At 40.2% G+C, this 53,063-nt stretch carries 61 protein-coding genes and 2 tRNA genes; 61 read left to right on the forward strand and 2 right to left on the reverse strand.

Annotation, left to right across the window (positions count from 1 at the left end; translation table 11 throughout):
• Positions 1-130 precede the first annotated feature (130 nt).
• The 11 genes from N7548_RS08935 (at position 131) to N7548_RS07915 (ending at position 11,208) form a co-directional block, all read left to right on the forward strand.
• A complete protein-coding gene (locus tag N7548_RS08935; protein ID WP_263608923.1) occupies positions 131-1,033 on the forward strand; it encodes an ABC transporter ATP-binding protein in 903 nt (300 codons plus the stop codon).
• Positions 1,020-2,333 carry an ABC transporter permease gene (locus N7548_RS07870; protein ID WP_263608924.1) on the forward strand — a complete coding sequence of 438 codons (1,314 nt, stop codon included), beginning with the start codon at positions 1,020-1,022 and terminating at the stop codon, positions 2,331-2,333. The genes N7548_RS08935 and N7548_RS07870 overlap by 14 nt, the downstream gene beginning before the upstream one ends.
• A gap of 87 nt (positions 2,334-2,420) precedes the next feature.
• Complete coding sequence (locus tag N7548_RS07875) at positions 2,421-3,419, forward strand: P-loop NTPase (RefSeq protein ID WP_263608925.1); 999 nt, start codon at positions 2,421-2,423, stop codon at positions 3,417-3,419.
• Positions 3,420-3,421: 2 nt separating this feature from the next.
• On the forward strand, positions 3,422-4,165 hold the full coding sequence (locus N7548_RS07880) for an alpha/beta fold hydrolase (RefSeq protein ID WP_263608926.1): 744 nt from the start codon (positions 3,422-3,424) through the stop codon (positions 4,163-4,165).
• A gap of 101 nt (positions 4,166-4,266) precedes the next feature.
• Entirely contained in the window at positions 4,267-5,196 is a 930-nt protein-coding gene (locus tag N7548_RS07885; protein ID WP_263608927.1) for a substrate-binding domain-containing protein, read from the forward strand.
• Between the two features lie 51 nt (positions 5,197-5,247).
• Entirely contained in the window at positions 5,248-6,204 is a 957-nt protein-coding gene (pstC, locus tag N7548_RS07890; RefSeq protein ID WP_263608928.1) for a phosphate ABC transporter permease subunit PstC, read from the forward strand.
• Positions 6,194-7,405 (forward strand): phosphate ABC transporter permease PstA, encoded by a 1,212-nt coding sequence (gene pstA / locus N7548_RS07895; protein ID WP_263608929.1) that lies wholly within the window; start codon positions 6,194-6,196, stop codon positions 7,403-7,405. Before pstC ends, pstA begins: the two co-directional genes overlap by 11 nt.
• Positions 7,398-8,153: a phosphate ABC transporter ATP-binding protein PstB gene (gene pstB, locus N7548_RS07900; RefSeq protein WP_263608930.1), complete on the forward strand. Its 756-nt coding sequence runs from the start codon at positions 7,398-7,400 to the stop codon at positions 8,151-8,153. The genes pstA and pstB overlap by 8 nt, the downstream gene beginning before the upstream one ends.
• Positions 8,154-8,182: 29 nt before the next feature.
• A complete protein-coding gene (phoU, locus tag N7548_RS07905; RefSeq protein ID WP_263608931.1) occupies positions 8,183-8,842 on the forward strand; it encodes a phosphate signaling complex protein PhoU in 660 nt (219 codons plus the stop codon).
• Positions 8,843-8,851: 9 nt separating this feature from the next.
• Positions 8,852-9,526, forward strand: a complete 675-nt coding sequence (locus tag N7548_RS07910; RefSeq protein ID WP_263608932.1) for a response regulator transcription factor — start codon at positions 8,852-8,854, stop codon at positions 9,524-9,526.
• Complete coding sequence (locus tag N7548_RS07915) at positions 9,523-11,208, forward strand: sensor histidine kinase (protein ID WP_263608933.1); 1,686 nt, start codon at positions 9,523-9,525, stop codon at positions 11,206-11,208. The genes N7548_RS07910 and N7548_RS07915 overlap by 4 nt, the downstream gene beginning before the upstream one ends.
• Before the next feature lie 37 nt (positions 11,209-11,245).
• Here N7548_RS07915 and N7548_RS07920 read toward each other — a convergent pair whose 3' ends face one another.
• Positions 11,246-11,854, reverse strand: a complete 609-nt coding sequence (locus tag N7548_RS07920) for a TetR/AcrR family transcriptional regulator (RefSeq protein WP_263608934.1) — start codon at positions 11,852-11,854, stop codon at positions 11,246-11,248.
• A gap of 145 nt (positions 11,855-11,999) precedes the next feature.
• Between N7548_RS07920 and N7548_RS07925 the strand changes: the two genes are divergently transcribed.
• The 6 genes from N7548_RS07925 to N7548_RS07950 all read left to right on the forward strand — a co-directional run bounded on the left by N7548_RS07925 (position 12,000) and on the right by N7548_RS07950 (position 17,676).
• Entirely contained in the window at positions 12,000-12,416 is a 417-nt protein-coding gene (locus tag N7548_RS07925) for a MaoC family dehydratase (protein ID WP_263608935.1), read from the forward strand.
• Positions 12,413-13,534 (forward strand): acyl-CoA dehydrogenase family protein, encoded by a 1,122-nt coding sequence (locus N7548_RS07930; RefSeq protein WP_263608936.1) that lies wholly within the window; start codon positions 12,413-12,415, stop codon positions 13,532-13,534. The genes N7548_RS07925 and N7548_RS07930 overlap by 4 nt, the downstream gene beginning before the upstream one ends.
• Position 13,535: 1 nt before the next feature.
• On the forward strand, positions 13,536-14,330 hold the full coding sequence (locus N7548_RS07935; RefSeq protein WP_263608937.1) for an electron transfer flavoprotein subunit beta/FixA family protein: 795 nt from the start codon (positions 13,536-13,538) through the stop codon (positions 14,328-14,330).
• Entirely contained in the window at positions 14,323-15,309 is a 987-nt protein-coding gene (locus N7548_RS07940; protein WP_263608938.1) for an electron transfer flavoprotein subunit alpha/FixB family protein, read from the forward strand. The genes N7548_RS07935 and N7548_RS07940 overlap by 8 nt, the downstream gene beginning before the upstream one ends.
• 150 nt (positions 15,310-15,459) lie before the next feature.
• The gene (locus tag N7548_RS07945) at positions 15,460-16,755 is read left to right on the forward strand and encodes an ATP-binding protein (protein WP_263608939.1); all 1,296 of its coding nucleotides are present in this window, start codon (positions 15,460-15,462) and stop codon (positions 16,753-16,755) included.
• Positions 16,756-16,854: 99 nt separating this feature from the next.
• Complete coding sequence (locus N7548_RS07950) at positions 16,855-17,676, forward strand: ZIP family metal transporter (RefSeq protein WP_263608940.1); 822 nt, start codon at positions 16,855-16,857, stop codon at positions 17,674-17,676.
• Between the two features lie 25 nt (positions 17,677-17,701).
• Here N7548_RS07950 and N7548_RS07955 read toward each other — a convergent pair whose 3' ends face one another.
• Complete coding sequence (locus tag N7548_RS07955) at positions 17,702-18,025, reverse strand: antibiotic biosynthesis monooxygenase (protein WP_263608941.1); 324 nt, start codon at positions 18,023-18,025, stop codon at positions 17,702-17,704.
• A 112-nt stretch (positions 18,026-18,137) separates the two neighbouring features.
• Between N7548_RS07955 and N7548_RS07960 the strand changes: the two genes are divergently transcribed.
• The 44 genes from N7548_RS07960 (at position 18,138) to N7548_RS08175 (ending at position 52,875) form a co-directional block, all read left to right on the forward strand.
• A complete protein-coding gene (locus N7548_RS07960) occupies positions 18,138-18,758 on the forward strand; it encodes a formate/nitrite transporter family protein (RefSeq protein WP_263608942.1) in 621 nt (206 codons plus the stop codon).
• A gap of 91 nt (positions 18,759-18,849) precedes the next feature.
• On the forward strand, positions 18,850-20,334 hold the full coding sequence (locus tag N7548_RS07965; RefSeq protein WP_263608943.1) for a DUF1538 domain-containing protein: 1,485 nt from the start codon (positions 18,850-18,852) through the stop codon (positions 20,332-20,334).
• Entirely contained in the window at positions 20,331-20,654 is a 324-nt protein-coding gene (locus tag N7548_RS07970; protein WP_263608944.1) for a hypothetical protein, read from the forward strand. The genes N7548_RS07965 and N7548_RS07970 overlap by 4 nt, the downstream gene beginning before the upstream one ends.
• A gap of 2 nt (positions 20,655-20,656) precedes the next feature.
• Positions 20,657-20,992, forward strand: a complete 336-nt coding sequence (locus N7548_RS07975; protein WP_263608945.1) for a hypothetical protein — start codon at positions 20,657-20,659, stop codon at positions 20,990-20,992.
• Positions 20,993-21,045: 53 nt separating this feature from the next.
• Positions 21,046-22,053 (forward strand): AEC family transporter, encoded by a 1,008-nt coding sequence (locus N7548_RS07980; RefSeq protein WP_263608946.1) that lies wholly within the window; start codon positions 21,046-21,048, stop codon positions 22,051-22,053.
• Positions 22,054-22,165: 112 nt separating this feature from the next.
• Positions 22,166-22,882 carry a polyphosphate polymerase domain-containing protein gene (locus N7548_RS07985; RefSeq protein WP_263608947.1) on the forward strand — a complete coding sequence of 239 codons (717 nt, stop codon included), beginning with the start codon at positions 22,166-22,168 and terminating at the stop codon, positions 22,880-22,882.
• Positions 22,882-23,562, forward strand: coding sequence for a DUF4956 domain-containing protein (locus N7548_RS07990; protein ID WP_263608948.1), 681 nt, complete (start codon positions 22,882-22,884; stop codon positions 23,560-23,562). The genes N7548_RS07985 and N7548_RS07990 overlap by 1 nt, the downstream gene beginning before the upstream one ends.
• A 6-nt stretch (positions 23,563-23,568) precedes the next feature.
• Positions 23,569-24,000, forward strand: a complete 432-nt coding sequence (locus tag N7548_RS07995) for an SRPBCC family protein (RefSeq protein ID WP_263608949.1) — start codon at positions 23,569-23,571, stop codon at positions 23,998-24,000.
• Positions 23,997-24,485 (forward strand): GNAT family N-acetyltransferase, encoded by a 489-nt coding sequence (locus N7548_RS08000; RefSeq protein ID WP_263608950.1) that lies wholly within the window; start codon positions 23,997-23,999, stop codon positions 24,483-24,485. The genes N7548_RS07995 and N7548_RS08000 overlap by 4 nt, the downstream gene beginning before the upstream one ends.
• A gap of 51 nt (positions 24,486-24,536) precedes the next feature.
• Positions 24,537-24,611: transfer RNA gene (locus tag N7548_RS08005), tRNA-Val, on the forward strand.
• Positions 24,612-24,892: 281 nt separating this feature from the next.
• Complete coding sequence (locus N7548_RS08010) at positions 24,893-25,174, forward strand: cytochrome b5 domain-containing protein (protein WP_373425190.1); 282 nt, start codon at positions 24,893-24,895, stop codon at positions 25,172-25,174.
• 440 nt (positions 25,175-25,614) lie between these two features.
• Positions 25,615-26,079 carry an acetyl-CoA carboxylase biotin carboxyl carrier protein gene (gene accB, locus N7548_RS08015; protein ID WP_263608952.1) on the forward strand — a complete coding sequence of 155 codons (465 nt, stop codon included), beginning with the start codon at positions 25,615-25,617 and terminating at the stop codon, positions 26,077-26,079.
• On the forward strand, positions 26,069-27,433 hold the full coding sequence (gene accC / locus N7548_RS08020) for an acetyl-CoA carboxylase biotin carboxylase subunit (protein ID WP_263608953.1): 1,365 nt from the start codon (positions 26,069-26,071) through the stop codon (positions 27,431-27,433). Before accB ends, accC begins: the two co-directional genes overlap by 11 nt.
• A complete protein-coding gene (accD, locus tag N7548_RS08025) occupies positions 27,426-28,298 on the forward strand; it encodes an acetyl-CoA carboxylase, carboxyltransferase subunit beta (RefSeq protein WP_263608954.1) in 873 nt (290 codons plus the stop codon). The genes accC and accD overlap by 8 nt, the downstream gene beginning before the upstream one ends.
• A complete protein-coding gene (locus N7548_RS08030) occupies positions 28,291-29,112 on the forward strand; it encodes an acetyl-CoA carboxylase carboxyltransferase subunit alpha (protein WP_263608955.1) in 822 nt (273 codons plus the stop codon). The genes accD and N7548_RS08030 overlap by 8 nt, the downstream gene beginning before the upstream one ends.
• A complete protein-coding gene (locus N7548_RS08035; protein ID WP_263608956.1) occupies positions 29,093-30,013 on the forward strand; it encodes a beta-ketoacyl-ACP synthase III in 921 nt (306 codons plus the stop codon). Before N7548_RS08030 ends, N7548_RS08035 begins: the two co-directional genes overlap by 20 nt.
• A gap of 1 nt (position 30,014) precedes the next feature.
• Positions 30,015-30,947, forward strand: a complete 933-nt coding sequence (locus N7548_RS08040) for a DUF561 domain-containing protein (RefSeq protein ID WP_263608957.1) — start codon at positions 30,015-30,017, stop codon at positions 30,945-30,947.
• Positions 30,947-31,873 (forward strand): ACP S-malonyltransferase, encoded by a 927-nt coding sequence (locus tag N7548_RS08045; RefSeq protein ID WP_263608958.1) that lies wholly within the window; start codon positions 30,947-30,949, stop codon positions 31,871-31,873. The genes N7548_RS08040 and N7548_RS08045 overlap by 1 nt, the downstream gene beginning before the upstream one ends.
• Positions 31,857-32,600, forward strand: a complete 744-nt coding sequence (fabG, locus tag N7548_RS08050) for a 3-oxoacyl-[acyl-carrier-protein] reductase (RefSeq protein WP_263608959.1) — start codon at positions 31,857-31,859, stop codon at positions 32,598-32,600. The genes N7548_RS08045 and fabG overlap by 17 nt, the downstream gene beginning before the upstream one ends.
• Positions 32,601-33,833: a beta-ketoacyl-ACP synthase II gene (gene fabF / locus N7548_RS08055; protein WP_263608960.1), complete on the forward strand. Its 1,233-nt coding sequence runs from the start codon at positions 32,601-32,603 to the stop codon at positions 33,831-33,833. It begins immediately after the preceding gene.
• A 2-nt stretch (positions 33,834-33,835) separates the two neighbouring features.
• Positions 33,836-34,261, forward strand: a complete 426-nt coding sequence (gene fabZ, locus N7548_RS08060; RefSeq protein WP_263608961.1) for a 3-hydroxyacyl-ACP dehydratase FabZ — start codon at positions 33,836-33,838, stop codon at positions 34,259-34,261.
• The gene (locus N7548_RS08065) at positions 34,261-34,776 is read left to right on the forward strand and encodes a biotin--[acetyl-CoA-carboxylase] ligase (protein WP_263608962.1); all 516 of its coding nucleotides are present in this window, start codon (positions 34,261-34,263) and stop codon (positions 34,774-34,776) included. Before fabZ ends, N7548_RS08065 begins: the two co-directional genes overlap by 1 nt.
• Position 34,777: 1 nt before the next feature.
• Positions 34,778-35,314 carry a biotin transporter BioY gene (locus N7548_RS08070; RefSeq protein WP_263608963.1) on the forward strand — a complete coding sequence of 179 codons (537 nt, stop codon included), beginning with the start codon at positions 34,778-34,780 and terminating at the stop codon, positions 35,312-35,314.
• 25 nt (positions 35,315-35,339) lie between these two features.
• Positions 35,340-36,755 carry a nitronate monooxygenase gene (locus tag N7548_RS08075; protein ID WP_263608964.1) on the forward strand — a complete coding sequence of 472 codons (1,416 nt, stop codon included), beginning with the start codon at positions 35,340-35,342 and terminating at the stop codon, positions 36,753-36,755.
• Between the two features lie 145 nt (positions 36,756-36,900).
• The gene (locus N7548_RS08080) at positions 36,901-38,730 is read left to right on the forward strand and encodes a glycoside hydrolase family 3 protein (protein WP_263608965.1); all 1,830 of its coding nucleotides are present in this window, start codon (positions 36,901-36,903) and stop codon (positions 38,728-38,730) included.
• 197 nt (positions 38,731-38,927) lie between these two features.
• Positions 38,928-39,419 carry an NADH-quinone oxidoreductase subunit NuoE family protein gene (locus N7548_RS08085; RefSeq protein WP_263608966.1) on the forward strand — a complete coding sequence of 164 codons (492 nt, stop codon included), beginning with the start codon at positions 38,928-38,930 and terminating at the stop codon, positions 39,417-39,419.
• Entirely contained in the window at positions 39,409-39,792 is a 384-nt protein-coding gene (locus tag N7548_RS08090) for a hypothetical protein (RefSeq protein ID WP_263608967.1), read from the forward strand. Before N7548_RS08085 ends, N7548_RS08090 begins: the two co-directional genes overlap by 11 nt.
• The gene (locus N7548_RS08095) at positions 39,786-40,211 is read left to right on the forward strand and encodes an ATP-binding protein (protein WP_263608968.1); all 426 of its coding nucleotides are present in this window, start codon (positions 39,786-39,788) and stop codon (positions 40,209-40,211) included. Before N7548_RS08090 ends, N7548_RS08095 begins: the two co-directional genes overlap by 7 nt.
• Positions 40,204-40,539 carry a hypothetical protein gene (locus N7548_RS08100; protein ID WP_263608969.1) on the forward strand — a complete coding sequence of 112 codons (336 nt, stop codon included), beginning with the start codon at positions 40,204-40,206 and terminating at the stop codon, positions 40,537-40,539. Before N7548_RS08095 ends, N7548_RS08100 begins: the two co-directional genes overlap by 8 nt.
• Positions 40,536-41,213, forward strand: a complete 678-nt coding sequence (locus tag N7548_RS08105) for a PHP domain-containing protein (protein WP_263608970.1) — start codon at positions 40,536-40,538, stop codon at positions 41,211-41,213. The genes N7548_RS08100 and N7548_RS08105 overlap by 4 nt, the downstream gene beginning before the upstream one ends.
• Positions 41,206-41,730 carry an ATP-binding protein gene (locus tag N7548_RS08110; RefSeq protein WP_263608971.1) on the forward strand — a complete coding sequence of 175 codons (525 nt, stop codon included), beginning with the start codon at positions 41,206-41,208 and terminating at the stop codon, positions 41,728-41,730. Before N7548_RS08105 ends, N7548_RS08110 begins: the two co-directional genes overlap by 8 nt.
• Positions 41,714-42,085: a (2Fe-2S) ferredoxin domain-containing protein gene (locus N7548_RS08115; RefSeq protein ID WP_263608972.1), complete on the forward strand. Its 372-nt coding sequence runs from the start codon at positions 41,714-41,716 to the stop codon at positions 42,083-42,085. The genes N7548_RS08110 and N7548_RS08115 overlap by 17 nt, the downstream gene beginning before the upstream one ends.
• A 3-nt stretch (positions 42,086-42,088) precedes the next feature.
• Positions 42,089-43,900 carry an NADH-ubiquinone oxidoreductase-F iron-sulfur binding region domain-containing protein gene (locus tag N7548_RS08120; RefSeq protein ID WP_263608973.1) on the forward strand — a complete coding sequence of 604 codons (1,812 nt, stop codon included), beginning with the start codon at positions 42,089-42,091 and terminating at the stop codon, positions 43,898-43,900.
• Complete coding sequence (locus tag N7548_RS08125) at positions 43,897-45,657, forward strand: NADH-dependent [FeFe] hydrogenase, group A6 (protein WP_263608974.1); 1,761 nt, start codon at positions 43,897-43,899, stop codon at positions 45,655-45,657. Before N7548_RS08120 ends, N7548_RS08125 begins: the two co-directional genes overlap by 4 nt.
• Positions 45,641-46,540 (forward strand): hypothetical protein, encoded by a 900-nt coding sequence (locus tag N7548_RS08130; RefSeq protein WP_263608975.1) that lies wholly within the window; start codon positions 45,641-45,643, stop codon positions 46,538-46,540. Before N7548_RS08125 ends, N7548_RS08130 begins: the two co-directional genes overlap by 17 nt.
• A 3-nt stretch (positions 46,541-46,543) precedes the next feature.
• Positions 46,544-47,275, forward strand: a complete 732-nt coding sequence (locus N7548_RS08135; protein WP_263608976.1) for an ABC transporter permease — start codon at positions 46,544-46,546, stop codon at positions 47,273-47,275.
• A gap of 92 nt (positions 47,276-47,367) precedes the next feature.
• Positions 47,368-47,982, forward strand: a complete 615-nt coding sequence (locus tag N7548_RS08140) for a TetR/AcrR family transcriptional regulator (RefSeq protein ID WP_263608977.1) — start codon at positions 47,368-47,370, stop codon at positions 47,980-47,982.
• Positions 47,975-48,835, forward strand: a complete 861-nt coding sequence (locus N7548_RS08145) for an ABC transporter ATP-binding protein (RefSeq protein WP_263608978.1) — start codon at positions 47,975-47,977, stop codon at positions 48,833-48,835. Before N7548_RS08140 ends, N7548_RS08145 begins: the two co-directional genes overlap by 8 nt.
• Positions 48,825-49,562, forward strand: a complete 738-nt coding sequence (locus N7548_RS08150; RefSeq protein ID WP_263608979.1) for an ABC transporter permease — start codon at positions 48,825-48,827, stop codon at positions 49,560-49,562. The genes N7548_RS08145 and N7548_RS08150 overlap by 11 nt, the downstream gene beginning before the upstream one ends.
• Before the next feature lies 1 nt (position 49,563).
• On the forward strand, positions 49,564-50,274 hold the full coding sequence (locus tag N7548_RS08155) for an Rv2686c family ABC transporter permease subunit (protein ID WP_263608980.1): 711 nt from the start codon (positions 49,564-49,566) through the stop codon (positions 50,272-50,274).
• A gap of 79 nt (positions 50,275-50,353) precedes the next feature.
• Positions 50,354-50,446: transfer RNA gene (locus N7548_RS08160), tRNA-Ser, on the forward strand.
• Between the two features lie 478 nt (positions 50,447-50,924).
• The gene (locus N7548_RS08165; RefSeq protein WP_263608981.1) at positions 50,925-51,200 is read left to right on the forward strand and encodes a transposase; all 276 of its coding nucleotides are present in this window, start codon (positions 50,925-50,927) and stop codon (positions 51,198-51,200) included.
• A gap of 17 nt (positions 51,201-51,217) precedes the next feature.
• Complete coding sequence (locus N7548_RS08170) at positions 51,218-52,054, forward strand: IS3 family transposase (protein WP_263608983.1); 837 nt, start codon at positions 51,218-51,220, stop codon at positions 52,052-52,054.
• 284 nt (positions 52,055-52,338) lie between these two features.
• The gene (locus N7548_RS08175) at positions 52,339-52,875 is read left to right on the forward strand and encodes a hypothetical protein (RefSeq protein WP_263608982.1); all 537 of its coding nucleotides are present in this window, start codon (positions 52,339-52,341) and stop codon (positions 52,873-52,875) included.
• The last annotated feature ends 188 nt before the right edge of the window (positions 52,876-53,063 follow it).

Raw genomic sequence — 53,063 nt, forward strand, 5'->3', positions numbered from 1 at the left:
GGAGCGATAGCGGATTCTTCAGGTTATATCTTGACTTGATTATAACACTAGGACTTCAATCTTATAAATAACAATATGTAGCTGGGCCTGATCCCAAATCTACACTACATATTATACGAGGAGTGATACAGTGTTAGAAGTTAATCATGTTAAAAAGAATTACGGATCACTAACAGCGGTCAATGATTTATCTTTTACCATTCAACCAGGCGAAATATTTGGCTTGCTTGGAACCAATGGTGCAGGGAAAACCACGACCTTTAAAATGATCCTAGGGTTATTAGAACCAACCGAGGGTACCATTCGATTCCACGGGAAAAAGATTGGATATGACGATGTTGACCACATCGGTTATATGATTGAAGAACGTTCTTTATTGGTCAAATTATCGGTTAAAGAATTGGTTCTGCACTATGGAGCATTAAAAGGGATGGATCGAAACACGATATTAGAACGTTTGGACTATTGGCTTAAACGATTCAATATCGAATCTTATCTCGATAAGAAAATCAAAGAATTATCCAAAGGGAATCAACAAAAAATCCAATTCATTACCGCCATCATCAACAACCCTAAACTCTTGGTTTTAGATGAACCATTTTCAGGCTTAGACCCGATCAATACCAATAAGTTTGTTGAGGTCATTCGTGATTTCCAACAACAAGGGACGATGATTATTTTCTCAACCCATCAAATTGACCACGTGGAATCATTTTGTGAACAATTGATTGTATTAGAAAAAGGTATCCCAGTATTACAAGGTAAAATCAGTGATATTAAGAAAGACTTTAAACGTCACAACATTCGTTTGATTGGGGATGTTGAGGAGTCTAAAATCAGAGCGATTGAAGGGGTATTGGATGTCATCATTCAACCGAATGAGTGGATTGTTAAAATCGCCGATGAATCGGTATCTGAAGCGGTGTTTAATTACGTTAAAACCTGTCAACACGTGCGTAAGTTCGATGTAGAACAAGCCACACTGTCTGAAATATTTATTGAAAAAGTAGGTGAAACCTATGAGCAAGTTTAAATATTTACTCAAATATGGCATCAAACGCCGTATCGGAACCAAAGCGTTTTATATCGCCAACATCGTGATATTCATCGCGTTACTCGCCCTAATGAATATTCCGAACATCATCGCCTTTTTTGATGATGGTGAAACCTCAAAAGAAATTGTTTATGTGGTCGATGATACTGAAAAAGGTTTAGACAGCATCGCTATTCTCGATCAGAGTGCACAAGCTTTACTCAATATGATTCCAGGTGCAAACATCTCATTTGAAACCAAGGATTCTGTAGACCCAGAAAACCTAGACTTTGGACCATCCAAAGCCATCGTTCATTTAACCACAGTCGATGATATTTTAGTCGTTGATATTTATAAAGATGAACTCGATACATTAAACGAAACCATCCTATTACAATCCTTATCGGTACTCAAAGTCCAAGTGTGGGCTGTGGATAAAACGCAAGCAGAACTCGACTTAATCGAAGACTTCAATCAACCATTGGTTTATGAAGTTCATACACAAGTCGATGATACAACCACCAGAGACTTAATTCTATCCGCCATCAGCGTGTTTGTTGCGATACCGATCTTCATCATGCTCATCATGAGTGTGCAATTTGTAGGTGTTGATATCATCGAAGAAAAATCGACCAAAGCCATTGAGTTTGTGATGTCCACCGTACCACCACAAACCCACTTTATGACCAAAATATTATCGTCATTTGTATTCTTGATTGTTCAAGCGTTGTTGATATTTTTATATGGTTTAATCGCTGGATTCGTATCCACGCAAGTCCTTGGTGCAACCAATGGACAAATGTCTATCAGCGAATTGATTGGAATGTTAACAGAAACCGACTCATCGATCATCGCGAGTGTCTTCAATGCCTTACCATTGGCACTTGCCATCACCTTGATTTTCATGATTGTTGGCGGACTATTCTTCATGATTTTTATGGCAACCCTCGCATCGATGTCCACATCGATGGAAGATTTCCAATCCTTCCAGTCCCCATTCATGTTTACCATGTTGATTGGGTTCTACGCAGCGATTTTCTCCATTTACTTAGGCGACTCTGTGTTCCTGAAGGTACTGGCGTATATCCCATTATTCTCACCGATTGTTGTGCCTACTTTATACATGAGTGGTGTGCTATCGGTCATCGATGTAGTCATTTCGTTCTTGATTTTAATCGGATCAACGATAGGTATGTATTACTTACTCGCACCGGTTTATAAAGCATCGATCTTAAGTTATGACCAATCGCCATTTTTCCAAAGAATCAAAAAGATGTTCAAACGCAGTAAAGCGATGTAAAGAAAGGCCACCCTTATGGGTGGTTTTTTTGCATTTTTCTCTTATAGAAGGGTTGGCTGTGTTATAATCATTGTCGAGGTGTTAATTATGGCTACGTATGAAGAACTTAAAAAACGTATAGAAGAACTGGTTGACCCAGGGTATGAAAAACCGTTGAAAGACGTCAATGGTATTAAGAAGCTCACCGTCGGACCTACAGGGGTTGTCGATGTGGAATTGTATTTTTCAAAACCGGGTACCCCAGAAGAACAAAAATTTAAAATCAATTTGATCAAATTGGTCAAAGTAGAACTGGGATTTCCTGGCATTAAAGTGACCTTTGAACAAAATGAAGTCGTCAATGAAGGCGAGAAGAAAATCATTTATTTGGGTATCGCATCTGGTAAAGGTGGCGTGGGTAAATCCACAGTTACCGCGAATTTAGCGGCCGCATTATCCCGTTTAGGCAAAAAAGTAGGTATCATCGACGCGGATATCTATGGCGCATCCATCCCACAAATTCTAAAAGTGGACATCAAACCATTATCAGGGACAGACGATGATATGATGATTCCTTTACAAAGCGAAGGCATCGAAGTCATCTCTACTGAGTTCTTTATGCCTGCGGACAAACCCATCATGTGGCGCGGGCCGATGTTAGGCAAGATGTTATCCCATTATTTCGGTGGGGTTGCTTGGCGTCCAGATACCGATTATGTCTTGATTGACTTACCACCAGGCACTGGGGATGTCGCGCTTGATATTCAAAAATTTGCACAACACACGAAAATGTTGATAGTTACTACCCCACATGTGAACGCGGCACACGTCGCTGTTAAGGCTGGTTTAGGGGCACAACAAATCGGTCACTCCGTCATTGGTGTGGTTGAAAATATGAGCTATTTCTTAAACTCATGCAATAAAAAACGTGAATACATCTTTGGTCAAGGTGGTGGTGATAAGGTTGCGAAACAATTGGGTGTCGATCTACTCACACAAGTACCCATTGGACAACCAGTCGATGGCTATATTTTCCAAAGTGCAGAACCTGCGGGTCTAGCTTACGATCAACTCGCATCTAAAGTCATCGATTTACTCGACGAATAATCATGGTCCCTTATCATTTATATGAGGTAGAAAGAGCCCCATTGGTCATCTTTACTCATGGTATTGGGGAATATGGGTTGCTATATGAACCACTCGCTAAGGCATTGAATGAGGCTGGATTTGCAGTGGTGTTATACGATGTGCGTGGGCATGGCCAACATGGTCAACCGGGTCAATTGAAGGATTATCATGGTTTGATTGATGATATCGATGAGATGATTGCTAAAGAAGGAAAACAAAGAAAAGTCTTTTTAATGGGACATTCTCTAGGCGCACTCATCAGTCATTTATATGCAGTATCACATCCAAATATTCGTGGTGTGATATCGATAGGTTACCATTACCATATCATCTCTATGGTGAAGTGGTTAGGATTCTTACTGCCAAACAAAAAACTACATTTGAACTGGGCAGACCCAAAGAGCCGTCATGTGAAAACAGAAGCAGAAATCCAAGATGAACATTTGTTGAAGTTTGTCACTTTTAAGATGTTGTATGAAACCATCTATAAAGCGAATAAATATATTCATAAACGCTTAAACGATTATCAACCAGACCTACTTGTGATTCATGGTGGGAGTGATCGAATTGTGCCTTTACATAACGCACACGCATTATTTGATAAAGCAGGTGCTAAAGTCAAAGACATCATCATTTACCCAGAGAGTTACCACGATGTTTTACTCGATATTGACCAAACGCTGGTCATTCAAGATATGATTCAGTGGTTAAAGTCTAAAAACTAAAGCCACTTTACAATTTCTTTACAAACTACTTACAAGAGTGTGATATATTCACATTCTTTTTTTATGTAAAATCAGGATGAACAAATCAAAAAGGAGAATATATGAGAAAAATATTAGCAGTATTGGCTTTAGCATTATCATTCAGTTTAGCCGCTTGTACCTCAGGATCATCGTTCGATGACTCGAAAAACATCACCGTTTATACCCGTGACACCACCTCTGGCACACGTGCAGGGTTTATGGATGGTATCGGATTCGCTGCAGCAGCAACATCAGACGATGTATTGGTAGAAGGATTCGTCATTAAAGATAACACAGGTATCATGACTTCCATGGGTACCGATGAATATGGGATTGGTTATGTATCCTTATCGTCTTTAAACAATACCATTAAAGGTTTAAGCTACGAAGGGGTTGCACCAACCGTAGCGAATGTCCTCAATAACACCTATGGCTTAAAACGTCCGTTCATGTGGATGACCAGAGACGCTGGCGATTATGAATCGACAGAAATCGAACAATTGGTCAATGCCTTCGTTGCGTTCCTAGGCACTTCGGATGCTGCCGACATCATCAATAACAATGGTGCGATTGCGTTAGATACCACAGTTACATGGGATTCTATCAAAGCACAACACCCAATCACAGCGAGAAATAACGCGAATGTTACAGTCCGTTTTGGTGGATCTGATTCCATTCAAAAAGTTGCACAAGCATTGACTCAAGCTTTCAGTGCGAAAGCTGGTAACTTCGTTGCAGAACACGATCATACCGGTTCAGGGGATGCTTATAAGCGTACACAAACCATTGGTTTAAGCGATCCTGTATCCAAGCACGTTGCATTTGCTTCTAGATATTTCAAAGATACTGAAAAAGTCGGGGTTGCTGAATCTGCCATGGGTCAATTGGCATGGGATGCGATTGTAGCGATTGTTCACAAGAATAATCCAATCACCAATATCACTGCAGCACAACTTAAAGCGATTTACGACGGTACATATTCGAAGTGGTCAGACGTCGTTTCTGAATAAACCTGAAATAGACCCTATGGGGTCTTTTCTTGTATAAAAAAGGAGTATCTGATGCAATCCAAAATACAGTTAAATCAAACCCAAAAAAGACACAACCAATGGCTAGATAACACCATTAAGTATCTTTTGATGGGTTTTGCAATACTATCATCTTCATTCATCTTCATCATCGCAGGCGTCATCATGGTCAAAGGGGTTACCCCTTTTATCACGAACAATGGGGGATTAGGTCGAGTCAATTTGGCTGACTTTTTGACCGGTACGACTTGGTTGATTGGTGAATCGTTTAATTCAAACTTATACGCGATTGGCTTTTTAATCATCTCTACCTTATTCATCGCGTTTTTATCCTTACTCATATCCTTTCCAGTTGGGGTACTTACAGCACTATTCATTGCGAAAATTGCTCCAAAAAAATTAGCCGAAACGTTAAGAACGGTTGTAGAAATGCTCGCTTCCATCCCCTCGATTATTTACGGGTTGTTTGGGGCAGGGATTATTTTGAAAATCGTTTATGATTTATCAACCCTCATCGGTTTTCAATCCAAAGGCGGAAACTCCATTTTATCATCCGTATTGGTGTTGGCTATCATGACCATTCCAACCATCGCTTCGATCAGTGAAGTGGCCATTCGGAGCGTAGATAAATCGATCGAACATGGCTCACTAGCGCTTGGCGCATCTAAAACCCAAACCCATTTTAAAGTGGTCTTAACGTCAGCGAAAAGTGGTATTTTCACCTCAGCCATCTTAGGGATTGGACGTGTATTGGGTGAAGCCACAGCTGTTTCGTTGGTAGCTGGTGGTAGACGTAGTGGGATTAATTTTAATATCCTCGATACGACATCGACACTCACCACGATGATGTTAGAGGGGATGAAAGAAACCACAGGACTCGACTACGATATTCGCTTCTCTGTAGGGATTGTACTGATGGTTGTCATACTCATCACCAACTTCACCTTAAACTATATCAAACGAAAGGTGGGCAATGTCGATGTTAAATAGTCGTAAAAAGAAAGACCTCATCCTTCAGTCCATCACGTATTTCGCATCCTTCATTTCACTGTTTGTCCTCATCTCCATCTTATTATTCGTGTTTCTCAATGGATTCAAGTTACTCAACATGGATCTCATTACCCATAATTTTGAATCGACCAGTTATATTGCAGATTTAAAGGACTTCACTGGGCCTGGTGACTTTACCATCGATAAAGATTTTAATGACAATACCTATTATTCTTCAAAATGGGGGATTGCGCTCACAGACGATGAGAATTTGATGGGTCATACCATTGTATTGGTAACCTATGTTCATCCAGAATCCCCATTCAAAGATTTACGGAATAAAGGGGTCGCTACTCAAGATTTGAGTTTAGGGATCGATTATGAAATCATACGCATCGCTTTTAATGATGGTCCATCCGCATTATCGATACAAGGGGCTCAAAACATGATTCACGTATTGGATACGAAAACCACCTTTCGTGAATTAGAATATTCGACTTCTGGTGGTGGGATTCGTGGGTCGATTATCACAACACTCTATTTGATCGGTCTAACGCTATTGATTGCGTTACCGATTGGTGTGGGAGCTGCACTTTACTTAAATGAATATGCGCCTAAAAATAGATTCACCAAAGCTTTAAGAAATCTGATTGAAACCTTGACTGGTGTCCCCTCCATTATTTATGGTTTGATGGGGTTAGCCCTGTTTGTTCCAATTACCATCTCCCTCACCAAAGCCACAGGAGCTAACCTCATTTCTGGGGCCTTGACATTGGCTGTCATTTTAATGCCTGTCATTATTAGAACCACAGAAGAATCGTTGAAAGTGGTACCCGATGATTATCGACAAGCGTCCTTAGCTTTAGGGGGAAATAAAACCCAGACCACGTTTAAAATTGTGTTACCTAGTGCCTTTTCAGGGATTCTAACCGCCACTTTGCTGGCGATTGGTCGAATCATTGGTGAAAGTGCTGCATTGGTGTTCGCGGTCGGTACCGCGATCAAAGATGACGTATCCATTTTTGATAAATCGACGTCATTATCCGTCCACATTTGGGCGATGATGACAGATGAACCAGCCAATATTGAACTATCCACCACCATCGCCATCATCATTTTGGTGATTGTATTATCGATGAATTTATCGATTAAACTCATCTCTAAACGTTTATTAAGAAAGTATGGTGTTACCCATGAATAAAGTATTTGATGTCAAATCACTTGACCTCTATTATGGTCAAAAACAAGCATTAAAACAAATTGAACTGCCGATTTATGATAAAAAAGTCACAGCATTGATTGGACCTTCTGGTTGTGGAAAATCGACATTCCTAAGAACCTTGAATCGGATGAATGATCTCATAGAAAATTGTACAGTCCAAGGCGAAATCATGTACAACAATCAACAAATCTATGACAAGCAAACCGATGTGATTGGCTTAAGAATCAAAGTGGGCATGGTTTTCCAAAAACCCAACCCATTCCCGATGAGCATTTATGACAACATCGCCTACGGTCCTAGATGTCAAGGCATCAAATCCAAAGCAGCATTGGATGACATTGTCAAAACATCACTTGAACAAGCCGCTTTGTGGGAAGAAGTTAAAGACCGTTTGAGAGATTCCGCTTTAGCATTATCTGGTGGTCAACAACAACGCTTGTGTATCGCAAGAGCGTTAGCCATGAAGCCAGAAGTCATATTGATGGATGAACCCACATCGGCTTTGGATCCCATCGCAACATCCAAGATAGAAGATTTAATCCTACAACTAAAACAACATTACACCATTGTCATCGTGACCCACAATATGCAACAAGCGGCACGAATTTCAGACTACACCGCCTTTTTCTTATTGGGCGAAATGGTGGAATATGAAGAAACAGAACGTCTATTCTCACACCCTAGAGATCAACGCACCGAAGATTACATCACCGGACGTTTTGGATAATGGTATAATGAAAGTAAAGGTGACTAATTATGAATCGTAATACGTATCAAACCGCCTTAAATCAACTTAAAGAATCCGTCATCGAAATGGCTGACCAAGCATTACTCAATGTCAGAAACGGATTAAAAAGTTTCGAAACCAACGATTTGGTGCTTGCTAACAACATCATCAAAGCCGATGACCAAATCGATATGATGGAAGAAGAAATATCTAAACAAGCCCTAAGAATCATCTGGAAAGAACAACCCATCGCCCAAGATTTGAGATTGGTAACCACCATTTTAAAAATCCTAACCGACATCGAACGTATTGGCGACCACGCTTCGGATATTTCGGAAATATCCTTACATCTAGAAGGACACCAATTCGTGAGAGACCTATCCTTGGTTTTATCGATGGCCAAACACGCCGAACACATGGTGCAATCCGCGATTGAAGCGTTGGTCAGTGAGGATGCGGTTCTTGCAAAACTGATCATCGCACAAGACGATATCGTCGACCGTGAATATCGTGAGATGATTCAGCTTTCAGCACAATGGATCAAAGACGATGTCGATGATACCCCTTACGTCATCTCCATCATCCTCATTGCAAAATACTTAGAACGTGTGGCAGACCACGCCGTCAATATTGCAGAATGGGTCATTTTCTTGGTGACAGGTTCGCACAAAAACACACCCCTATTTTAAGGAGGGTATATGCCGAAAATTTATTTTATCGAGGACGATCATTCGATTGCTTATGTCATTGAAAAAACCCTCAGTAATGCGAAATATGACTATATTTGGTTTCAAAACGGACGCGATTTTTTCGATGCAGTTGCGAAAGAACTTCCGGATTTGATTTTGCTCGATTTGATGTTACCCAATGAACATGGACTCGACCATTTGAAACGATTGAGATCCCATCCAATGACCGAAGACATCCCAGTCATCATTCTATCGGCTTTATCGAGTGAACTCGATAAAGTCTCTGGACTTGATTTAGGTGCGGATGATTATTTGACCAAACCCTTTGGTGTTTTGGAGTTGTTATCCCGAATTCAAAACAAACTCAGAAGAACCAAGGTTAAAATGCATCTTGAAGCAGGCAACATTCAAATGGATGTACAAACCAGAGAAGTGCATGTGAATCAAACCTTAATTACATTGACATACAAAGAGTTCGAACTATTGAAACTGCTCATGGAACACCCGGATGAAGTATTACATAGAGACCGTATATTTCAAGTGGTTTGGGGTTCTGATTTGGTTTTAGAATCGAGAACCATTGATATGCATGTCAAATCCTTGAGAAAAAAGTTATCAGACCAACAATCTAATATTGAAATCATGACTGTAAGAGCAGTGGGTTACCGATTGGTGAAGCTATGAAAAGAACATTCGTCCTATATCATCTTTTGATGACTCTATTTTTGATTGTATTGTATTTGGCCATTTCCTTCACATTGACCAACTATGTGAATCGAAGACAATCGGCCTATATGCTCGATATTGTCTTAGATGATACCCTGGTTGCATACAATTATAAAACAATCACGGATGAAGCATTTGTGATTCAGTTTCAAAACTCCAACAAGCGCATTTCAATCATCAATTCAGAAGGAATTACGATTGCAGACTCGATGAGACTATCGACCTCTGGCAATCAAAAAAATTACCCTGAAATTCAAAATTTAGGTCGAGCCTATACCCGGTATTCTGAAACGTTAAATCTGAATTTGATGTATATCGCGAATCGTGCCGCCAATGGTAATTATGTACGTGTCGCGATTGTTATGGATGAGAATATTGCTTTAAACACGCAAACCATTGTGATTTTAATGCTCATATCATTGGGTATTCTTGGGTTGTCGGTCGCCAGTTATAAAAAGATATCGGATACGTTTATGAAACCCATCCATGATATTGCTATTTCAGTCAAAAGCATCAATGAAGGTCAATACCAATGGGTGATGCCAGCGACACAATACGATGAAATCAATGAGTTATTAAGAGAAATCAATGGGGTCAATGAATCGATTGTCAGAAACATTCAAAACCTCAACGAAAAAGAAGAACTCTTATCGATATTGGTCAAACACATGGACCAAGGCATCCTCCTCATCGGTTCTGACCAATCGATTGTCTTTTATAATGAACTAGCACAAAAGTGGTTCAACATCAAAGAACACGATTTGATTCTTTCTATCCGAAACAAAGAAATTTATGAAGCGATTAAACTCGCGACTGAAGAAGAAATCACCTTATCATTTAGAGTGCCATACCATGAGAGATTCATTTTGGTATCTGTGAACAGCGTGTATAATAAGTTATTGTTAAAAGCCAAAGGCAAACAAGGTGTTTTGGTCACATTAATTGATGACACTGACCGTATTCGTTTGGAAAACAACAAGCGTGACTTTTTCGCGAATGCGTCCCATGAATTGCGTACCCCACTCACAGCGATCAAAGGGTCTGCTGAACTCATTTTATATGAGATGGCAACCCCAGAAGAAAAGAAAAAGCTATCACAAGAAATCATCCACCAAGTGGTGATTATGGATAACTTACTCAAAGATATGTTAGAACTTTCTAGACTTGAGAATCGACCACAGATGGACCAAGTCTCATTCAACTTAAAGAAAACCTTAGATGGGGTATTGGAAGACTTAAACCCACTCATCCAAGAAAAACAAATCCAAGTCACCCTTGAAACACACAATGTGATGTTTAAAGGGATTGAGACAGATTTTAAATCGCTCTTTAAAAACCTGATTGAGAATGCGATTAAATACAATAAATTTGGTGGAACAATCCATTTAAATCTGGTTCAAGCAGATGAATCCATTGTCTTTTCCATCAAAGATAGTGGGATTGGTATACCTAAAGAGTATCAACAACGCATCTTCGAACGCTTCTATCAAGTGAATAAATCAAGAAACCTCTATCAAAATGGTACAGGTTTGGGTTTAGCCATTGTTAAACATGTGGTTTCCTATTATAAAGGCATCATTCAAGTCGAGAGTGAGCCGAACATCGGATCTACATTTACCATCACATTTCATATAGAATGAATAAAAGCCTCTATCACGACGATAGAGGCTTTGTGTTTTACTTGGTGAACATCCCGTTTTTTAACACATACATGACTTGGTCGACAATGCGATCCAAATCCATATCTGTGAGGGTTTCTCTAAACAATACTTGTAGTCCTACGAAGTTTGAAATCCCCATCAAAATGTACGATAAGGTTTCTAAGTCAATCGCAGCATCCACTTCACCACTTTGAACCGATCCAGTCAGCTTTTCAATGTAAGCATGTGAGAAGTTTTGATAGTATTCTTTAAAAATGTCTTTATCGACAAACATCGACTCCCAAATGATTCTGTAGGAGAGGGGTTCTTGCCACGCAAACTTAAGGAACGCTTTGATGCCAAGGCGTTCTTTTTCATAACGTGTGGTGGCATCTTTGATCGCATCATTGATGGCTTCACCAATCTTTGCGCGGTACTGATGTAAGAGATATACATACAGCGCTAGCTTGTCATCAAAATAAATGTAAAAAGTTCCAGTTGCAATTTTAGCCTTATCAATGATCTCATTTATGGAGGTTGCTTGATAGCCTTGTTTGGAGAATAGCTTTTTACCACTATTGATTATTTTATTAAATGTTTTTTGACCATCTTTTCTTTTTGGTAAGCGATAGTTCATTTTTTCCATATTCATCACCTATATTTAGTGTAAACGATTTCTTTGAAAAAAACAAGCCTTATCTTTTTTACCCTATTGACATCTATGAATAATAAGTCTATTATAAAGATAAGATGAACGTTTATTCATAGTATATTATACAGAAAGGAATATTATGACAAGCAAGACAATTAAAGACATCAAGGTTGGGGATATCGCTTTTTTCGAGAAGACCATCACCGAAGAAGACGTGAAACACTTCGCATTGGTATCGGGGGATTTTAACCCTGTCCATTTAGATGAAGACTTTGCAGCAAATTCGATTTTCCATCATCGAATTGCCCATGGCGGTCTCATCAATGCATTATTTTCAACGGTTTTAGGCACACAATTGCCAGGGGTAGGTACCATTTATCTACAACAAGATTCAAAGTTTGTAAAACCCGTGTATTTGAATGATCATATCAAAGCAACGGTCGAAGCAGAAGAAATCAATGAGGAGAAAAATCGCGTGTTATTCAAGACGGTGGCGTATAATCAAAACAACGAACCCGTCGTCGTTGGACATGCGTTAGTGATGCCAAGACGATGAAACACGAACTCTTATTAAAAATGTTAGAGGAGTTTGCACAAAAGGAAGTCAAACCTTTAGCAAAATCCATCGATGAAGAAGAACGTTTTCCGATTGAAACCGTTCAAAAAATGGCGGAATTGGGCATTTTAGGGTTACCTTATGACCCCCAATATGGTGGTGTTGGCGCGAGCTACACAGGCTATGTAGATGCGGTTAGAATTCTATCCAAATATTGTGCAACCACAGGGGTTATTTTATCCGCCCATACGTCCTTATGTGCTTCACCAATCAACGCTTTTGGCACAGAAACTCAAAAACAACAGTATTTACCAAAGCTCAATCGCGGTGAATGGTTAGGTGCTTTTGGATTGACTGAACCTAGCGCAGGTACAGACGCATCCAAACAACAGACCAAAGCCATCGATAAGGGCGATTATTATGAAATCACAGGATCGAAGATCTTTATAACCAATGCAGGCTATGCCGATATCTACATCATTTTCGCCATGACCAATCCGGAACTTGGACTCAAAGGTATCAGTGCGTTCATCTTAGAAAAAGATACCGAAGGGTTTAGTGTCGGACCGAAAGAACGAAAAATGGGGATTCGCGGATCTTCGACTTGTGAGTTGATCTTTGATAAAGTCAAAGTACCAAAATCAAACCTCTTGGGTAAACCAGGTGAAGGCTTTAAAATTGCGATGTCCACTTTAGATGGTGGTCGAATTGGGATTGCTGCACAAGCCGTTGGTATCGCAGAAGGCGCATTCGAACGTGCCGTTGATTATGTTAAAACACGTAAACAATTCGATAAACCCATCGCCTCATTTCAACACACGCAATTCAAGATTGCCGATATGAAAACCAGCATTGAAGCTGCGAAAGCCTTACTTTATTTAGCAGCCACAGCCAAGGAACAAGGTGAATCTTATTCTGATAAAGCTGCGATGGCTAAATTATATGCATCTAGAGTTGCTTTTGAAGTGGCAGACCAAGCCATTCAACTCATGGGTGGGTATGGATACATTCGAGATTTCGAAATTGAACGCTATTTAAGAGATGCGAAAATCACTGAAATTTATGAAGGCACCAGTGAAGTTCAACGTATGGTTATTGCCGGAAAGGTGCTTCGTTAATATGAATATCATTGTACTAGTTAAACAAGTGCCAGACACCACGGAAATTAAGATTGATAAAGAAACCAACACCTTGATTCGTGCTGGGGTTCAAAGCATCGTAAATCCGAATGACTTAGCAGGGGTTGAAGAAGCGCTTAAATTGAAGGCTCGTTATGGTGGAACCGTTAGTGTCGTCACCATGGGGCCGATGCAAGCAGAATCCATGCTGGTTGAACTTTATGCCAGAGGGGTTGACCACTGTTATTTATTATCAGACCGTGCGTTTGCGGGATCAGATACGTGGGCTACCTCAACCATATTATCGAGTTTCCTTAAAACTTTGACTTACGATTTAATCATCGCTGGTTATCAAGCCATTGATGGCGATACCGCTCAAGTTGGTCCTCAGGTTGCAGAATTTTTAAACATCCCACAAGTCACATACCTATCCGAAATTGTTTCCGTAGAACAAGGTGAAATGGTGGTTAAGAAAAGAACTGACAGTGAAATTTTAACCTTAGCTGTTGAACTACCTGTATTGGTCACTACCCTTGCCGATATGAATAAACCAAGACATATGAATGCGTGGGACATTTATCACAATACCGATAAAAAAGTCAATTTGGTGACGTTTAATGATTTGAATATAGATCCCAATCATATAGGGTTAAAGGGATCACCAACAAAAGTCAAAAAGACCTATGTCAAACAAGTTCAAGCAAAATCAGAAAAGGTTTCAATGAATCCTGAAGATGCTGCTAAATGGATTACGAAATTGTTATACCCTTATATGGAGGTTAAAAACCATGAATAATGTATGGGTATTTATGGAACAAAACCATGGCAAGTTACAACCCATTGGTTTAGAATTGTTGTCTGAATGCAGAAGAAAACTCACTCAAGACACCCAAATCAGTGCTGTCTATTTTGGAGAACACTTGACCGATAAAGACAAAGACGCCATGACCTTCTGTGGTGCCGATGAAATCATATGTACACTCGACTCGAAATTAAGTCAATATGACACCCATTATTATGCGAAAGCCATTGAGAACTTAATGAAACATGAGCGTCCGGATGTATTTTTGATTGGATCAACCCTACAAGGCAGAGATTTAGCACCACGTGTTTCAGCCAGACTGAATACAGGACTTACCGCTGACGCGACGCTATTAGAGTTTGAACAAGGTGAAAAACTCTTGTTACTCGCGACCAGACCAGCCTTAGGTGGCAACTTGTTCGCAACCATCATTTGTGAAAATAACATCCCACAAATGGCGACCATCCGACCTTCTATTTTCAAAATTGAAGAAGATAAGTCTAGAGCGTCTACTTTAAAAGAAGTACCGTTTGTTTGTGAAAGTACATCTAAAGTCAAAGTTTTACACAGTGAAAAACTCACCCACAAAAAAGTTGAACTCAACAAAGCACAAGTCATTGTTGCGGGAGGACGTGGGGTATCAAATATGTTTCCTGTGCTTAAAGACATCGCGAATTTAATTGGTGGCGAAGTCGCTGCATCCCGTGCGGTTGTAGATGCGAATATCGAACAAAAAGACCGTTTGGTCGGACAAACTGGTACCACAGTGCATCCTAAAGTCTATTTTGCATCGGGTATTAGTGGTGCGATTCAACACATCAGTGGGATGGATAAATCTGAACTCATCATCGCCGTGAATACAGATCCAAATGCGCTCATCTTTGATGTAGCAGACATATCAATCATCGCCGATGCGAAACAAGTATTACCGCTAGTCAAAGAAGAGCTCAAAGCCATTCTTGCCTATAAATAAGTTTTTCTCCTTACAAAGACCTTCTTCGGAAGGTTTTTTCTTTATGGATTAAATAATAAAATATGCAAAATTTCAAAAAAAACGTTGATAAAATATGTGGATACACTTGCTAAAAAACATTTGTTTAACTATAATGATTTTGGTGATACTATGTTAAAAAGAAAAATAACCCAATCTTTGATTGAGTGGCATGACAATCCAAACCGTCAGGCATTACTGATAAAAGGGCCTCGTGGCGTGGGTAAAAGCACATCGATTGATCGTTTTGCGAAAGAATATTATAAGTATGTAGTCAAAATCGATTTTGAAAAAAATCCTGAACTGATTAACGTCTTTAATGAAAACCTAGATGTGACCAACTTAATCAAGAAAGTGAGTCTATTCTTACAAGTCGAAAAGATTGTGTCTGGTCAGACCTTGTTTTTCTTCGACGAAATCCATTTATGTCCAAATGTCCGTGTGGCCGTTAAAAACTTTGTCAACAATCAAAAGTTTGACGTCATTATGGCAACTTCCTATTTTGGCATCAACCCTGAGGTTTTTCCAACCACAGCGTTGGCCCATGAAGAAATCATGGATATGAACAGTCTGGATTTTGAAGAGTATTTATGGGCGAGTGGTGTATCGTCTACCATCATTCATGACATTAAGCACTATTTTACAAACAAATTACCTGTACCAGATGCTCTTCATGAATTGATGTTGAATATATTTTATGAATACATGACTGTCGGTGGAATGCCAGAAGTGGTGAATTCATTCCTAAATACCCATAACTTTAGCTTGATAACAAAGAAACATGCGAAAATCATTCTAATGTATACGAAGGATATGAAACGATACTTATCCAAACCAGATTACACGAAATCTGTAAAATGCTTCTTATCAGTTCCATTCCAATTAGATAAAGAAAATAAGAAATTCCAATATGGGTTGGTTGAAGCTAAAACCGCTGCACGCAAATATGAAAAAAATCTATTATGGCTTTATTACGCTGATATGGTCGATATTTGTTTTAATTTGAATACCCCGAAAATGCCATATGCCCAACAAGCGAAATATGATGTGTTTAAAGTCTATTACAAAGATATTGGATTACTCACCTCTTCTTATGGTGGGGATGCACAAATCGCCATCCATACTGGCAAATTAAAATCGTACCATGGCGCGTTATTAGAAGCTGTGGTCGCAGATATTTTGATGAAAAATGGTAAAAAGCTCTATTACTTTGATCGCAATACAACTTTAGAAGCAGACTTCTTGATCAAGTTCAATGATAAAAATACGGTATTAGAAGTCAAAGAAGCAGACAATACCAAGTCAAAAATGATTGAAAGTATGTTCGAAAACTTCGGTTTGAATCAAGCCATTAAGTTATCTTTAAACAACGTTTCATCTACTAAAAATGTGATTACATATCCAATTTATATGGCGATGTTTTTATAACCAAATAAAGTAAGCATTTTCTTTCAAAGTAATCACAAATCATGGCGTTATTTTGATGTATTAGTGCTATAATGATGCATGGAAAATGAAGGTGTTCATATGGTTGATTATCTACTCAGTTTAGACAATTGGCAGCTTGCGTTACTCGGGGGTTTAATGACCTGGGGTTTGACCGCACTTGGGGCTGCGCTTGTATTCTTTTTCAATGGTATTCAAAAAAATGTATATAATATGATGCTTGGCTTCGCAGCGGGTGTCATGATAGCAGCATCGATGTGGAGTTTGATTTTACCCGCCATCGATATGGCAACAGAACAAGGCACCATTCCTTGGCTGGTCGCGACCATCGGTATATTGATGGGGACCGGATTTTTATTCGCTTTCGATAAAATTTTACCGCATATTCACTTTGGTAAAGAATCGCTTCAAGAAGGGATTCACACGAAGTTATCACGTAATATCTTGTTGGTATTCTCCATCACATTGCATAACATTCCTGAAGGTTTGGCTGTCGGTGTGGCATTTGGAGCAGTTGGTTTAGCTACCAACCCTGAGATTGCACTGTTTGCAGCGATTGCGGTTGCTACCGGTATTGGGATTCAAAACTTCCCTGAAGGGGCTGCCGTATCGATTCCATTAAGACAAGAAGGTAACTCACGTCGAAAATCATTCTTTTATGGACAAGCATCCGCTTTAGTAGAACCTATTTCAGCGGTCATCGGTGCGATTCTAGTCAACGTAGTTAGTCAAATATTACCTTATGCATTGACATTCGCAGCAGGTGCGATGATTTATGTTGTCATTGAAGAACTCATCCCCGAATCCAAAGATATCGTCGATGAAAAAGGGGAACATTTCGCAACTTTCGGATTTGTTCTTGGCTTTTTAATCATGATGATCCTAGACGTTGCGCTCAGTTAAATAAAAAAACCACTTCACGTGGCTTTTATTTTGCATAAACGGTCGCAAGTTCAAAGTAAGTTTCTTTGGTGGACTCAATCACACCAGGCATCTCACCATGACCTTTGCCACCTTTGTGTAACGCTTTGTGTTCTTCTGAACCTTCCCAAGCATAGAAAGCTTCTCGACTTTCCCAGTATATTTGAATTCGAATTAGATCAAATTGCGGGTTCTTTTCATCGATCCATACTTCACGTTTGACGAAACCAACGATGGTTTGTAAACGGAATGGTTGACTGAAACGTTCTTGTAAAACCGCTTTTTGACCTTTTTCAACTTTTAAAACGCGTGCAATAATGTACATAATCATCTTCCTTTCATCCCTATTTTAACAAAACCAATGGGTGGGTTAAAATGATATGGTAAGGATTCTATATTAGTGAAGATTCAATTATAAATAATTATATATAAGGAGTAAAAACATGAAATCCATTTTTTTAAAAGCGTTGTACGCGGGGTTATTAATTGGTATTGCAGCCGTTGCCTATTTATCGGTTGATAATGCCTATTTGGGGTCGTTACTATTTAGCTTCGGACTTCTCATGATTGTATCATCTGGGTATTATCTTTACACAGGCAAAGTCGGCTACTGGGTGAAGGAAAAGAACTATACGAAAGTCTTAGCGATGACCATTTTAGGTAATTTGGTTGGGACATTCATCATTGGACTCATGGTTAGGTTGATGCAACTACCAATCATATCCAAAACCGAAGCGTTGTTAACAATCAAATTAGAGAATGGTCCGATTAAGGTACTGTTACTCTCCATCCTCTGTGGTGCGATGATGTATTTGGGCGTAGAAGGTTATCGAAAAGCGAAACTCGAAACAGCAAAAGTGCTATTTGTCATCTTCGCAGTGATGATCTTTATACTGTCTAAATTTGAGCACAGCGTCGCGAATATGGCGTACGTCTTTATCGGTGGACAACTCACCCTTAAAACGATACTTTACTTAACCATCATGGTCATCGGTAATGGCATCGGTGCGATGTTGTTATGCAAAATAGATCATAGTATTGAAAAATTAGATCTCAAAGACTAAAGCGACCTTTTGGTCACTTTTTTCTCTTTTTGGTTTTAAATAAACCCTTTTTCTAGTACACTTATAAGTGTAGTGCTGGAGGAGGGATGAGATGAAATTTGCATTGTTATATGACAAAATCAAAGAATCAGCCGTTGCGATTTTGCCGGTATCAGCCATCATCCTCATCATCAGTCTTTCCATCGGCGTTGATACTGATGACATCCTTCATTTCGCCATTGGGGTGGTATTATTGATCCTCGGATTAGCCATCTTTCAAATTGGGGCGTTCGCCTCGATGGTGTCGATTGCTGAAGACATAGGGATTTATATCACCAAGCGAAAAAAACTGGGATTATTCATTTTGATTGCATTTTTGGTGGGGTTTATGATTACCATAGCCGAACCTGCACTCTGGGTGTTGGGCGACCAATTTAAAGCGGTCATCCCACAAAATGTGTTGATATTCACGGTTGCGATTGGTGTTGGATTCTTCGTGATTTTGGCATTGTTTCGTATATTATTTCAAGTGCCTTTAAGGGCATTGTTCATAGGGTCATACGGGGTATTATTCATCATCGCGATTGCGGTCTCGATGAGCAGTCCTGACTTTATCCCCATCGCGTTTGATTCTGGTGGGGTAACCACTGGTCCCATGGCGGTGCCATTCATCATGGCTTTGGGTTTTGGTATATCCCATGCCCGTGGTGACCGTGCATCGGAATTGGATGCCTTTGGGTTGATTGGGATTGCTTCGATTGGCCCAATCTTGAGTGTGTTGATTTTAGGGTTGTTCTATCAACCAAGCGCGCCAATGGTGGATACCAGTTCAACCTTGCTCGATTATTTCTTAAGCAATTTAATTCAAATGGCGATTGCGATATTGCCGTTTATACTGTTTTTCGTCGTATTTCAATTGGTGGCTTTCAAGTTATCAAAAAACCGCGTAATCAAGATTTTTGTGGCTTTCTTCTATACGTATATCGGCTTGGTTTTGTTTCTGACTGGAGCCAATGGTGGACTCGTGAATATTGGCGGGTACATTGGTGCTTATTTCGCAGAAAATTTAGTCATGTTTTTAATACCAATCGGGATGGTTTTTGGCTTCATGGTGGTTTCAGCCGAACCATCGGTTGTCGCGCTCAATCACCAAGTTGAAGAAGTATCTGCAGGTGCGATTAGTCGTAAATTGATGATGATTGCGTTGTCTTCAGGGGTAGCGTTGGCCATTGGATTCGCATTATTAAGGGTGGTTACAGGCATCAGCATCTGGTGGATCATTCTACCGGGTTATGTGATAGCTTTATCTTTAACATTTGTGTCACCACCGATATTTTCTTACATTGCATTTGATTCTGGTGGGGCCGTTTCTGGTGCCATGACTTCCGCATTTCTAATGCCACTGGCTTTAGGAGCTTCTAGCGCTATTGAAGGGTTAAACCCTCTAACCGATGCGTTCGGTTTGGTCGCGTTGGTTGCCTTAGCACCACTCATTACCATCCAAATATTAGGGATCATTGCGAAGCGAAAGACAGCCCATCGTGTGGTTGTATCCGTGGAAGATGAAATCATCGATTTGAAAGGAGCACGTTCATGAAATTACTCATTACCATCGTTGCCAAAGGTAAAGCCGATGCGGTAGCGAAAATCGTTCATCAAGGAATGATTCATTTTCAAACCACCATGTTGGGTGTGGGCACAGCCCCAAGTGAAATCATCGACATCTTATGTATGGGTAATCCAGACAAAGAAGTCTTGTTTTCGATGATTGATGATCAAGACGTTAATCCAATTTTCGATGATTTAAATGAGACATTGGATTTCACAAATTCACACATTGGCGTAGCGTTTACCGTCGATGTCGATTCAATTGGGAAATTGGGTTACGATTTCCTGTACCAAATGGAGGGGGAATAAGTATGATGGATGCACAATCGGTGATTCTATTCATCTGTAATCATGGTTATGCCTATGATGCCATGGCAGAAGCGAGAAAAGCGGGTGCCCGTGGGGGAACCATCATCCATGGCAGAAGTAGTGTGTCTACAGAAAAACAAAAATTCTTTGGGATTACCATTCATTCTGAAAAAGATATTTTAATGGTCGTATGCAAAGAAACACAAAAAAATGATTTAATGAGAGCCATGACTTCAAAGTATGGGGTAAGTACCCAAGCCAGAGGTTTGTGTTTCTCGATGAAAGTTGAAGATTCGATTGGATTTAGTTTCGAACCCTTAGACTTCAAGGTAGAATAAAGAAGACCCCCTACCTCAATTTTGGGTCGAACTAAAGAAAGGTTTATACAATTATGTCAACATTGTGGTTTGCAATCAACGCCATTATGCCGATTGTCCTATTGATCGTTCTCGGTTATGGGTTGATGCGGGTCCATTTTTTCGATGAGAAATTCTTGAAAATGGCGAATCGATTTGTGTTTTTTATTGCCTTGCCTGTTTTATTAGCGAAGAATATTTATGATGTTAGGTCGATTGATCAAATTGAGTTTGGCATTGTGATGATTGCCCTTGTAGGGATATTCTTATTGTTTTTAATCGGTTTAGGTATTGTGATTTGGTTGGTCCCTAAGGATGAACGAAAAGGTGTGGTCTTACAGTGTTTGTTTAGATCCAATTTCGCCATCATTGGCTTGCCTCTCGCAACCTCATTGGGCGGGGGAGAAGCCGCTGCACTGGTGTCCATTCTAGCTGCCTTTACCATTCCTTTATTCAATATTCTAGCCGTATTGTCCTTAACCATGTTCAACAAAGAACACGGCAATCTATCCTTCAAAAAAGTAGCCAAAGACGTGGTGAAAAACCCACTGATCATTGGTGTTGTTGTGGGCTCAATATTACTCATCATTCGTGAATTTATACCTAAAGTGGATGGCGAATTGGTTTTCACTATCAAAGCGGATTTACCATTCGTATATCAAGCCGTGAAGTATGTCGCGGACATCGCATCCCCACTAGCCCTCATCGTATTGGGTGGACAGTTTAAATTTAAAGCCCTCGCTAGTATGATGCGTGAAGTTTCTATTGGGGTGATTGGACGTCTCCTATTCGCCCCTGTTTTAGGCTTCTCACTCATTTATTTAGTGGATGTGATCTTCCCTGGTTTTGAAATGAAAAGCAGCTATTTTGCAGGTATGATTGCGTTATTCGCTTCCCCTGTTGCGGTATCCTCAGCGGTCATGGCTTCTGAGATGAAAGCCGACGAATCACTGGCAGCCCAATTGGTCGTTTGGACCTCCTTATTTTCGGTGTTTACCATCTTTGGTATTGTCGTTGTTCTAAGAAGTATCGGACTCATTTAATCCAACACGATTCTCTTTCAAAAGGGAATCGTGTTTTTATTTTGATAATCGTCAAGAATTTGTAAAGTCTGTGTTAAAATAAATACAGTATGAATTACAGAGGTTTTATCGTATGTCATTAGGACAATCGTTCAATCGATTTGAAAAAAAATATTTGGTGACCAAAGCAGAAAAAGACGAACTCGTCGGTTTTTTATCACAGTATTTAACCTTTGACGACTATTCAAAAGACGATTACTACACCATCTATAACATTTATTACGATACGGTCGATCAAAATATCATTAGGCAATCTGTAGATAAACCGCCCTATAAAGCCAAATTGAGACTAAGAAGTTATACCTGTCCTGTCCAACCGACCGATTTGGTATTCTTAGAAATCAAAAAGAAAATCGATGGTAAAGTGACTAAGAGACGGCTCATCATGACCTATGAAGAAGCCAATCGGTTCGTCATGCAGGGGATTAAACCACAGGTGTCTGATTATATGTCTAATCAGGTGCTGAATGAAATTGACTATTATTTGAAATGTAATCGAGTTCAACCGAACTATTACATCGCCTATGAACGCCGAGCGATGGCCGATGCACAAAACCTACTGAGAGTGACCATCGATAGACGTATCGATATACGCCGTGAAGACGTCAGTTTCCTATTGAGCGGCGGACAGTCGTTGTTACCGAAGGATCACTACTTAATTGAAATCAAATCCGGTGAAAATTTCCCGGTATGGTTGGCACACAAATTATCACAAATGAATTTATTTGCGAGAAGCTTTTCTAAATATGGTGAAGCGTATCGTATCAGTATACAAGGAGAAGAATTATAATGGAAAACTTTTTAAAATTACCGATGACGAATATCACTTATACCACCGTCATCATTGTCTTGGTGGTTACCACTGTTTTGGGGATGTTACTATCCTTAGCCCTCGCCTATATTCGCCGTAAAGAAGGGTATGACCGTTCATTTGTGGTTACGTTGATGTTGTTACCACTCATCATTTCAATCATCATTATGTTGGTTTCGGATAACGTTGCGAGAGCGTTCAGTTTAGCTGGTGTATTCACCCTAGTACGTTTTAGAACCACTATCAGCGATACCAAAGACATCACCTTTGTATTTTCAACCGTCGCGATTGGTTTAGCGACTGGGATGGGGTATATTGGGTACGCTTTAATCATCACAGCCTTCATCATCGCGTTGTTGTTATTCATCCATTTTGTAAAACTAGATGAAATCAAAGACAACCATGCGAAACTCAAAATTGTGGTCCCTGAAAGTCTAAATTATGTCGGTGCATTTGAACCCGTATTAAACAATTACTGTATGTATGCGAAACTCAAAAAAGTCAAGACGACTGATTTTGGTACCACATTCGAACTTACCTATTTGATCAATATGAAGAATGGCATCAACCAAAAACTATTCATCGATGATTTAAGGGTCATCAATGGCAATTTAAACATCATATTGACTCAGGAGTATTTAGAAAGAACCGTCGAATAGTTTACCATGAAATCCTTTCAATACCGCATTTCGATTGAAATCGAATTACCACGTCAAACGGTCGTTGAAAAATTATTTGACTACGATCAGTTTGTCAATTATCAAGAACCACCGCTACAGTCATATGCCTTAAAACAAGGTCAATATTTACAGCCAGGCGCCATTGTGGATTTGGTTTATCTGTATAAAAAACAAGAGATTCATATGGCAGAAATCACTGTAGAATGTGATTTGCCTAACAGCATTCATCAATTATTCATCTTAGGTGAAGTAAAGAACAAGTGCATATCTCATTTCATTGATACGAAAAAAGGGACACTTTGGACGATGGACGTGACCTTCCAATTCCCCAAAGACGATGGCCAAGATAAATTAGAGTACATGAAAAAAACCGAAGAAGACATGGTCACTTTTAAACATTACATGGAGAATTTATGATCCGATTAGCGACAATACTAGACATACCAGCCATCCAAGCCATTTATAAAGATGGACGTACACTCATCGCTTCCTATGGTTCACCGCAGTGGCAAAACAACCACCCCGTGGTTGAAATCACTTACGCCGATATCGCACAAAAAGCACTCTATGTGTATGAGGATACAGAGATCTTAGGGGTCATGACCGTATTTGATTATGAACCTACCTATGATGTGATTGAAGGGGCATGGTTGTCCGATTTACCTTATAAAGTCATTCACCGTATCGCAACCAAAGCAGGTCATTACGGTAAAGGTATTTCAGCTGCATTGATCGATTATGTGTTTACCGGTTTACAGGCAAAAAGCATTCGCATCGACACCCATGAATTGAATGTCCCGATGCAAAACCTATTGAAGAAACAGGGATTCACCTATTGTGGGAAAATCTACCTCAATCAAACCACCGACAGGGTGCGTTTGGCTTATCAAAAAGACAAATAATCAAAAAAGTCTTTGACAAATGAATCATATTCATTATAATAGATTATGCGTGGAGGCTTAGCTCAGCGGGAGAGCACTTGCTTGACGTGCAAGGGGTCATGGGTTCAATCCCCTTAGCCTCCACCATTCATCAAGAAAAATACCACTTTACAGTTGATTCTGTTGAGTGGTTTTTATTATATTAATTATATTTGATACTCGTGAATTATGGTGTTAATCTGTAATTATAACCATTTAAATGTTATCAAATTCATTATAAGCATATGTTTATTGTGATAGTTGATGATTCGATTCATTGACATGCTTGAGCAAACCAATTTGAAATTGAAACACTTTACGATAAACTACAGTAAAAAGGGGGCTTTATGATGAAAAAAGTATTATTATTGATTGGATTATTGATGACAATGACATTTATAGTAGGGTGTACCTCTAATACCCCAGAAGTAGAAGAACAGACATTTACACTGGCGGAACTGGCTAATTTCGATGGTCAAAGCGGTCGACAAGCTTATGTCGCAGTAGATGGTGTGGTATATGATGTTACAAATGCAGACAACTGGACGAACGGTTCTCATAATGGTCAACGTTTGGCTGGTACAGATGCATCCGCAGTCATTTTATCGAGTCCACACGGCAAATCTGTACTGGCTGGATTACCAGTGGTAGGCACGTTGATAAACGATTAAAGAAGTTAAATTTTTTATAATGAAATATCGTTCAAATCGATTTATTTGAAAAGATTCTAATTAAATAAAAAAACAATGGTTTTTCGCACCTATAAGCAATTATACGGTGCTTTTTTTTATGTTTTTTTGGAAAATACTTTGAAATTCAAGATATTAAAAACGCTTACAATTTAATGGGGGTTTACAAGGTGGATTGATGGTGCTAAAATAGGTGCATGCACGTATATTTTGAACATCAAAACAACTTATGCGTTAACGGGGGAGATGGTAACCATTCTACCGCGGATCATTATCATACATCGAACATTAAACACCTATCCACGTAGAATACCGGACTGAATTGCTTCACCACAAAAGAGACCAATTATCTTGGGCAAAGCTCATTTTAAGCGAAGGATCTCTGTTGTGTAAACACACTTTATAGAAAGAGAAAGAGAATTATGACCATAAAAGAACTGCAAGCCATCATCAAAGACATTGAGAATTCACCTTTGATGACTTTAGAGCTTGAAATGGAAGATTTCAAACTCAAATTATCGAAAAACAAATTCGAACCAACACCTGTCGTACAAACTGTGAATACACCGGTCGCACCAGTGGTTTCAACACCAGTAACTGCTGCACCGCTATCTGAAGTAAAACAATCCCTAAATACACCTAAAAACACCATTAAATCCCCATTAGTCGGGACATTTTATGCATCCGCAACCATCAATGGCAATCCTTATGTAGAAGTTGGACAACCCGTTAAAAAGGGCCAAGTCGTCTGCATCATTGAAGCGATGAAAATCATGAATGAAATCACCTCACCTTTCGATGGTGTGATCAAAGAGATTTTCGTCAGAAACGGCGAAGTCGTGGGTTATGACCACGAACTGATGGTTGTGTCGGAACATGAAAAATAAAATTTTAATCGCGAACCGTGGCGAGATTGCTGTTAGGATTATCAGAGCAGCCAAAGAACTCGGCATTGAAACGGTCGCCGTCTATTCCTTAGCGGATAAAGACGCACTGCATGTTAAACTCGCGGACGAAGCCGTTTGTATCGGGAAAGAAAAGTCCAAAGAGTCTTATTTGAACATGAATGCAGTGTTATCAGCAGCTGTCGCTACTGGGTGTAATGCCATTCACCCAGGGTACGGTTTTTTATCCGAAAATGCTAAATTTGTTGAAATGGTGGAATCCATCCAAATCAAATTCATCGGCCCCAACTCACAAACCATCCAATTGATTGGTGATAAAGCCAGCGCAAGATCGATTGCGAAAGCCAATGGGGTACCTGTGGTTGAGGGGTCTGATGGGATTTTGGAAGATGTCCACGAAGCCATTAAGATTGCGAAAAAAATTGGATATCCAGTGATGATTAAAGCCACCTCAGGTGGTGGTGGTAAAGGGATCAGTATTGCACGCTCAGATGAAGAACTCATGAGTGCCTTTGAGCGTACCCAATTGGAAGCTTTATCTTCCTTTGGTGACAAATCACTCTACATCGAAAAATTCATCGAATCACCAAAACACATTGAAATCCAAATCATGGGGGACGCCTTTGGTAATGTCGTTCACCTCTTTGAGCGCGACTGTTCAACGCAAAGAAGAAATCAAAAAATGATTGAAGAAGCCCCATCACCTGTATTAAATGAAGTATTGCGTAAAAAAATAGGCCAATCGGCTGTAAAGCTTGCGAAAGCCATCAATTATGAAAACGCCGGTACCATGGAGTTTTTAGTGGACCCTAAAGGTAACTATTATTTCATTGAAATGAATACGAGAATTCAAGTTGAACACCCAGTGACTGAATTGATTACCGGGGTTGACTTGGTTAAAGAACAAATCAAAGTCGCTTATGGCAAGCCATTGTCTTTCAAACAAAAAGACTTGGTTATTTTAGGCCACGCCATTGAGTGCCGTATCAACGCAGAAGACCCAAGTAAGGGCTTCATCCCTACCCCGGGTAAGATTTTAAATGTGTTATTCCCAGGTGGTAATGGGGTTAGAATGGATACCCATATTTATCCAGGGTATGTCGTACCGCCGTTTTATGATTCGATGTTAGCGAAACTCATTGTGTTCGCACCAAATCGTAAAGAAGCGATTAAAAAAATGCGTGTTGCTTTAGAACAGTTTGTCATTGAAGGCATTTCAACCAACATTGAATACCAATATTTGATCATGCATGACTTAGAATTCATCAAGGGTCAATATGACACCGGCTTTATCGCAAAATTCAACGCGAGATACGAGGCGAAGCGCAATGAGTGATTTTATCAGCGAACGCAAGAAGCGTATACAGGAATTTAAAGAACGCTTCCTAAACATCGGTAAAAACAAACCCATCGACATTCCCGATGGGCTCTTCGTTAAATGTGACGAGTGTGGGGCCGCACTCTATGAAAAAGAATTAGAACAAAAACTATCGGTTTGTCCAAACTGTGGACACCATTTTAGAATTGGGGCACGTAAACGCATCACGATTACAGTAGACCCCAACACCTTCTGTGAAGTGGATCAAGACCTCACATCGACCAACCCATTAGAGATGCCAGATTATGAACTCAAAATGGAAAGTGCGAAGAAGCTCACCCATCAAAACGAAGCATTTGTGGGTGGTTCAGCCACGATTTTTGGTTACCCATGTTATATTGGCGTCTTAGACAGCTATTTTATGATGGGTTCTATGGGCAGTGTTGTTGGTGAAAAAGTCACAAGACTGATTGAACGCGCAACCAAAGATAAACGCCCACTCATCCTCTTTTCCGCTTCTGGGGGTGCGCGTATGCAAGAGGGCATCTTGTCTTTGATGCAAATGGCGAAGACCTCTGGGGCTTTATACTATTTGAATCAAGCTGGGGTTTTATTCATCAGCGTTATGACTAACCCAACCACTGGAGGTGTCGCCGCGAGTTTTGCATCGTTAGGTGACATCAACATCGCTGAAAAAACAGCCACCATTGGATTTGCAGGTGCGAGGGTCATCAAACAAACCATCAAACAAGATTTACCGCCACACTTTCAAACCGCAGAGTTTCAACTCGACAAAGGTCAAGTGGATTTGGTTTTATCCAGACATGACATCCGTCCTACGTTAGCAAAACTATTATTGTTCCATGGAGGTCAACATGTCTAATACCGCATGGCAACACGTCTTGTTAGCGAGACATCCAAAAAGACCAACCAGCCGTGTCCTAATCAATACCTTGTTCGATGATTTCATTGAACTCCACGGGGACCGTCAATTCAGTGACGATAAATCCATCATTGGCGGTATCGCAACTTTAAACGGCATTCCAGTCACCATCATCGCTGAAGAAAAAGGCGATTCTACCAACGATAAAATTCTACATAACTTTGGTATGCCTCACCCTGAGGGGTACCGTAAAGCGTTACGTTTAATGAAACAAGCTGAAAAATTCAAACGTCCGATCATCACCATCATCGATACCCCAGGAGCATATCCAGGCTTAGGGGCAGAAGAACGCGGTCAGGCACAAGCCATCGCGTTCAACCTTCAAGAAATGATGGGTTTAAAAGTGCCTATCTTAGTCATCGTATTATCGGAAGGCGGTTCTGGTGGTGCTTTAGCGATTGGCGTGGGTGACCATGTCATGATGTTTGAACACAGCATCTATTCGATTTTATCGCCAGAAGGGTTCGCATCCATTTTATTTAAAGATGCAAAACAAGCAGAACACGCCGCATCTCTAATGAAATTGACAGCCCAGGATTTACTGCATTTCAATATCATCGATGAAATCATCCCTGAAGGGGCTGGTTTACACGAATCCAAAGAAGGTTTATTCCATTTAAAGAGTGCATTGAGCAGTAAGATGGCTCAAATCACCCAAGAAAAAATAACAACAATCTTGCCAAAAAGATATCAAAAATACCGTCAAATGGGCGTATTTTTAGAAGGAGTATCGAGTGAACTTACACAACGTTAAAGTGGTGGCTTCTGGAAAGTATACCCCAGAAAAAATCGTCACCAATAAAGATTTAGAACAAATCGTTGAAACATCCGATGAATGGATCAGAACGAGAACTGGTATTCAAGAAAGAAGAAAAGCCGAGTTAGAAACCTCCACGGATATGGCGTATTTCGCCGCGAAAGACGCGATAGAATCTTCAGGTTATGATCGTTCCAAAATTGATTTGGTGATTGTCGCAACGATCACGTCTGAACGTCAAACCCCATCGGTCGCTAATCTCGTGATGGGTCGATTGGGTTTAAAAGAAGGCATCATGAGTTTTGATGTGAATGCGGCATGTACAGGTTTTGTGTATGCCTTAGAAATCGCATCCTCACTCATTTCAACCAATCAATATCAAAGTGCGTTGGTTATCGGGTCTGAAAAATTATCTTCGGTACTAGATTATACCGACCGTAATACTTGCATCCTATTTGGTGATGGTGCTGGTGCAGTGGTGATTGAACAAAACCCACTAGCCAAAGCATCGTATTACAACGCGTCGAAAGCCGACATGACCGACATTCTAACGGTGGATAAAACGATTCGCATGGATGGGAAAAAGGTCTATGTCTTCGCGACCGATGTGGTTGAACGAAGCATCAGACACATCCTTGAGGTCAATCATTTAACGATTGACGATATTGACGCGATTTTACCGCACCAAGCGAATGAACGCATCATCCAATCAGTAGCGAAATCGATGAACATTCCCATGGAAAAGTTCGAACTCAATATCGCAACCTATGGCAACACATCGGCAGCGAGCATTCCAATTTTGATTGCTGAATATCGAGAAAAATATAAAAATAAGAGAGTCCTTTTGGTAGGGTTCGGTGGCGGCTTCACTTGGGGTTCGGCCATCGTAGAGGTTTAATATGAAAAATATAACAGAGATTTTAGGGACAAAATACCCCATCATTCAAGGGGGTATGGCGAACATCGCCAATGCAGTACTCGCCAGTGCGGTATCAAACGCTGGTGGGCTTGGTTTAATCGGGGCTGGCGGTTATGACGCCAATTGGGTTAGAACCGAAATCCAAAAGTGTAAGACTTTAACCGACAAACCGTTTGGAGTGAACATCATGCTCATGAGTCCACATGCGAAAGACATTGCACAAGTGGTGATTGAAGAAGGCGTGAAAATTGTTACAACCGGTGCGGGGTCTCCAGGGATTTATATTCCCGCATGGAAAGCCGCTGGCATCAAAGTCATTCCAGTAGTACCATCCGTCGCTTTGGCGGTTCGTATGGAACGTGCTGGTGTCGACGCGGTTATCGCTGAAGGGACAGAATCTGGTGGACACATCGGTGAACTCACCACGATGGCGTTGATTCCACAAGTCGCGGACGCGGTTAGTATTCCAGTGATTGCAGCTGGTGGAATTGCCGACCAAAGAGGTGTGCTTGCCGCTTTTGCACTAGGTGCGAAAGGGGTTCAAGTGGGTACTGTGTTACTGGCTACCAAAGAATGCCCAATTCATGACAACTACAAACAAATTGTGGTCGATGCGAAAGATACCGATACAGTGGTTACTGGTAGAGGTACTGGCGCACCTGTCCGTGTACTCAAAAATAAAATGGCAGTGGAATATTTAAGAATTGCTGAACAAGGCGTGCCACTGGCTGAACTTGAAAAACTAACCTTAGGCTCTTTGAGAAGAGCGGTATTCGATGGTGACGTTGATCGTGGTTCATTTATGGCAGGGCAAATCTCTGGTTTAATCAAAGAAGTTAAATCAGTTCAACAAGTCTTAAGTGAACTATTTGATGGTGTCGATCAATACCGTCAACAATTGAGTGTATTATAATGGGTAAACTCGGTTTATTATTCCCTGGTCAAGGGGCACAATCGATCGGGATGGGGTTAGATTTTCCCAATCATGAAGCGCTATTCAATACGGCACAACAAGCCACAGGCTTGGATATCTTAAGTGCCATAACCACAGGTGAACGCTTAAATGAAACCTTATATACCCAGTTATCGGTGTTCTTAACATCCATATTGGCTTTAGAGATTGTAAAAGAGTTAAAGCCAACCTATCAAGGGTTGACAGGGTTTAGTTTAGGGGAATATTCAGGACTTTATGCATCCAATGTTTTAACGCTTCATGACGCGATTAAACTCATTCATGAACGCTCGCAATTGATGCAAGCTGAAACCTTAAAAACACAAGGCTTCATGGCAGCGGTCTTGGGGCTAAGTGCTTCAGATGTGGATGCAACCTTAGCTAAAGTCACCACTGGTAAAGTCGTTTGTGCCAACTACAACAGCCCGATTCAAACCGTCATTAGTGGTGAAGAACAAGCGTTTGTAGAAGCAGAACAACTGTTAAAAGCCGCTGGTGCGAAACGTGTGATTAAGTTGGCTGTATCTGGGGCATTTCATTCGCCTTTGATGAAACCCGCTGGTGAATCACTCTTGAATTACTTAAGCCAAATGACGCTTCAAAACCCAGCTGTTCCTGTGTATTTAAATACGACAGCCCAACCACTTTCATTAGATACACTGAAATCAGAAATGTCCAAACAAGTCTATAGTTCGGTGCGTTTTCAACAAACGATTGAACAAATGGCATTGGATGGCTTTACCCATTTCTTAGAAATTGGTCCTGGACAAGTGTTGGGGCCATTGGTCAAGAAAATCAACCCAGAACTGGAAACGTTCAGTTTTGGCAAATATAGTGAATTAGACAATTTGAAAGGATGGTTATTAACCCATGGATTTATCCAATAAAGTAGCGATTATCACAGGGGGTGCCGCTGGTATCGGCCGCGCCATCACAAAAACTTTGGCAGCCTACGGTGCGAAAGTAGTCATCAATTACAACCGTTCTGCAGAAGCAGCAGAATCCTTAAAACAAGAAATCGAAGCGGCTGGTGGTGAAGCCCTCATCGTCCAAGCCGACATCTCAAAATTTGTAGACGCTGAAAAATTGGTGGCTGCCACGATTGAACGTTTTGGTACGATCAATATTTTGGTCAATAACGCGGGCATTACAGATGACGCACTCATCTTGCGTATGAGTGAAACCCAATTTGACCGCGTCATCGATACCAACCTTAAAGGGGTTTGGAATGTGACTAAAAACGCTGCTAAAACCTTATTAAAATCCGGTTATGGTCGTGTCATTAATATTTCATCTGTATCCGGTGTTTTAGGCAATGCTGGACAAACCAACTACAGTGCGGCTAAAGCAGGTGTGATTGGGTTAACCAAAGCATTGGCTAGAGAATTCGCATCCCGTGAAGTTACGGTCAATGCGGTTGCACCTGGTTTTATTGAGACCGATATGACGAGAAAACTATCGGACGATGTCAGAAACCAATGGCAAGCTCAAATCCCACTCAAACGCTTTGGACAAGATACCGAAGTCGCTGAAGTGGTAGCCTTTCTTGCAAGCCCACTCGGGGCTTACATCACAGGTCATACCTTAGAAGTTGATGGCGGGTTGGTGATGTAGATGAAAAGAAGAGTTGTTGTTACTGGACTAGGACTGGTGAGTCCTTTAGGCAATACCGTTGAATCCTCCTTTCAAGCGATGATTGAAGGTAAAAACGGGATTGACTTTATTACCTTAGAAGATACCACCAACTGGAAAGTGAAACTGGCTGGTGAAGTTAAAAATTTAAACTTTGAAGATTTCATCGACCGTAAAGAAGTCAAGCGTTCAGACCGTGCGGTCTTACTCGCTTTAATCGCAGCCGATGAAGCGTATAAACAAGCCAAACTCGAAGGTGCTGACATTGACCGCACTCGATTTGGACTATTCGTAGGTAGCGGTATTGGGGGATTAACAACCATCCAAGAAGAAGTCTCTACCTTCGCGACCCGTGGTCAAGACCGCATGTCGCCATTCTTTATTCCAAACTCCATCATCAATTTGATCGGGGCGAAGATTGGGATCAAATATCAAATTTATGGCCCAAATCTACCTCAAGTCACGGCATGTTCAGCAGCCACCAACTCGATTGGTGAAGCGTTCCGTTATATCCGTGATGGGTATTTAGACATCGCCATGACCGGTGGCGCAGAAGCCCCAGTGAATGGCATTGGTGTCGGTGGATTCGCTGCGATGAAAGCCTTAAATACCTCAAACAATCCAGACCGTGCATCGATTCCATTTGACGCAGAACGCAGTGGGTTTGTGATTGCAGAAGGCGCAGGCATCATCATGCTAGAATCGTATGACCACGCCATTAAACGAGGTGCACCGATTCTCGCCGAAATGGTGGGTTATGGGTCTTCAACCGATGCATTTCATATGACATCACCCGATGAAGAAGCCAGAGGGATTACCCTATGTTTAAAACAAGCCCTTCAAGACGCGGGTATTGAACCAAAAGATGTGGGTTACATCAATGCCCACGGTACATCGACTGTTTTGAATGATAAGTTCGAAACGATGGGCATTAAAAAAGCCTTTGGACCAGCGGCTTATGATGTTAACATCTCATCGACCAAATCAATGACAGGTCATGCCTTAGGTGCAGCCGGTGCGATTGAAACCATCGCTGTGATCAAAGCCTTACAAACCGGTATGATTCCACCAACCATTCACTATGAAAAAGCAGACCCAGATTGTGACCTCAATTACACACCGAATGTGGCTGTGAAGCGAGATATCCAATACGGTATGAACGTCAATATTGGTTTTGGTGGTCAAAACGCTGCCATCATCTTTAAAAAGGTGTAGACATGCTCAATCAAGAACAAATCAAACAAATATTACCGCATCGTGACCCATTTTTGATGATCGATGAAATCACGTTTTTAGAACCCCTTAAAAAGGCTATTGGTGTTAAACATGTCAAACTGACTGAAGACTATTTTAGAGGTCATTTCCCATCTAAACCGGTGATGCCTGGGGTCCTCATCATTGAGTCCTTAGCACAAGTCGGTGCCGTCGCGTTGTTATCCTCTGAAAGCTATCAAGGCAAAATCGCGTTTTTCACTGGTATTGAATCCGCGAAATTTAGAAAAAGTGTCTTACCAGGCGATGAACTCGTCTTAGAATGTGAAATCACGAAAGTCCGTGGACCGTTCGGTTTTGGGTCCGGCAAAGCGTATGTGAATGGTGAACTGGTGTGTGAAGCCAACATATCATTCGCTGTAGGCAATTGATGAGCTATACCATTTTAGAATACAAGACACTCGATTCTACCAACACATTTTTAAAAACCCATTACGAAGCCTTATCGCATTTAACGATCGTGAGAACCCGTCACCAAACGGCCGGTCGTGGTCAGTTTGATCGCACATGGTCATCGAAACCCAATGACAACATCCTGTGTTCCATCCTGTTAAAGGATATCGCACTGGATAAAGTCGAGTTTCATAAACAATGGGTAGAACAAGGGCTCATTCGATACCTTCAAAACCAAGGTTTAAGCGTCACCTTCAAAGCACCCAATGATCTCTATATTGGGACAAAGAAGATTTGTGGCATATTGACCGAATCCAAAAGCGATGCTCAACGATTCAATTACGTGGTCATCGGGTTTGGACTCAATGTCAATCAAACCGACTTTGAAGGCTTAAATGCGACATCCATGGCTTTAGAATTAAAACATAATCTCGATGTAGATGGCGTGTTTGAATCGCTCATTCAATTCTTACTATCTACCTATGGTGACTAACATGACGAAACTCAACCATTGGATCAAAATAGCCGCGATGACGGCTATTTTATGCATATCTGTATATTTGGTACCACCCATCATCGTATTTGGTGGGGTACCGTTAACCATTCAAACATTCATCATTTTCTTAATTGCCTATTTGTTTACACCCAAAGATGCGTTATGGACATTGAGTCTGTACATCCTCATTGGTGTGATGGGTTTACCCGTTTTTTCTGGTGGTAGTAGTGGTTTAACCGCTCTGCTTGGACCCACAGGTGGGTTTTTGATGATGTTTCCCTTAGTAGCTTATTTGATTGCTAGATTTAAATCGAAAGACAAACAAATGGCTGTGGATTTACTGGTCACCTTTGGATTTGGGATTGTATTGTTATACGCTGTCTCAGCCATTTGGTTATCCTATGTTCTATCCATGTCCTATATTCAAGGCATCACCCTATTACTTCCATTTGTGCCATTAGACATCTTAAAAGTGGTCATCGCACATACTGTGTACCAAAAAATGCCATCCTTATACGAACTATCTACACATTAGGGCAACCCCCAATAAAGGAACAGTAATGACTAAATTTTTACCTAAAATCATCCAAGGTGGGATGGGTGTGGGCGTGAGTTCAACAAAACTCGCCAATACCGTATCACGCGCTGGACAACTCGGTGTGGTCTCAGGGACAGCACTCGGTTTGACCTTCGCTCGAAGACTCATGCAAAAAGGCAATGAAGTCTATTTAGAAGCGATGAACCATTTCCCTTTTAAAAAAGTGATTGAAAAGATCAAAGCGAAGTTTTCAGTGAAAAGCGATCAAGACCCATTTAAAATGGTTGAAATGCCGACCATTCATCCTTCAGAAGATTTGAATGAACTCATCGTGGTAGCGAACTTTGTTGAAGTTCATTTAGCTAAAAAAGGTCACAACGGTGTCGTTGGCATAAACTTCTTAGAGAAAATCCAATTTCCTACTTTAGCATCCATTTATGGGGCTATTTTAGCGGGTGTGGATTACATTTTGATGGGTGCTGGTATTCCACATAGAATTCCGGATGTGATTAAAAAACTAACCAACCATGAAGACGCGAGTCTACCGATTAAGGTTGCCAATGAACAACAAAATGACATTGAACTATCGACTTTTTCACCCAAAGCATTCGCCCAAGATGAAGCGTTGCCTGAACTCACCAAACCACAATTCTTAGCCATCATTGGTTCACATACGTTGGCCAATTACTTGATGAAAAGTGAATTTGGTTCGCCTGACGGATTCGTGGTGGAATTACCTGTGGCTGGTGGGCACAATGCACCACCTCGTGGTAATTACGCACTCACTGAGTCTGGTGAACCTATTTATGGTGCGCGTGATGTGGTTGATTTTGAAGCCTTAAAAGCCATCAACAAGCCGTTTTGGTTAGCAGGTGGGTTTGGTAATCCTGATGGTCTTCAAAAAGCCCTATCTTTAGGTGCAGTAGGTATTCAAGTGGGTACAGCCTTCGCTTTTTCCAATGAATCGGGCTTTGAAGCTACTTTAAAACAACGCGTGTTACGTCAAGTGATTGAAGGAACAGTGCGTGTTAAAACCGATATCAAAGCCTCTCCAACCGGGTTCCCATTTAAAGTTGCAAGCGTTGAAGGAACATTGTCAGAAGATGATACATACGCATCGAGAAAACGTGTGTGTGATTTAGGGTATTTGCGTGAAGCATACCGTAAAGATAATGGCTCCATTGGCTATCGATGCCCATCGGAACCGGTAGAAGATTATGTCCGTAAAGGTGGCAAAGTCGAAGATACCGTGGGTCGTAAATGTTTGTGCAATGGTTTAGTGGCTGGCATTGGTTTAGGTCAAAAACGCAAAAATGGTCATGATGAATTGCCTTTGGTTACTTCAGGGGATGATTTGTTATTTTTAGGACCACTTGTTGATCTTGAATCGTATAGTTATTCAGCTGTAGATGTGTTGAACTATTTATTAAATACATAAATAAGCAAACCAATCCGAACCCTCGGATTGGTTTTATGCTTTCTATGGGTTTACATACCTTTCGATAACAGTTATAATGGTTTTGGATGTTTGTGAAATCGGTTTCCTAAACACAAACCATACGATTCAAAATTTGGGAGGATGTATGAAAAAAATTATCAATTTGGTTCAAGTGATTTTATTATTGGTTGTATTGATGGCCTGTACCAACCAAAGCCCTAAAGTCATTGATGGACCTGAAGATTTTGACACCATCGAAGAAAAAGTCGAGTGGTGGATTGCTAATTTGACCTTAGATGAAAAAGCTGGTCAAATGATTCAAGCAGAAAGAATCAATAACAATAACGGGATCTCTGTCGATGACGCAAGAAGACTCAACATCGGTTCTGTTTTAAATGGGGGTGGGAATGTGCCTGCAACCAACAATGTACCGAGTTGGTACTTGATGTATCAATCGTATTATCAAGCCTCGATTACCAGTTCTTCAGGTATCCCATTGATTTACGGGGTAGATGCGGTGCATGGTCATGGGAACTTACAAAACGCGACGATTTTCCCACACAACATTGGGTTAGCTGCTGCGAACAACCCAGAGCTTATGAGAGCGATTGGTGAAGTCACAGCTTATGAAATCGCACAAACTGGACTCACGTATAATTTTTCACCTTCACTCGGTATCATTAAAGACAAAAGATGGGGTAGAACCTATGAAACCTTTGGTGAAAACCCTGCCGTTCCGATGAATTTGATTGGACCTTACATTGAAGGCTTACAAACCTATGGGATCGCAGCCTCTGCGAAACACTTTGTGGGTGATGGATACACCACGTATGGGACGGGTTTAGGGGGTAAATTAGACCGCGGAAACGCGACGATTACACTCGATGATTTAGAAAATATTCATTTACCGTTATACCGAGAAGCCATTGAAGCTGGGGTTAAAACCATCATGGTTTCTTACAGCAGTTTAAATGGATTACAAATGCATGAGAATGCCCACATGATTACCGATGTTTTAAAAGGTGAAATGGGCTTTAAGGGGTTTGTTATATCGGATTATAACGGGATTGATAATATCGCAGAGAATGGTTTTGAACAGAAGGTAGCAGCAGCCATTAATGCTGGCATCGATATGCTGATGCAACCCCATAATTTTGAAGACACCATCGCAGCGATCAAAATCGGTGTTCAAACCGGTGATATCCCAATGGCACGCATCGATGACGCGGTATCGCGTATATTAACCGTAAAATATGAATTGGGTTTATTTGAAACCAAAGAACGACTTGCAGCGGATTTAAGAAACGCCGAGAGTCTAGCAGTCGCCAGACAAGCGGTAAGAGAATCCTTAGTATTATTAAAGAACGAACAAAATGTATTGCCATTATCGAAAGATATGGATTTATTAGTCGTCGGTCAAGGGTCAAACAACATTGGTATCCAATCTGGTGGTTGGACCATGACGTGGCAAGGCAGTGACAATTTAAACATTGCGGGCACTTCCATATTAAAAGCGTTTAGGGAATCCACCTCTGGACAAATCTATACCAATATGGCCGATGTTGATAAAGCAGATGCGATTGTCTTGGTGATATCCGAAAGACCACACGCTGAAATGATGGGTGATTCTGTAGGATTATCCTTAATCGACGATACAGGCTACCCTCAAAACCTCACCTGGATCAACCAAGTTAAAAACACAGGTAAGCCAGTCATCGCCATTATGTTGTCATCCAAACCACTCTTAGTGACAGATTACATTGACGGGTTCGATGCGTTTGTAATGGCATTCCTACCTGGCACTGAAGGGGCTGGGATTACCGATGTCTTATACGGGGATTATAACTTTGTTGGGAAACTCCCTTATACCTATCCACTCAATGCGTCACAAGCAGCAGATACGATGTTAAATCCAAATTATAACCCTGAAGATTATCTGTTCCCATATGGGTATGGGTTAACCTACTCCAATTAAACCATTTTATAATCATTCTAAAGAGTCCGAATAATCGGACTTTTTTGTTCTATTTATCATCGTTTTTTGGCGTTATTATGATGAAACCGTTATCATTGCAATTATATGTAAAACTTCTAAATTAGTGTCTATTATTTATATAATCTTATGATACAATGAGGGTGTAATTTACGATACATTACAGGAGAAAAATGAATATGAAAGACCACATTTGTCAAGAAAAGCTCAACCTTTTTTATGCTAGAATGGCGGAAAACAAGCAAAAACCGGGACCGCTCATGCCAACACTGCATGATGCTCAAACCATTTTTGGTTATATTCCTTTAACCATTCAAAAGATCATTTCTGAAGAACTTGGTGAAAGCATCGCCAAGATCAATGGTGTTGTCACCTTTTATGGCAACTTTTCTGTTACACCTAAAGGCGAACATACCGTTTCTGTTTGTTTAGGCACCGCTTGTTATGTCAGGGGTTCTAAGAACATCATGGAAACATTAGAAAACGAACTCAAAATCAAAGAAAAAGAAACCACCCCAGATGGCGAAATCACGTTGGTGGCGACCCGTTGTATTGGTGCCTGTGGCTTAGCACCGGTTTTTTCTGTAGACGGTGCGATTCACGGGAACGCCAACGTCTCTAAGGTCAAAGACATCATCAAAGAACTCAAGGAAGCCCATCATGAAGCTTAATGAACTCATGGGTTTGATGGCAGCGAAAAGCTATACACCATCACTGATGAAAGACAAAGAAATCAACTTTGCTTTTTGTTCCGATTTGATGAGCGATGCCTTGGTCATCATGAATTCTGTGAAAGACCCAACCATCCTCGAACATACCATCCTAATCACTGGATTGGCCACCCAACAATCGATTCGAACTGCAGAGATGCTCGATGTCGATGTGGTTTTATTGGTCAGAGGTAAAATTCCCTCTGAAAAAGTGATTTTACTGGCACATGAAGCGCAAGTGATGTTGTTATCAACCGATACCACGATGTTCAATGCGAGTGGGATTTTGTTTGAAAAAGGCATCCGCGGCGTTAAATATAACATCCAATGGTAAAAGAACATCAAATCATAGCTGGCAACTTTGATTTGGCAGGTAGGGCGTCCTCTGACCTCAAACGACTGCTCAAATCGATGGCCACTTACCCTCGATTGTATGTCAATCGTGTCTGTTCCGCTTCCTATGAAGCTGAAATCAATATCGTCATCCACTCCGTCGGTGGGTATATGACTTATGAAGTCAATGAAGCTAACATAGAACTGAATTTTTTTGACGATGGTCCTGGGATTCCAGACATCGAATTAGCGATGAAAAAAGGGTATTCAACGGCGAGTCAAATTGCCCATTTGAATGGATTTGGCGCGGGGATGGGACTCAATAATATCAAAGAGCTCTCCGACCGACTTACCATCCATTCAACCCCACGAGGGACCCACTTAAAAATGATCTTTACGATAGGTGAACGCGATGCCTAAATTATCCATTCTCCTTGAAAATACACACTATACGATTTTAAACCCAAATCTTGAAGACCGCGTTTTTACAGGGGTTTACGCAACCGATTTATTATCGACAGCGATTAAACACATGAAACCAGACATGGCGCTCATCACTTTGATTTCAACGAACTCAACGCTGAATCTAGCCATGATGGTGGATTTCAATGTCATCATTTTGACAAAGGATGCAGAAGTAACGGAATCCTTTATCCAAAAAGCGACTTTAGAAGACATCACCTTAGTTAAAACCGATTATCTAACCCATGAAGTCATCATTGACCTGGTGAAACGAGGTCTCTTATGACCTATGCGTATGATTTACACATCCACAGCGTTTTATCCCCGTGTGGTGATGTCTTAATGACACCCAACAACATCTTTAATATGGCAACTTTAAAAGGCTTGGACATCATCGCCATCACCGACCACAATTCGTTAAAACAATTGAAGGTGTGTCATGAGCTATCTCAAAGCTATGATTTGTTGTTTATCCCAGGGGTAGAAATCACCGTGAAAGAAGACTTTGACGTCTTGTGTTACTTTAAACACATCGACGACGCGTTGGCTTTTGACCTTTTACTCGAACAAGCTTTACCGAAAATCATGAATCAACCAGAACAATTCGGTGAGCAATACATCTGTGATATCCATGATGATTTTGTGGCAGAAGCACCATACTTGCTCATTAATCCTATTGAATGGACTCTACAAGAACTCATCGAAAATCTAAAAGCATTTCCACACATCTTAATCTATGCACACCTCGACAAAAAGAGTCGTAGTGGTAAAGATTATGTCGATCGATACACACTCGATGGCATTGAATTCATAAATCCCGAATTAAAGCAGGCAAAAAATCATTTTAAAAATAGCGATGCCCATCAAATCATCGATATATCAGAACGGACAGAACACAATCAAATCGAACTCGATGAATTAACGATAGAAGCATTCTTTAGGTATTTCCATCATGACTAAATTCACCGATTACTTATATGATTTGATTCAAAATTCGATTGATGCGAAAGCGTCAAACATCGAATTGCACATGAAGCATCAAGGGTTATTACGCGTCACCATCCAAGACAATGGCGTTGGGATGGATGAAGCCACCTTGATGAAAGTCAAAACATTCAGTTATTCTTCAAGAAAAACAAGAACAGTGGGATTAGGCCTTTCCCTGATCCACGATTTAACGATTCAAACGAATGGTTACTTTGAAATCACATCCAAATTGGGTGTGGGGACAACCTTATCTTTAGGCTTTGATGATCAACACATCGATTTTCCAGAGATGGGTGATATTTCGGCATTGATTGCAGATTTATACATGCATCAAGGGGTCCAAAACCTAATATTCAGCTTTGATGATTTTAGACTGGATTTCGAATCATTAGGACTCAATCAAACCATCAAAACGTATCGACAAAGAAACCAATTATACAATTACGTTCAAGAAAAATTAATAGAGGTGGCAAATGAAAACACTAGATGAACTCAAGCAGTTACGTGATGAATCCTTAAAAAAGATGACGATGCGTTATCAAAAGGATGGCTTTAGAATTCAAGTTGGGATGGGTACCTGTGGCATCGCCAGTGGTGCGAGACCGATTTTGAATGCTTTTTTAGAACAAATCGAACTCAGTGAATTGAAAAATGTGACGGTAACCCAAGTGGGATGCATGGGTGAATGTGCCCATGAACCGATGGCTGAGATCATCGACGAATCAGGACAATCTTACATTTATTGTGCACTCACGATTCCGATGGTCAGACAAATTGTCGAAAGACACATTGTGAACCATCAACCGATCACGAAATATTTACTCTCCGAAAGAAAGGACAAATAAACGATGTTAGAACGTATTCAAGTCCTCATCTGTGGGGGAACCGGGTGCATGTCTTCACACTCGAAAGAAATCAAAAAGGCATTTGAAGATGAATTGACCCTGTTGGGGATCAAATCCGAAGTGGGTTTGGTCTTAACCGGTTGTTTTGGGTTGTGTGAAAAAGGACCCGTCTTGGTCGTTTATCCCGATGAAACCTTTTATTCACACGTCACTGTAGGTGATGTGCGAACCATTTGTGAAGAACACCTCTTAAAAGGTCGTCCGGTTCAAAGATTGATGGTCAATGACCCGATTGCGAAAACCAAGATCAAACAAATGAGTCAACTTAAGTTCTATTCGAAACAAAAAAGAATTGCGTTAAGAAACTGCGGACAAATCAACCCGTTAGACATCAATGAATACATCGCCAAAGATGGTTATATGGCATTGGGTAAAATCTTATCCGAAATGAGTCCTGAAGCGGTCATTGATGAAGTCATCAAATCTGGACTCAAAGGTCGTGGCGGTGGAGGCTTCCCAACCGGCATGAAATGGCAGTTTGCGAGAAGTTCTCAAAGTAAAGTAAAATACGTCATTTGTAACGCCGATGAGGGCGACCCAGGTGCGTTTATGGATAGAGCGATTTTAGAAGGTGACCCACACTCGGTATTAGAAGCGATGGCCATTTGTGGCTACGCGATTGGGTCTAACCAAGGCTACATTTATGTCAGAGCGGAATACCCAGTGGCGGTTGAACGTTTGTACCACGCAATTGGTCAAGCCAGAGAATACGGCTTACTAGGTAAAAACATTTTCGGTACAGATTTCGAGTTTGATATTGATTTAAGACTCGGTGCTGGTGCCTTTGTGTGCGGTGAAGAAACCGCACTCATCCGATCGATTGAAGGCTATCGTGGTATGCCTACGTCCAAACCCCCATTCCCAGCAGTCAAAGGCTTATGGGGTCAACCAACCAATGTCAATAACGTCGAAACCTTCGCGAATGTGCCTGTGATTTTCTTACGTGGTGCAGATTACTTTAGATCCATTGGTACTGCTAAATCACCAGGTACCAAAGTTTTCGCGCTTGGCGGTAAAATCAATAATACGGGACTCGTTGAAGTACCGATGGGAACGACCTTAAGAGAAGTTGTCTTCGACATCGGTGGTGGAATCCCACAAAAACGTAAATTCAAAGCGATTCAAACGGGGGGGCCTTCAGGTGGTTGTATCACCGAAAAAGATTTGGATACCCCGATTGATTTTGATAACTTAACTGCCCTTGGCTCGATGATGGGTTCTGGTGGGATGATCATCATGGATGAAGATAACTGTATGGTCGACGTGGCGAGATTCTATTTAGACTTTACGGTCGATGAATCTTGCGGGAAATGCACCCCTTGTCGTGAAGGCACCAAACAAATGCTCGATATTTTAAACAAGATTTGTGACGGTGAAGGCACACTTGAAGACATCGATGAACTCGAACGTTTGGGTGAAATGATTAAAAAGACTTCCCTTTGTGGACTCGGTCAAACCGCACCAAACCCCGTATTATCGACCATCAAACACTTTAGAGAAGAATACATCGCCCACGTTACAGACAAAACCTGCCCAGCAGGTGTGTGTTCTAACCTCACCCACTTCGTCATTCATGACAACTGTATTGGTTGTACAAAATGTGCGAAGAACTGTCCTGTCAATGCCATATCAGGTTGGCCAAAACAAGTCCATATTTTAGACCAAGAGTTGTGCATCAAGTGTGGTGCTTGTAAGAAAGCCTGCCCTGTCGGTGCGATTACCTCTGAACCATTACATAAAGGAGTATCCCTATGAAACCTGTACACATTACCATCAATGGGTTACCATATACCGTAGACAGCACCCAAACCATCTTGGAAGCTGCCACTAAAAACAATGTCTACATTCCCCGCCTTTGTTTCTTAAAAGATGTCCATGAAGAAGCGAACTGCCGTGTGTGTAGTGTTAAAATCGAAGGTCAAAAAAACTTAAAACCAGCGTGTAAGACGTTGGTCTCTGAAGGGATGAACATCATCACCGACGACCAAGAAGTCTACGATACGGTTAGTATGAACCTAGAACTCTTAACCCATCGTCACCATTTCGAATGTTTCAAGTGTTCCAGAGAAGACAATTGTGAATTCTTGGATTTACTTAGAAAATACTCCATCGATAATGAATTCTCACAACTTTACGGGATGTTTGATGAAGAAAACTACTATTATCAAGACGATAATGGTGTAATGATCATCGATTCTAGTAAATGTATTCTATGTGGCAGATGTGTATCGGCTTGTGAAAAACAATCGGGATTATCTGTATTACACTTTAACAATCGTGGGAATAAAACCTATGTTGGACCAGCCTTATTTCATAGCCTAGATGATGCAGGTTGTATCTATTGTGGTAAATGTATTGGGGCTTGCCCAACCGGCGCTTTAAGAGAAAAAGACGACATCAAGAATGTCGAACGTGTCTTAAGAGACCCTAAGAAGAAAGTCGTTGTCCAAGTCGCACCAGCGGTGAGAGCTGCGTTAGGTGAAGCGTTTGGTTACCCGATTGGAACCGATGTCGAAGGCAAGATGTTCCAAGCATTGAAGGCATTGGGTGTCGATGAAATCATGGACACCAACTTTACAGCGGACTTAACCATCTTAGAAGAAGGTACTGAATTCTTACATAGACTCGAACACGGTGGACCGTTTCCAATGTTCACTTCCTGTTCTCCAGGTTGGGTCAACTTATTAGAACAATATTACCCTGAATTTATCCCAAATCTATCAACTTGTAAGTCCCCACAACAAATGGCTGGGGCGTTAATCAAGACCTATTACGCCGATAAGATGGGTTATAATCCAAAAGACATCGTCTCGATTTCGATCATGCCATGTATCGCGAAAAAAGCAGAAGCGAGACGTGAAGGCATGGGTCGAGATGGGTACCAAGATGTGGATTATGTGTTAACCACCAGAGAATTCGCGAGACTCATCAAACGTCGTGGGATCGATTTTAGAAACCTTGAAGATTCCAAACCGTTTGGGATGCTCGCCACATATACTGGTGCTGGTGCGATCTTTGGCGCAACCGGTGGGGTGATGGAAGCCGCACTCAGAACCGTATCAGAAATCCTAGAACAAAAAGAAACCCCAATTGATTTCCTTGAAATGCGCGGTACACAAGACATTAAGGAAGCGACTTATGTCCTTCAAGGGAAAGAAATCAACGTCGCAGTTGTGCATGGCGGCGCCGCAACCAAAGCGTTTTTAGAAAACCTTAAAACAACTGAAAAACAATATCATTTTGTTGAATTCATGGGTTGTACAGGTGGATGTATCAATGGTGGTGGCCAACCGGTTGTTACCGCGAGAGACCAAGAAACCTACGATGTTCGTGCTTTACGTGCGAGCGTTTTATACAAGATTGACGAAAAACAACGCATGCGTAAGAGCCATCAAAACCCATTTGTTCAAGAACTCTATCAAAACTTCTTAGAAAAACCACATTCGAAAAAATCCCATGAATTGTTACACACCAAATATAAGAAGCGTGACATTTATGCCAGCGTGGAGTAAAAAAAGTTATTTATTGGTTTTAATCCTAGCGTTGAGTCTCCATCTGTTCGGATGTGAGTCTAAAAGATTAAACATTTTAATTCCAACGGGTAGCCCTCAATACGCCGCTGCCTTTCTACAACAAAGTGAACAATACAACGTCACTATTGTGAGTGGTGCAGAAGCGTTAACGGCAGGGTTCAATGATATTGGTTATGACATCATCATCGCCCCAGTCAATATGGGAGCGAAACTATACGCTGCTAAACCCAATTATCAACTCTCAGGTGTCATCACTTGGGGTAACTATTATTTGATCAGTGCGTCAGAAATCGATCTATCCGTCGTAGACCGATTAGACATCACTGCGTTTGGGGAAAACCAAATACCAGACTTCATGTTGAAATACATTTTAAATCACCATGACATCGAAGCGAACATCACTTACCTCGATTCTATCGCGAGTATCACAAGCGCGTATTTATTGGATTCCTCCAAGATTTATTTGATCGCAGAACCGAGCATGAGTATTTTACAAACCAAAAAGACGCTTCAATATGTCGATTTACAAAGTGAGTATCAAAACATCACAGGAGAAACGGGTTTTCCTCAAGCCGGTGTATTTGTACATAAAAATATCTCCTCACGGGATTTGGATTTATTTCATTCGAGACTGATTCAATCCATATATAAACTCAAACACAGTGACGACGCTTTAACCGTTTTGAAATCACTCGGGATAGAATTACCAGAAGCGGCTTTTAATCCAGCAATTAATCGTTCAAACATTGATTTTTTAGTCAGTGCGGATGCGAAAGATGCCCTAAACACCTTTTATCAACTCATTTATGATTTTAACCCAAACTTTATCGGACAAATACCGAACGACGATTTTTACAGGTAAACTATGAAACATTGGATGAGATTGTCTTCAATTCTATCGATTTTCATCGTATGGTACCTCATTTATTTGTGGGTGGATCACCCGCTATTGATGCCATCGATCGAAGATACCATCAGGGCTTTATTCAGGCTTTTCGGCAGCAGGGATGCCGTGCTTGCAATGATGCACACTTTCGTGCGACTTGGCATATGCATCGGCATCTCGCTTGCCTTAGCAATGATACTGGCCTTTTTGAGTTATCACTTTAGACACATAGAAACATTCTTACATCCGTACATGGTTTTATTTAGAACCATCCCTTTAGTCTCTGTCATCCTCATCACATTTGTTTTGGTTCATTTTAGTTTAACCACCTACATCATCACATTTTTAATGATTTTTCCGATTTTATATCAAGCCATCTTGAGTGGACTAAATGCCATCGATTCAAGTTATATCGATGTGTATAAACTTGAAAAAGGCACCTTTTTCTCGAGTATTGAATATTTGTATTTTCCGATAACGAGACCATTCATTCTCCTTGGATTCCTACAATCCTTGGGGTTAGGGCTTAAAGTCATCGTGATGGCAGAATTCATCACCCAAGCCCAAAACGGGATTGGTAAACTCATCTACCAAGCACGGGTGAACTTAAATTACGATCAAATCTTCGCGATTACCATCATCTTAGTCCTCATGGCGTTTCTCATAGAAACGCTCGTAAAGAAACTCAATCAAGACATTGAAAAAGCCTAAGAACACAGTCAAAAGCTGTGTTTTTTTATTGACAGGGTTAATTTTTAGGTCTATACTATAAATGTGACAGGCGTGTCACTTTTGGAGGACATATGCCAAAGGAAACGTTCATCAACCTAAAACCACATAAAAAAGAGAAACTCATGCAGGCGATGACGAAAGAACTATCGATTCATACCTTTGAGCATTTATCAATTGCGAATATTGTCAGAGATGCAGAAATACCCAGGGGTTCTTTCTATCAGTACTTTGAAGACAAAGAAGACCTCTATCAGTACTATTTCAGCCACATCGCATCTTTAAAGATGGATTACTTTAAGGACATCTTCATGAGTCCGACGTTAACATTCTTTGAACGGATCGAAACCTTATTCAAACAGGGATTGGTGTTTAAAAAAGCTTACCCTGAATTGGTGGAGGTTGCGAAAAAGATGTATGAAAGCGACTACTACAAAGACCTCTTGATTAAAGGCGGTTGGGAGAATAAAGTCGTAGATACTTACGAAGCTTGGATCAAACAAGACCAACAGTTAGGCATCATCCGTGAAACGATTGATTCGAAAATGTTGTCTGAACTGATCAATGAAATGACTACTCGGATATCATTAGATAGTTTTATATATGACAAATACGACGAAAGTGTTTGGGAACACAAACTCGATGAGATGTTAGACATCCTCAAGAAAGGAATATTAAACCATGTTTAGTGTAAAAGATTTGAGATTTACGTATCCAAAGAATGACTTACCTACCATCAAAGGTATTTCCTTTGATATCCAAAAAGGAGAAATCTTCGGATTTTTAGGACCTTCTGGGGCAGGGAAGAGTACCACTCAAAAGATTTTAATCAAATTATTAGACCGATATGAAGGTGCGATTTATTACGATGGTAAATCCCTTCAAGAACTCGACCAAAGCTTCTTTGAAAACATTGGGGTCTCTTTTGAAATGCCGATTCACTTTTCAAAACTCACCGCGATGGAAAACATCGAATTCTTTAAGAAACTGTATAAGAAGAACATCGATGTGGAATCTTTGATGAAAAAAGTCGGTTTGTGGGAAGATAGGGACAAACTGGTGTCTGAATATTCTAAAGGGATGAAAATCCGTTTAAACTTCGTTAGAGCAATGCTCAATGACCCAGAGATGTTGTTCTTAGATGAACCGACCAATGGGTTAGATCCAGCGAACGCGATGATTTTAAAAAACTTGATTAAAACCTATAAACAAAATGGTGGAACTGTCTTCATTACGTCACACATCATGGCCGATATCGACCAATTGTGTGACCGTGTGGCTTTTATTGTAAACGGTGAAATCAAAGAAATCGACTCCCCAAGAAACTTAAAGATCAAATATGGTCAAAGAACCATCAAAGTCGAATACAAAGAACAAGGACATACCCTCAGTCAAAGTTTCCCAATGGACAAGATTGGTCAAAATGAGGACTTCGTGAAACTCATTCAAACCAAAGACATTGAAACCATACACAGTGGGGAAACCACACTCGAAGAAATCTTCATCCAAGTGACAGGGGTTGGTTTAAGTCATGAGTCCTAGAATGGCATTTTTAATCAAAGGCGAACTCCTTCGATTGAACAAATACCGTGTGACCACGGTATCGTTATTGGTGGCTTTTGTGTGGGGTTTGGTGCTATATTTCATCGATGATATGGACATATTAGAACAAATGTTGCCGATGATCATCATGATTGACGCCACCATGATGAGCGTTATCTTCATTGGTTCGATCATGTTTTTTGAGAAGTCTGAACAAACCATTTCGACGTTATTGGTCACACCGACCTCAACCGATGAACAAATTTTATCGAAAGTCATCGCGAATACGATTCATATGTTGTTATCCTCGATGCTCATCATTTTGGTATTCTATTTTGTCAAAGGTGTGACTGTGAATTTCTTTTGGATGATTCCCATTTTAATCATCTCCATCGCATTCCATAGTTTATTAGGGTATGTCTTCTCATACCATTCTAAAGATTTTACATCGATGTTGTTAGGTGTCATGATGTTCATCATTTTCTTATCCATCCCATCGATTTTACATCAGTTCAATATTTTGTTTAAAGGCGACTTCTGGCGTTATGCCTTACTCATTACCCCAGCCCAAGCCTCTGCAGAGCTCATCGCACTCGGCTTTGGTGGCGCGTTTACGCTCGCATCCGCCATCAGTTTGGTGTGGTTGATTGTCGCGGGTACTTTGGGTTATCTCTTCTATATCAAACCAGCGTATAAAGCTTACGCTGTGAGACAAGGGGGCATATAATATGTTTATCCGTGTCTTAAAACATGAAATGAAAAACATCTTAAGAGATAAGATGTATCTGTTCTTTATGGTGTATCCAGTCATTATTGGTATTGTCGCTTATTATTTAATCCCGTATCTTAGAGAAGAAGTGGGGTTGTTGGTTTCAAACATCGTCGCGTTGGTATTTGTCTTGATGACTTCCTTTATGTTTGGTGCAATTACTGGATTTACCTTACTCGATGACCAAGACGACAATGTCTTGTTCTCGTTAAAGATCACACCGATCAAGGTATCCCATTATGTGGGTATCAAGTTATTATTCTCTTATGTACTTGGTTTCTTAGCCACATTCTTATTGGTTTATATCACCAAGCTGTTTGAATCCTCTGTCTTAAACATGATTGGCATATCGCTATTGGCTGCCTTACAGGCCCCAATGCTCGCGTTATTCATCAATGCTTTCGCAAGCAACAAGGTCGAAGGGTTCGTCTTTATGAAAGCCACAGGGATCCTCGTGATGATTCCCATCGCTTCCTTATTCCTAACCAACTGGACAGAACTCTTCTTAGGGATTGTCCCAGGGTTTTGGGCAGCGAGACTCGTATCGATGTCTTTAATTCCAAGTGATTATTTGTTGAATGAGTTTTGGTACTACATCTTAGGTTTTATCGTCAATGGCTTACTGATTTATGTCTTATTTAAGAAATACAAACAAAGAGTTCAAATATAAGTCAAAAATCCACGTCAATCGTGGATTTTTTCTTCTTACTATTGGAAAAATCCAAGAATATGTTATAATTGAAAATGCTGGAGAAATACCCAAGTCCGGCTGAAGGGTCTGGCCTCGAAAACCAGTAGGGCGAGAGATCGCCGCGGGGGTTCAAATCCCCCTTTCTCCGCCATTCAGATATCTAAAGTCTACTGTGAAAGCAGAAGACTTTTTTATTTTTGGTTGCTGTTTGATAATAAATGTAAGGGTGTATAGGTCAAATATCTACACCCTAAATGTATATTAAAAGCGCTACAGTCCAAATTTTACTGGATGTAACACTTTTTTGTATTGAGAGTTGAATTCCTACCACGGCGGAAAATGGCGGATGAAAATTCGCCTAACTAACTAGAGTATATTGAGAACAACAACTAAACCAAATGACATGTATCTTTTCATAAAGTGTTTTATTTAGATTCATTAATACTCTTTCATGGTATATGTAAATATTCTGATTACTTAAGGAAGTTGGATTATGTTATAATGAATTATATAATTAATGTAAAAACTCGAAATAATAGATAATGCTGATTGCTGTTAATATAGAACAGTAGACACGAAGAGTAAGAATCCTTCTTATGTTAGAATATAAGGAAGGAGTTGATTCTTTTATGTCTTCAACAGGCAATCGATATTCAAACGAATTTAAACAACAATTAGTCGAACTATTTCAAAGCGGGCAATCGGTATCTAAGCTGTCCCGTGAGTATGGCATACCCACAGGGACAATCTACAAATGGACAAAAGAACTTACACCAGTGATCACTGAAGATGGTAAGTTAGTTACACCTAAAGAAATCAAAGCGTTAGAAAAGCGAATAAGGGAACTAGAAATGGAAAATGAAATCCTAAAAAAAGCGACCGCCATATTCGCTCGAAAACCTTAAAAGAAAAAGTCGACTTTATCAAGTTATTCAAGCATATTTATCCGATTAAGGTGATGTGTAAAGTGCTACATTTAAACCGCAGCACGGTCTATAAGATATTCACACACATGATGTCTGATCGAGAAATTAGAAGATTAGAACTCGAATCAAAAATCATTGAAATCTATAATGAGTTTGACAGTATCTATGGTGCACCCAAGATTCGTAAGGAATTGATTAAACAGGGCTATTACGCTTCACTTAAACGTGTAAGCGTCTATATGAGGCGATTGCTTAGATCTATCATCACTAAGAAATACAAGCCAGGCTCATCTTCTAAAGCGCCTGATGATAAAGAAAACATCATGAATCAAGATTTCTCAACGCTTTATCCAAATCAGAAATGGGTGATGGATATCACCTATATCTGGACCGTTTATGATGGTTGGACATATCTAGCATCTGTTATGGATTTACATTCTAAAATGATTATTGGGTATAGTTATCAACGTCACATGAAACAAGAAATTGTTCTAGAGTCACTACGTCAAGCTGTGTATAAGACAAAACAAACAAAAGGCATTATGGTTCAATCAGACTTAGGTAGTCAGTATTTAAGCAATGATGTTGAACAGTTCATTGAGATGTATGAAATGATTCATTCGTACTCAAGAAAAGGCACACTATATGATAACGCCCCTATCGAAACTTTTCATTCCATCATCAAAAGAGAAAAACTAAGTCGTATGGTTTTAAAGACATTTGAAGAAGCCAAGATGGTAATCTTCGAATATATTGAAGGGTTTTATAATCGTAAAAGAATTCATAGTTCAATCGATTATCAAACGCCTTACCAAGTGTATTACTCAAAGTAAGAAATTCTCACTTAATGTGTCCACTTTATTGACATAAAAGCATAATCATAAAACAGGATTTATAGATTCTTATGGAGTTACTTATTTTCCAAAAGAACAAATAAAGGATTATATTCATAGCATTCTTATATCAAAACCCACCGATTACGAAATCATGATTGAATGGCTAAATGAAGCATTGAATTATGATGGAATTTATATTTTAGGCCTTTAGCCATTTTGCATAATTGTTAAAATTGTATTGAACCCATATATCTTAGAAAAATAGAATAGGTGAGCATTTGATGAGAAAAAGAATTTTCAAATATGATGATAATCATAAATATTTTGTTATTTCAATAGTTGTATCTTTAGTGTTCCTATATGTTGCATTTTATCTAGATGATATCTATGTTGCTTATATCATAGGGATCATCATTTCGGCCGTTGGTTTTGTAGGTGCATTAATCATTTACTTGACAGGTATTCACTTTGATTATAAAAAAAACAAAATTACAATTTTAGACTCATTAGGAATTAGAACCATCTCAATTAGTGAAGTTAAATATATTAGCATAGAAGAATTAGTTAAAACACGTAAAGCCAGACGAGGATTTCTATCCCCAGACTCACGGTATGGAGCATTTTGGACATTCTCATCTAAATATGTTTACAGAAATGGAAAGACATATAAGATTATATTTCATATGAAAAACGATTCGATTGTTGAATCATATTATGGTTGGTTATTCAATTCAAAAACTAATGAAAGAGTAGTCAAACAAGAGAATAAGTTCAATCAAATGATCAAAGAAATTATGGAATTTAAAAAGTATAGGTAAATACAGTGATTTCCTTTAAGCTGTGTTAATGTTGAATAGCATATAAGCTACATATTATACGAGCAACCGGTAAATATGTCAAGCAGTAAAGAATAAAAAAAATATCACGAAAACGGTTGTTTAGGTGATAAGAGGACATGATTAAAAAAGGTTGAATGGATTAGAAAGAGATTTAAATGTTACTGATA

Source organism: Paracholeplasma manati (assembly GCF_025742995.1).
GTDB classification, from domain to species: domain Bacteria; phylum Bacillota_I; class Bacilli_A; order Acholeplasmatales; family UBA5453; genus Paracholeplasma; species Paracholeplasma manati.

Excerpts from the sequence above, each read along its gene's own strand:
- N7548_RS08105 (WP_263608970.1), top strand. The coding sequence starts at position 40,536 with ATGACCTATGCGTATGATTTACACATCCACAGCGTTTTATCCCCGTGT.
- N7548_RS07940 (WP_263608938.1), top strand. The coding sequence starts at position 14,323 with ATGAATAATGTATGGGTATTTATGGAACAAAACCATGGCAAGTTACAA.
- N7548_RS08115 (WP_263608972.1), top strand. The coding sequence starts at position 41,714 with ATGAAAACACTAGATGAACTCAAGCAGTTACGTGATGAATCCTTAAAA.
- N7548_RS07875 (WP_263608925.1), top strand. The coding sequence starts at position 2,421 with ATGGCTACGTATGAAGAACTTAAAAAACGTATAGAAGAACTGGTTGAC.
- N7548_RS08155 (WP_263608980.1), top strand. The coding sequence starts at position 49,564 with ATGTTTATCCGTGTCTTAAAACATGAAATGAAAAACATCTTAAGAGAT.
- fabG (WP_263608959.1), top strand. The coding sequence starts at position 31,857 with ATGGATTTATCCAATAAAGTAGCGATTATCACAGGGGGTGCCGCTGGT.
- N7548_RS08130 (WP_263608975.1), top strand. The coding sequence starts at position 45,641 with ATGCCAGCGTGGAGTAAAAAAAGTTATTTATTGGTTTTAATCCTAGCG.
- N7548_RS08085 (WP_263608966.1), top strand. The coding sequence starts at position 38,928 with ATGAAAGACCACATTTGTCAAGAAAAGCTCAACCTTTTTTATGCTAGA.
- N7548_RS07995 (WP_263608949.1), top strand. The coding sequence starts at position 23,569 with ATGAAATCCTTTCAATACCGCATTTCGATTGAAATCGAATTACCACGT.
- accD (WP_263608954.1), top strand. The coding sequence starts at position 27,426 with ATGAGTGATTTTATCAGCGAACGCAAGAAGCGTATACAGGAATTTAAA.
- N7548_RS07930 (WP_263608936.1), top strand. The coding sequence starts at position 12,413 with ATGAAACACGAACTCTTATTAAAAATGTTAGAGGAGTTTGCACAAAAG.
- N7548_RS08030 (WP_263608955.1), top strand. The coding sequence starts at position 28,291 with ATGTCTAATACCGCATGGCAACACGTCTTGTTAGCGAGACATCCAAAA.
- N7548_RS08065 (WP_263608962.1), top strand. The coding sequence starts at position 34,261 with ATGAGCTATACCATTTTAGAATACAAGACACTCGATTCTACCAACACA.
- accC (WP_263608953.1), top strand. The coding sequence starts at position 26,069 with ATGAAAAATAAAATTTTAATCGCGAACCGTGGCGAGATTGCTGTTAGG.
- N7548_RS08045 (WP_263608958.1), top strand. The coding sequence starts at position 30,947 with ATGGGTAAACTCGGTTTATTATTCCCTGGTCAAGGGGCACAATCGATC.
- N7548_RS07910 (WP_263608932.1), top strand. The coding sequence starts at position 8,852 with ATGCCGAAAATTTATTTTATCGAGGACGATCATTCGATTGCTTATGTC.
- N7548_RS08075 (WP_263608964.1), top strand. The coding sequence starts at position 35,340 with ATGACTAAATTTTTACCTAAAATCATCCAAGGTGGGATGGGTGTGGGC.
- phoU (WP_263608931.1), top strand. The coding sequence starts at position 8,183 with ATGAATCGTAATACGTATCAAACCGCCTTAAATCAACTTAAAGAATCC.
- N7548_RS08165 (WP_263608981.1), top strand. The coding sequence starts at position 50,925 with ATGTCTTCAACAGGCAATCGATATTCAAACGAATTTAAACAACAATTA.
- N7548_RS07960 (WP_263608942.1), top strand. The coding sequence starts at position 18,138 with ATGAAATCCATTTTTTTAAAAGCGTTGTACGCGGGGTTATTAATTGGT.
- N7548_RS08090 (WP_263608967.1), top strand. The coding sequence starts at position 39,409 with ATGAAGCTTAATGAACTCATGGGTTTGATGGCAGCGAAAAGCTATACA.
- N7548_RS07885 (WP_263608927.1), top strand. The coding sequence starts at position 4,267 with ATGAGAAAAATATTAGCAGTATTGGCTTTAGCATTATCATTCAGTTTA.
- N7548_RS08140 (WP_263608977.1), top strand. The coding sequence starts at position 47,368 with ATGCCAAAGGAAACGTTCATCAACCTAAAACCACATAAAAAAGAGAAA.
- N7548_RS07975 (WP_263608945.1), top strand. The coding sequence starts at position 20,657 with ATGATGGATGCACAATCGGTGATTCTATTCATCTGTAATCATGGTTAT.
- N7548_RS08120 (WP_263608973.1), top strand. The coding sequence starts at position 42,089 with ATGTTAGAACGTATTCAAGTCCTCATCTGTGGGGGAACCGGGTGCATG.
- N7548_RS07985 (WP_263608947.1), top strand. The coding sequence starts at position 22,166 with ATGTCATTAGGACAATCGTTCAATCGATTTGAAAAAAAATATTTGGTG.
- N7548_RS08100 (WP_263608969.1), top strand. The coding sequence starts at position 40,204 with ATGCCTAAATTATCCATTCTCCTTGAAAATACACACTATACGATTTTA.
- N7548_RS08010 (WP_373425190.1), top strand. The coding sequence starts at position 24,893 with ATGACATTTATAGTAGGGTGTACCTCTAATACCCCAGAAGTAGAAGAA.
- accB (WP_263608952.1), top strand. The coding sequence starts at position 25,615 with ATGACCATAAAAGAACTGCAAGCCATCATCAAAGACATTGAGAATTCA.
- N7548_RS07915 (WP_263608933.1), top strand. The coding sequence starts at position 9,523 with ATGAAAAGAACATTCGTCCTATATCATCTTTTGATGACTCTATTTTTG.
- fabZ (WP_263608961.1), top strand. The coding sequence starts at position 33,836 with ATGCTCAATCAAGAACAAATCAAACAAATATTACCGCATCGTGACCCA.
- N7548_RS07990 (WP_263608948.1), top strand. The coding sequence starts at position 22,882 with ATGGAAAACTTTTTAAAATTACCGATGACGAATATCACTTATACCACC.
- N7548_RS08080 (WP_263608965.1), top strand. The coding sequence starts at position 36,901 with ATGAAAAAAATTATCAATTTGGTTCAAGTGATTTTATTATTGGTTGTA.
- pstB (WP_263608930.1), top strand. The coding sequence starts at position 7,398 with ATGAATAAAGTATTTGATGTCAAATCACTTGACCTCTATTATGGTCAA.
- N7548_RS08110 (WP_263608971.1), top strand. The coding sequence starts at position 41,206 with ATGACTAAATTCACCGATTACTTATATGATTTGATTCAAAATTCGATT.
- N7548_RS07980 (WP_263608946.1), top strand. The coding sequence starts at position 21,046 with ATGTCAACATTGTGGTTTGCAATCAACGCCATTATGCCGATTGTCCTA.
- N7548_RS08040 (WP_263608957.1), top strand. The coding sequence starts at position 30,015 with ATGAAAAATATAACAGAGATTTTAGGGACAAAATACCCCATCATTCAA.
- pstA (WP_263608929.1), top strand. The coding sequence starts at position 6,194 with ATGTTAAATAGTCGTAAAAAGAAAGACCTCATCCTTCAGTCCATCACG.
- fabF (WP_263608960.1), top strand. The coding sequence starts at position 32,601 with ATGAAAAGAAGAGTTGTTGTTACTGGACTAGGACTGGTGAGTCCTTTA.
- N7548_RS07970 (WP_263608944.1), top strand. The coding sequence starts at position 20,331 with ATGAAATTACTCATTACCATCGTTGCCAAAGGTAAAGCCGATGCGGTA.
- N7548_RS07935 (WP_263608937.1), top strand. The coding sequence starts at position 13,536 with ATGAATATCATTGTACTAGTTAAACAAGTGCCAGACACCACGGAAATT.
- N7548_RS07920 (WP_263608934.1), bottom strand. The coding sequence starts at position 11,854 with ATGGAAAAAATGAACTATCGCTTACCAAAAAGAAAAGATGGTCAAAAA.
- N7548_RS08150 (WP_263608979.1), top strand. The coding sequence starts at position 48,825 with ATGAGTCCTAGAATGGCATTTTTAATCAAAGGCGAACTCCTTCGATTG.
- N7548_RS07870 (WP_263608924.1), top strand. The coding sequence starts at position 1,020 with ATGAGCAAGTTTAAATATTTACTCAAATATGGCATCAAACGCCGTATC.
- N7548_RS07880 (WP_263608926.1), top strand. The coding sequence starts at position 3,422 with ATGGTCCCTTATCATTTATATGAGGTAGAAAGAGCCCCATTGGTCATC.
- N7548_RS07945 (WP_263608939.1), top strand. The coding sequence starts at position 15,460 with ATGTTAAAAAGAAAAATAACCCAATCTTTGATTGAGTGGCATGACAAT.
- N7548_RS08000 (WP_263608950.1), top strand. The coding sequence starts at position 23,997 with ATGATCCGATTAGCGACAATACTAGACATACCAGCCATCCAAGCCATT.
- N7548_RS07925 (WP_263608935.1), top strand. The coding sequence starts at position 12,000 with ATGACAAGCAAGACAATTAAAGACATCAAGGTTGGGGATATCGCTTTT.
- N7548_RS07950 (WP_263608940.1), top strand. The coding sequence starts at position 16,855 with ATGGTTGATTATCTACTCAGTTTAGACAATTGGCAGCTTGCGTTACTC.
- N7548_RS08125 (WP_263608974.1), top strand. The coding sequence starts at position 43,897 with ATGAAACCTGTACACATTACCATCAATGGGTTACCATATACCGTAGAC.
- N7548_RS08095 (WP_263608968.1), top strand. The coding sequence starts at position 39,786 with ATGGTAAAAGAACATCAAATCATAGCTGGCAACTTTGATTTGGCAGGT.
- N7548_RS08175 (WP_263608982.1), top strand. The coding sequence starts at position 52,339 with ATGAGAAAAAGAATTTTCAAATATGATGATAATCATAAATATTTTGTT.
- N7548_RS07965 (WP_263608943.1), top strand. The coding sequence starts at position 18,850 with ATGAAATTTGCATTGTTATATGACAAAATCAAAGAATCAGCCGTTGCG.
- pstC (WP_263608928.1), top strand. The coding sequence starts at position 5,248 with ATGCAATCCAAAATACAGTTAAATCAAACCCAAAAAAGACACAACCAA.
- N7548_RS07955 (WP_263608941.1), bottom strand. The coding sequence starts at position 18,025 with ATGATTATGTACATTATTGCACGCGTTTTAAAAGTTGAAAAAGGTCAA.
- N7548_RS08070 (WP_263608963.1), top strand. The coding sequence starts at position 34,778 with ATGACGAAACTCAACCATTGGATCAAAATAGCCGCGATGACGGCTATT.
- N7548_RS08145 (WP_263608978.1), top strand. The coding sequence starts at position 47,975 with ATGTTTAGTGTAAAAGATTTGAGATTTACGTATCCAAAGAATGACTTA.
- N7548_RS08135 (WP_263608976.1), top strand. The coding sequence starts at position 46,544 with ATGAAACATTGGATGAGATTGTCTTCAATTCTATCGATTTTCATCGTA.